At 67.5% G+C, this 56162-nt stretch carries 53 protein-coding genes and 1 pseudogene (1 of these 54 running past the window's edge); 20 read left to right on the plus strand and 34 right to left on the minus strand.

The genetic code is table 11. The features are described from left to right. Positions 1-106: 106 nt before the first annotated feature. From ABIB54_RS08360 to aroA, 3 genes are read right to left on the minus strand one after another with little or no spacing between them, the layout of a single operon-like run. Positions 107-907 (minus strand): inositol monophosphatase family protein, encoded by an 801-nt coding sequence (locus ABIB54_RS08360; RefSeq protein ID WP_354575063.1) that lies wholly within the window; start codon positions 905-907, stop codon positions 107-109. A gap of 10 nt (positions 908-917) precedes the next feature. Then, entirely contained in the window at positions 918-1943 is a 1026-nt protein-coding gene (gene rsgA / locus ABIB54_RS08365; protein WP_354575064.1) for a ribosome small subunit-dependent GTPase A, read from the minus strand. 3 nt (positions 1944-1946) lie between these two features. Next, the gene (gene aroA, locus ABIB54_RS08370) at positions 1947-3347 is read right to left on the minus strand and encodes a 3-phosphoshikimate 1-carboxyvinyltransferase (protein WP_354575065.1); all 1401 of its coding nucleotides are present in this window, start codon (positions 3345-3347) and stop codon (positions 1947-1949) included. Between the two features lie 168 nt (positions 3348-3515). Between aroA and ABIB54_RS08375 the strand changes: the two genes are divergently transcribed. Together ABIB54_RS08375 and ABIB54_RS08380 are read left to right on the plus strand one after the other, a co-directional pair. Then, positions 3516-4208, plus strand: a complete 693-nt coding sequence (locus tag ABIB54_RS08375) for a sigma-70 family RNA polymerase sigma factor (RefSeq protein ID WP_354575066.1) — start codon at positions 3516-3518, stop codon at positions 4206-4208. Beyond that, on the plus strand, positions 4205-4447 hold the full coding sequence (locus ABIB54_RS08380; protein ID WP_354575067.1) for an anti-sigma factor family protein: 243 nt from the start codon (positions 4205-4207) through the stop codon (positions 4445-4447). Before ABIB54_RS08375 ends, ABIB54_RS08380 begins: the two co-directional genes overlap by 4 nt. A gap of 147 nt (positions 4448-4594) precedes the next feature. Here ABIB54_RS08380 and ABIB54_RS08385 read toward each other — a convergent pair whose 3' ends face one another. Next, entirely contained in the window at positions 4595-5518 is a 924-nt protein-coding gene (locus ABIB54_RS08385) for a putative endonuclease domain-containing protein (RefSeq protein WP_354575068.1), read from the minus strand. Positions 5519-5710: 192 nt separating this feature from the next. Next, entirely contained in the window at positions 5711-9598 is a 3888-nt protein-coding gene (locus ABIB54_RS08390) for a multifunctional oxoglutarate decarboxylase/oxoglutarate dehydrogenase thiamine pyrophosphate-binding subunit/dihydrolipoyllysine-residue succinyltransferase subunit (RefSeq protein WP_354575069.1), read from the minus strand. 147 nt (positions 9599-9745) lie between these two features. Here ABIB54_RS08390 and guaB1 point away from each other — a divergent pair, with 147 nt between their 5' ends. The 3 genes from guaB1 (at position 9746) to ABIB54_RS08405 (ending at position 13647) form a co-directional block, all read left to right on the plus strand. Beyond that, positions 9746-11185, plus strand: a complete 1440-nt coding sequence (guaB1, locus tag ABIB54_RS08395; RefSeq protein WP_354575070.1) for a GMP reductase — start codon at positions 9746-9748, stop codon at positions 11183-11185. A gap of 114 nt (positions 11186-11299) precedes the next feature. After that, the gene (locus ABIB54_RS08400) at positions 11300-12610 is read left to right on the plus strand and encodes a hemolysin family protein (protein WP_502917110.1); all 1311 of its coding nucleotides are present in this window, start codon (positions 11300-11302) and stop codon (positions 12608-12610) included. Continuing rightward, the gene (locus ABIB54_RS08405; RefSeq protein ID WP_354575072.1) at positions 12607-13647 is read left to right on the plus strand and encodes a hemolysin family protein; all 1041 of its coding nucleotides are present in this window, start codon (positions 12607-12609) and stop codon (positions 13645-13647) included. The genes ABIB54_RS08400 and ABIB54_RS08405 overlap by 4 nt, the downstream gene beginning before the upstream one ends. 22 nt (positions 13648-13669) lie before the next feature. Here ABIB54_RS08405 and ABIB54_RS08410 read toward each other — a convergent pair whose 3' ends face one another. Both ABIB54_RS08410 and ABIB54_RS08415 read right to left on the minus strand, forming a co-directional pair. Continuing rightward, positions 13670-14755, minus strand: a complete 1086-nt coding sequence (locus ABIB54_RS08410) for an NADH:flavin oxidoreductase/NADH oxidase (RefSeq protein WP_354575073.1) — start codon at positions 14753-14755, stop codon at positions 13670-13672. 2 nt (positions 14756-14757) lie between these two features. Further along, a complete protein-coding gene (locus ABIB54_RS08415) occupies positions 14758-15393 on the minus strand; it encodes an HAD family hydrolase (protein ID WP_354575074.1) in 636 nt (211 codons plus the stop codon). A 24-nt stretch (positions 15394-15417) separates the two neighbouring features. On the opposite strand from ABIB54_RS08415, the gene ABIB54_RS08420 reads away from it, so the two are divergent. Then, a complete protein-coding gene (locus ABIB54_RS08420; RefSeq protein WP_354575075.1) occupies positions 15418-16239 on the plus strand; it encodes an ADP-dependent NAD(P)H-hydrate dehydratase in 822 nt (273 codons plus the stop codon). Here ABIB54_RS08420 and ABIB54_RS08425 read toward each other — a convergent pair. The 3 genes from ABIB54_RS08425 to ABIB54_RS08435 are packed head-to-tail and all read right to left on the minus strand — an operon-like array spanning position 16236 to position 18724. Continuing rightward, on the minus strand, positions 16236-17009 hold the full coding sequence (locus tag ABIB54_RS08425) for an amino acid ABC transporter ATP-binding protein (protein ID WP_354575076.1): 774 nt from the start codon (positions 17007-17009) through the stop codon (positions 16236-16238). The two genes, ABIB54_RS08420 and ABIB54_RS08425, sit on opposite strands and share 4 nt — an antisense overlap. After that, a complete protein-coding gene (locus tag ABIB54_RS08430) occupies positions 17006-17863 on the minus strand; it encodes an amino acid ABC transporter permease (protein ID WP_354575077.1) in 858 nt (285 codons plus the stop codon). The genes ABIB54_RS08425 and ABIB54_RS08430 overlap by 4 nt, the downstream gene beginning before the upstream one ends. A 9-nt stretch (positions 17864-17872) precedes the next feature. Further along, positions 17873-18724, minus strand: coding sequence for an ABC transporter substrate-binding protein (locus tag ABIB54_RS08435; RefSeq protein ID WP_354575078.1), 852 nt, complete (start codon positions 18722-18724; stop codon positions 17873-17875). Positions 18725-18797: 73 nt separating this feature from the next. On the opposite strand from ABIB54_RS08435, the gene ABIB54_RS08440 reads away from it, so the two are divergent. The 3 genes from ABIB54_RS08440 (at position 18798) to ABIB54_RS08450 (ending at position 21895) form a co-directional block, all read left to right on the plus strand. Continuing rightward, a complete protein-coding gene (locus tag ABIB54_RS08440) occupies positions 18798-20189 on the plus strand; it encodes a glycosyltransferase family protein (RefSeq protein ID WP_354575079.1) in 1392 nt (463 codons plus the stop codon). A 30-nt stretch (positions 20190-20219) separates the two neighbouring features. Next, positions 20220-20528, plus strand: coding sequence for a thiamine-binding protein (locus ABIB54_RS08445; RefSeq protein ID WP_354575080.1), 309 nt, complete (start codon positions 20220-20222; stop codon positions 20526-20528). A 71-nt stretch (positions 20529-20599) separates the two neighbouring features. Further along, positions 20600-21895 carry an MFS transporter gene (locus ABIB54_RS08450; protein WP_354575081.1) on the plus strand — a complete coding sequence of 432 codons (1296 nt, stop codon included), beginning with the start codon at positions 20600-20602 and terminating at the stop codon, positions 21893-21895. Positions 21896-21937: 42 nt separating this feature from the next. Here ABIB54_RS08450 and ABIB54_RS08455 read toward each other — a convergent pair whose 3' ends face one another. The 6 genes from ABIB54_RS08455 to ABIB54_RS08480 all read right to left on the minus strand — a co-directional run bounded on the left by ABIB54_RS08455 (position 21938) and on the right by ABIB54_RS08480 (position 28591). Next, positions 21938-22624, minus strand: a complete 687-nt coding sequence (locus ABIB54_RS08455; RefSeq protein WP_354575082.1) for a response regulator — start codon at positions 22622-22624, stop codon at positions 21938-21940. 37 nt (positions 22625-22661) lie between these two features. Further along, positions 22662-23915 (minus strand): hypothetical protein, encoded by a 1254-nt coding sequence (locus tag ABIB54_RS08460; RefSeq protein WP_354575083.1) that lies wholly within the window; start codon positions 23913-23915, stop codon positions 22662-22664. Beyond that, positions 23912-25069, minus strand: a complete 1158-nt coding sequence (locus ABIB54_RS08465; RefSeq protein ID WP_354575084.1) for a sensor histidine kinase — start codon at positions 25067-25069, stop codon at positions 23912-23914. The genes ABIB54_RS08460 and ABIB54_RS08465 overlap by 4 nt, the downstream gene beginning before the upstream one ends. A 72-nt stretch (positions 25070-25141) precedes the next feature. Continuing rightward, positions 25142-25804: a response regulator transcription factor gene (locus ABIB54_RS08470; RefSeq protein ID WP_354575085.1), complete on the minus strand. Its 663-nt coding sequence runs from the start codon at positions 25802-25804 to the stop codon at positions 25142-25144. A gap of 140 nt (positions 25805-25944) precedes the next feature. After that, positions 25945-27150, minus strand: a complete 1206-nt coding sequence (gene metX, locus ABIB54_RS08475) for a homoserine O-acetyltransferase MetX (RefSeq protein ID WP_354575086.1) — start codon at positions 27148-27150, stop codon at positions 25945-25947. 112 nt (positions 27151-27262) lie between these two features. Further along, on the minus strand, positions 27263-28591 hold the full coding sequence (locus tag ABIB54_RS08480; protein ID WP_354575087.1) for a bifunctional o-acetylhomoserine/o-acetylserine sulfhydrylase: 1329 nt from the start codon (positions 28589-28591) through the stop codon (positions 27263-27265). A 152-nt stretch (positions 28592-28743) separates the two neighbouring features. Here ABIB54_RS08480 and ABIB54_RS08485 point away from each other — a divergent pair, with 152 nt between their 5' ends. Then, positions 28744-29322 (plus strand): PadR family transcriptional regulator, encoded by a 579-nt coding sequence (locus ABIB54_RS08485; protein WP_354575088.1) that lies wholly within the window; start codon positions 28744-28746, stop codon positions 29320-29322. Next, positions 29319-30905 (plus strand): MFS transporter, encoded by a 1587-nt coding sequence (locus tag ABIB54_RS08490; protein WP_354575089.1) that lies wholly within the window; start codon positions 29319-29321, stop codon positions 30903-30905. The genes ABIB54_RS08485 and ABIB54_RS08490 overlap by 4 nt, the downstream gene beginning before the upstream one ends. A 43-nt stretch (positions 30906-30948) precedes the next feature. On the opposite strand, the gene ABIB54_RS08495 is transcribed toward ABIB54_RS08490, so the two are convergent. Next, the gene (locus ABIB54_RS08495; RefSeq protein WP_354575090.1) at positions 30949-32064 is read right to left on the minus strand and encodes an acyltransferase family protein; all 1116 of its coding nucleotides are present in this window, start codon (positions 32062-32064) and stop codon (positions 30949-30951) included. Between the two features lie 51 nt (positions 32065-32115). On the opposite strand from ABIB54_RS08495, the gene ABIB54_RS08500 reads away from it, so the two are divergent. After that, entirely contained in the window at positions 32116-32907 is a 792-nt protein-coding gene (locus ABIB54_RS08500) for an SDR family NAD(P)-dependent oxidoreductase (RefSeq protein WP_354575091.1), read from the plus strand. Here ABIB54_RS08500 and ABIB54_RS08505 read toward each other — a convergent pair. Then, positions 32879-34354 carry an MFS transporter gene (locus ABIB54_RS08505; RefSeq protein WP_354575092.1) on the minus strand — a complete coding sequence of 492 codons (1476 nt, stop codon included), beginning with the start codon at positions 34352-34354 and terminating at the stop codon, positions 32879-32881. The two genes, ABIB54_RS08500 and ABIB54_RS08505, sit on opposite strands and share 29 nt — an antisense overlap. Positions 34355-34438: 84 nt before the next feature. Here ABIB54_RS08505 and ABIB54_RS08510 point away from each other — a divergent pair, with 84 nt between their 5' ends. The 3 genes from ABIB54_RS08510 to ABIB54_RS08520 are packed head-to-tail and all read left to right on the plus strand — an operon-like array spanning position 34439 to position 36219. Continuing rightward, positions 34439-34930 (plus strand): phosphoribosyltransferase, encoded by a 492-nt coding sequence (locus tag ABIB54_RS08510; RefSeq protein ID WP_354575093.1) that lies wholly within the window; start codon positions 34439-34441, stop codon positions 34928-34930. Then, positions 34927-35631 (plus strand): uracil-DNA glycosylase, encoded by a 705-nt coding sequence (locus ABIB54_RS08515; RefSeq protein WP_354575094.1) that lies wholly within the window; start codon positions 34927-34929, stop codon positions 35629-35631. Before ABIB54_RS08510 ends, ABIB54_RS08515 begins: the two co-directional genes overlap by 4 nt. Positions 35632-35640: 9 nt before the next feature. After that, complete coding sequence (locus ABIB54_RS08520; protein ID WP_354575095.1) at positions 35641-36219, plus strand: GNAT family N-acetyltransferase; 579 nt, start codon at positions 35641-35643, stop codon at positions 36217-36219. Here ABIB54_RS08520 and ABIB54_RS08525 read toward each other — a convergent pair. Beyond that, the gene (locus ABIB54_RS08525) at positions 36212-36748 is read right to left on the minus strand and encodes a TetR/AcrR family transcriptional regulator (protein ID WP_354575096.1); all 537 of its coding nucleotides are present in this window, start codon (positions 36746-36748) and stop codon (positions 36212-36214) included. The two genes, ABIB54_RS08520 and ABIB54_RS08525, sit on opposite strands and share 8 nt — an antisense overlap. 4 nt (positions 36749-36752) lie before the next feature. Further along, positions 36753-37082, minus strand: a complete 330-nt coding sequence (locus ABIB54_RS08530) for a DMT family transporter (RefSeq protein WP_354575097.1) — start codon at positions 37080-37082, stop codon at positions 36753-36755. Positions 37083-37176: 94 nt separating this feature from the next. Here ABIB54_RS08530 and ABIB54_RS08535 point away from each other — a divergent pair, with 94 nt between their 5' ends. Continuing rightward, entirely contained in the window at positions 37177-37542 is a 366-nt protein-coding gene (locus ABIB54_RS08535) for a hypothetical protein (RefSeq protein ID WP_354575098.1), read from the plus strand. 21 nt (positions 37543-37563) lie between these two features. On the opposite strand, the gene ABIB54_RS08540 is transcribed toward ABIB54_RS08535, so the two are convergent. Next, positions 37564-38772: an LCP family protein gene (locus ABIB54_RS08540; protein ID WP_354575099.1), complete on the minus strand. Its 1209-nt coding sequence runs from the start codon at positions 38770-38772 to the stop codon at positions 37564-37566. Positions 38773-38808: 36 nt separating this feature from the next. Here ABIB54_RS08540 and ABIB54_RS08545 point away from each other — a divergent pair, with 36 nt between their 5' ends. After that, a complete protein-coding gene (locus ABIB54_RS08545) occupies positions 38809-40224 on the plus strand; it encodes an amidase (RefSeq protein WP_354575100.1) in 1416 nt (471 codons plus the stop codon). Between the two features lie 397 nt (positions 40225-40621). Then, positions 40622-41449, plus strand: coding sequence for an endo alpha-1,4 polygalactosaminidase (locus ABIB54_RS08550; RefSeq protein WP_354575101.1), 828 nt, complete (start codon positions 40622-40624; stop codon positions 41447-41449). A gap of 59 nt (positions 41450-41508) precedes the next feature. Here the strand turns inward: ABIB54_RS08550 and ABIB54_RS08555 are convergent, their stop codons facing one another. The 3 genes from ABIB54_RS08555 to ABIB54_RS08565 form a co-directional block, all read right to left on the minus strand. After that, positions 41509-41886: a hypothetical protein gene (locus ABIB54_RS08555; protein ID WP_354575102.1), complete on the minus strand. Its 378-nt coding sequence runs from the start codon at positions 41884-41886 to the stop codon at positions 41509-41511. A 233-nt stretch (positions 41887-42119) separates the two neighbouring features. Further along, positions 42120-42968, minus strand: a complete 849-nt coding sequence (locus tag ABIB54_RS08560) for an SDR family NAD(P)-dependent oxidoreductase (protein ID WP_354575103.1) — start codon at positions 42966-42968, stop codon at positions 42120-42122. Continuing rightward, positions 42965-43393 (minus strand): hypothetical protein, encoded by a 429-nt coding sequence (locus ABIB54_RS08565; RefSeq protein WP_354575104.1) that lies wholly within the window; start codon positions 43391-43393, stop codon positions 42965-42967. The genes ABIB54_RS08560 and ABIB54_RS08565 overlap by 4 nt, the downstream gene beginning before the upstream one ends. Before the next feature lie 86 nt (positions 43394-43479). On the opposite strand from ABIB54_RS08565, the gene ABIB54_RS08570 reads away from it, so the two are divergent. After that, a complete protein-coding gene (locus ABIB54_RS08570; protein ID WP_354575105.1) occupies positions 43480-44742 on the plus strand; it encodes a glycosyltransferase in 1263 nt (420 codons plus the stop codon). Here ABIB54_RS08570 and ABIB54_RS08575 read toward each other — a convergent pair. From ABIB54_RS08575 to ABIB54_RS08620, 10 genes and pseudogenes are all read right to left on the minus strand, one after another. Further along, a complete protein-coding gene (locus ABIB54_RS08575; protein ID WP_354575106.1) occupies positions 44727-46130 on the minus strand; it encodes a dihydrolipoyl dehydrogenase family protein in 1404 nt (467 codons plus the stop codon). The genes ABIB54_RS08570 and ABIB54_RS08575 overlap by 16 nt on opposite strands. 34 nt (positions 46131-46164) lie before the next feature. Then, entirely contained in the window at positions 46165-46662 is a 498-nt protein-coding gene (locus ABIB54_RS08580; protein WP_354575107.1) for a peroxiredoxin, read from the minus strand. Then, positions 46659-47459, minus strand: coding sequence for a crotonase/enoyl-CoA hydratase family protein (locus ABIB54_RS08585; protein WP_354575108.1), 801 nt, complete (start codon positions 47457-47459; stop codon positions 46659-46661). Before ABIB54_RS08585 ends, ABIB54_RS08580 begins: the two co-directional genes overlap by 4 nt. A 75-nt stretch (positions 47460-47534) precedes the next feature. Beyond that, positions 47535-48356 (minus strand): arginase family protein, encoded by an 822-nt coding sequence (locus ABIB54_RS08590; RefSeq protein WP_354575109.1) that lies wholly within the window; start codon positions 48354-48356, stop codon positions 47535-47537. Between the two features lie 38 nt (positions 48357-48394). Continuing rightward, positions 48395-49048: pseudogene (locus ABIB54_RS08595) on the minus strand (NADPH-dependent F420 reductase); the annotation flags it as partial. Between the two features lie 127 nt (positions 49049-49175). Continuing rightward, on the minus strand, positions 49176-49913 hold the full coding sequence (locus ABIB54_RS08600) for a PspA/IM30 family protein (RefSeq protein ID WP_354575111.1): 738 nt from the start codon (positions 49911-49913) through the stop codon (positions 49176-49178). Between the two features lie 56 nt (positions 49914-49969). Next, positions 49970-51919 carry a TPM domain-containing protein gene (locus ABIB54_RS08605; RefSeq protein ID WP_354575112.1) on the minus strand — a complete coding sequence of 650 codons (1950 nt, stop codon included), beginning with the start codon at positions 51917-51919 and terminating at the stop codon, positions 49970-49972. A 212-nt stretch (positions 51920-52131) separates the two neighbouring features. After that, positions 52132-52905 carry a hypothetical protein gene (locus ABIB54_RS08610; RefSeq protein ID WP_354575113.1) on the minus strand — a complete coding sequence of 258 codons (774 nt, stop codon included), beginning with the start codon at positions 52903-52905 and terminating at the stop codon, positions 52132-52134. Beyond that, the gene (locus tag ABIB54_RS08615) at positions 52889-53476 is read right to left on the minus strand and encodes a sigma-70 family RNA polymerase sigma factor (RefSeq protein ID WP_354575115.1); all 588 of its coding nucleotides are present in this window, start codon (positions 53474-53476) and stop codon (positions 52889-52891) included. Before ABIB54_RS08615 ends, ABIB54_RS08610 begins: the two co-directional genes overlap by 17 nt. 83 nt (positions 53477-53559) lie before the next feature. After that, complete coding sequence (locus tag ABIB54_RS08620) at positions 53560-55419, minus strand: phosphoenolpyruvate carboxykinase (GTP) (protein ID WP_354575116.1); 1860 nt, start codon at positions 55417-55419, stop codon at positions 53560-53562. A 135-nt stretch (positions 55420-55554) separates the two neighbouring features. Between ABIB54_RS08620 and ABIB54_RS08625 the strand changes: the two genes are divergently transcribed. After that, positions 55555-56162, plus strand: the beginning of a protein-coding gene (locus tag ABIB54_RS08625; RefSeq protein ID WP_354575117.1) for a helix-turn-helix domain-containing protein. Its footprint extends 823 nt past the window's final position; the window shows 608 of its 1431 coding nt (coding positions 1-608); it begins with the start codon at positions 55555-55557; its stop codon lies off the right edge, out of view.

The following is a 56162-nucleotide window of genomic DNA, read 5'->3' on the forward strand; positions in this document are numbered from 1 at the left end:
GTGGATCGGAATGAGTGTGGTAACCCACTTCGATACCGGAGGTCTTCGCTATCTCAGCTCACGCCACGCTGATCACAACGTCCTCGGGAACTACACCTAGCCGGCCTCAGGCCAGCGCCGCGATCACGCGATCGTGGAGCAGGCCGTTGGTGGCGAGGGCGGAGCCGTGCCACGGCCCGTCCTCGCCGTCGACGGAGGTGAAGGTGCCGCCGGCCTCCCGCACGATCGGCACGAGGGCGGCCATGTCGTAGACCTGAAGGTCGTACTCGCCAGAGACCTCGAGCAGGCCCTCCGCCACCATCATGTAGGGCCACATATCACCATAGTCGCGAGTTCGCCACACCTGCCGCGTGAGTTCCAGGAGCTGGGGGAGCCTGCCCGCGTTCTCCCACCGGGTCAGACCGCTCAGGCTGATCGAGGCATCCGCGAGCTGCGACACCCGGGACACGTGGATACGACGGGCCTGGTCGCTGTGCAGGGCGCCGAGTTGTTCGTTGACGAAGGCACCCTGGCCGGTCGCGCCCCACCACCGTGTGCCGAGGGCCGGCGCGCTCACCACTCCGACCACGGGGACGCCGTCGATCGCCAGCGAGATGAGGGTGGCCCAGATCGGCACCCCCCGCACGTAGTTCTTCGTGCCGTCGATCGGATCGATGATCCACTGGCGTGACGATCCCCCCTCAACGCCGAATTCCTCGCCGCGTACCGAGTCTCCCGCCCGGCTGTCCGCGATCGCCGCGCGCAGGGCGGTCTCGACGGCCCGGTCGGCATCCGACACCGGGGTCATGTCCGGCTTGGTGGTGACCACGAGGTCGACGGAGCGGAAGCGGTCCATCGAGATGGCATCCGCCATGTCCGCGAGCTGACGGGCGAAGGAGAGGTCGGACTGCAGGCTGTATTCGGTCACGGCATCAAGGTTAGGTGAGCGAGGCGAGCAGGCGTTGGAACGAGTCCAGCCGCAGCCTGCCCGAATCACCCAGCTCACCGGCGGCGACTCGTTCGTTCATCGCGCAGTCCGGAGCATCGGGCAGGTGCGTGCAGCCACGCGGGCAGTCTTCGGCGATCACCGCGAGGTCGGTGAAGGCCCGCAGGATGTTCTCGGTGTTCACATGTCCCAGACCGAAGGATCGCACGCCGGGGGTGTCCACGACCCAGCCACTGCCCACCCGGTACGAGATGGTGGACGAGGAGGTGTGGCGACCGCGCCCGGTGACACTGTTCACCCGGCCGATCGCCCGATTCGCATCGGGGACCAGAGCATTGACGAGAGTCGACTTGCCGACGCCCGAGTGCCCGACCGCCACGGTCGTATGCCCCTCGAGCAGCGCGGCGATCTCGGCGGTCGGCATCGCCCCGACCCCGCTCCGCACGACCGTGATGTCGAGCCCGGCGAAGTTCGCCAGAAACTCGGTGGGGTCGGCGAGGTCGGTCTTGGTGATGCACAGGATCGGCGTGAGCCCGGCATCGAAGGCTGCCACGAGATAGCGGTCGACGAGTCGCGGACGGGGCTCCGGGTTGGCCGCCGCCACGACGATGAGCATCTGGTCGGCGTTCGCGACGATGATGCGCTCCACTTCGTCCGAGTCATCGGCGCTGCGGCGGAGCACCGTGGTTCTCGGCTGGATGCGCACGATCCGGGTCAGGGTCCCCTCGTCGCCAGAGGTGTCGCCCACCAGGTCGACGTAGTCACCCGTGACGATCGGCTGCTTCCGCAGCTCGCTCGCGCGGGAGGCGAGCGCGGCGTGCTCCTCTGGCGTCCCCTCACCGACGATCACGGAGTATCGCCCGCGGTCGACGGTGAAGACCCGTCCCGTCACGGCATCCGTGTGCTCCGGTCGGATCTTGGTGCGAGCCCGGTTCCCCTTCGGGTTCGGCCGATTGCGCGCCTCGTAGTCCGCGTACTTGTCGTCGTCTTCATCGTCGACATCGGTGAGCCAGCTCATGTCTCAGATCAGGTCGAGCGGATCGGCGGAGCGGGCGCGGAGGCCGAGCAGGGAGGTGGTCCAGAGCTCGGGGAACTGGGGGAGGGTCTTGGCCGTCGTGGCGATATCGTCCACCGTCACCCCGTCGACGGCGAGCCCGATGATCGCGCCGGCCGTCGCCATCCGATGGTCTTCGTAGCTGTGCCAGGCTCCGCCGTGAAGAGGGCGGGGGTGGATGATGAGGCCGTCGTCAGTCTCGGTGACAGCTCCCCCGAGCGCGTTGATCTCGGTTGCGAGGGCCGCGAGACGGTCGGTCTCGTGCCCGCGCAGGTGGGCGATGCCGGTGAGCACCGTCTCTCCCTCCGCGAGGGCCGCGAGGGCCGCGATGGTCGGGGCCAGTTCGCTCGCGTTGTCGAGGCGGATGCCGCGGAGCACGCCCGTGCCCGTGACGGTGAGGTCGCCGAGCCCGTCGCCCGTCTCGGCGAAGGAGACCTCGCCGCCCATCTCGGTGAGGATCGACGCCATCTCGGCCCCGACCTGAGTCGTGTGGGTTGGCCATCCCGTGACCGTGACCGAGCCCCCCGCGACGAGTGCGGCGCCGAGGAACGGGCCGGCATTGGAGAGGTCGGGTTCGATGTCGATCTCGATGCCCGCGATCTCGCCGGGCGGAACGATCCAGAGACCGGGTTCGGGACTCTGCACGGTGACGCCGCGGCGGGCGAGAGTCGCGATGGTCATGTCGATGTGGGCGAGGCTCGGGAGCCCGTCTCCGACGTGCCGGAGGGTGAGGCCGTCGGTGAAACGTGCCCCGGCCAGAAGCAGTCCCGACACGAACTGGCTCGACGCGGAGGCATCGATCTCGATCTCTCCGCCGGCGACGGCACCCGTCGCGTAGAGGCTGAACGGGAGTTTTCCGCGGCCGTCGTCGCTGACATCCACCCCCAGCGCCCGAAGCGAATCGATGGTCGTTCGCATCGGCCGCTTGCGGGCGGATTCGTCACCGTCGAAGGCGACCGGTCCGAGCGCGAGTGCGGCGATCGGGGGCAGGAATCGCATCACCGTTCCGGCCAGCCCGCAGTCGATCGAGGTGCCGCCGGAGAGCTCGCCGGGGGTGATGAGCAGATCGGGACCGAAGGGGGAGTCTCCCGGCAGCTCGACGATGTCCGTGCCGAGTGCACGGAGGGCCTGGATCATCAATGCCGTGTCGCGCGAGTGGAGCGGGGCGCGAAGGGTCGATGGGCCGCTCGCGATCGCCGAGAGCACGAGCTCGCGATTGGTGAGGGACTTCGACCCGGGCAGGGCGAGACGAGCGGCGAGCGGCCCGGTTGCGAGGGGCGCGGCCCACGGTCCGGGCTCGCCACCCACGATCAATCCCTCATCGCCGAAGGGGTTGAACTCGGGGCCGGAATACTTGAATACATGCATTGGTTACTAAGGGTATCGGCACAGCACCCAGAAGGGGTGCGGCCGAAGAGAGGTTGACCCGTGCCAGTTCTGCTCGAGCGCCCCGCGGTGATGGGGAGCACAACGCCCTCCGGCCTGCCGGTCAGCGGCCGGGCCGCTCGCTGGCGCAGCGAAGTAAGCTTGGCGGCGATGAGCACTTCGAAGGATGACACCACCACGCCCGACGAACCGGAAGCCGTGGCATCCGAGATCGCGACCGCAGAGCCTCAGACGCCGGTCGTCGATGTTCGCACGCTCTTCGAGGCCCAGGCGATCCCCTTCATGGACCAGCTGTACGCCGCCGGCCTTCGGATGACGCGCAACCCCTCGGACGCCGCCGACCTGGTGCAGGAGACATTCGTCAAGGCGTTCGCCGCCTTCGCCCAGTTCCAGCAGGGCACGAATCTCAAGGCCTGGCTGTACCGCATCCTCACCAACACATTCATCAACAACTACCGCAAGAAGCAGCGTGACCCCTACCAGGGAACCATCGATGACCTCGAGGACTGGCAGCTCGGCGGTGCCGAATCGGTGACCCAGGGTCGTTCGACCCGCTCGGCCGAGGCTGAGGCGATCGATCACCTACCCGACAGCGCGGTCAAGGATGCCCTCCAGGCCATCCCGGAGGACTTCCGGATGGCCGTCTACTTCGCCGACGTCGAGGGCTTCTCCTACCAGGAGATCGCCGACATCATGAAGACCCCGGTGGGTACCGTCATGAGCCGCCTGCATCGTGGCAGGCGGATGCTGCGGGACCTGCTCTCCGAGTACGCGCTCGAACGAGGCATCAACACCTCTGGGACGCGTGCCCAACCTGCCACTGCTGGGAGTAAGAAGAAATGACCGACTGCGGATGCGACAAGGCGAAGGCCGAACTCGAAGAGTACCTGCACAATGAACTGGCCAAATCGGATGCCGCTGACATCGCCGAGCACATCGCCAACTGCGACGACTGCACCGATGAAGCGCACGTGGGGATCGTGCTGACTCAGGCCGTGCAGCGCGCCTGCCGCGAGACGGCCCCGAGCGACCTGCGCGACCAGGTGTTGCTCACGCTGCGCTCCCTGCAGTCGAACCACTAGCGCCAGGTCCCCTTCCCCGTCGGACGTTTCCGACGCGCCAGTCTGTCGCCGACCATTCGACGCAGAACTGGCAGTTGTCGCTGTCTGGGCGCGCGCAAGCGACACCAACTGCCAGTCCTTCCGCGGGACGAGGCTGCTGACACGGGGTCAGGGCGCCGAATCGGACTGCTCAAGGGCCGTGCGGATCTTGCCGAGGAGCGTCGCCGTCTGGGCCATGAGCGCCTTGTCGACACGGATCACTCGCCAGCCCTCCTCCATGAACTCGTCGAGGCGGCGGATGTCCCTGGCGAACTGTCGATCGTTGTCCCAGTGTCCCCTGCCGTCGTATTCGACCAGAACGCGCTCCTTCGCATAGACCAGGTCGCCGAGTCCGATCGTGGCGCCGTATCGATTGGTGATCACCGCGTTCACCTCGGGCTCCGGGAGCCCACCGCGAACGATGAGCAGACGCAGCATCGTCTCGCGCGCGGAGTCGGTGTTGGCCCTGATCCCCTCGAGGGCCTCGCGCAGACGCGCGATGCCCGGCAGATTCACCGCGAGCGCCACGGCGGAGACGAGTTGCGCCATCGTCGCTCGCGGATCCTTGCGACTGAGAAGCCCGTCGCCCATCACGATCAGATCGTCCACGCTCAGGACCCGGGCGAGCTGGATCCAGGTATCGATCGGAGACGTGACCCGGAGTCCGCTTGCTGCTCTCACGACCTTCGTTTGCGCCACGACTTCGTGGCCTCGAATCGCCTTCCTCCGGGGAGCGCGATCGGGGCCCCGCACAGCCACGTGCAGCAAGGATGACGTGTCCTCGCGTCCGCGCGCGCCTTCGGGGAGCCTCAGGTCGAGGAGGATCGCTGCCGTCCAGTGGCTGAAGACTTGGCCAGCCGGCATCCGGGTCGCGTAGGCCCTCGCCAACAGCGGGATAGTGAGGGGCTCCGCGCCGCCGATTCGAGTCCCACGAAAGGGAATGGCGAGGTCGGATCCGCGGAGCCGCCCCCGGCTCACACCCAGATCGATGGCGGTGCTGGCGGCGAAGGGGACTCCGGCGATAGCCGGCGGAAGGGGAGAGCATCGGGGCATCCGCTGATCTTGCCGCAGTCAACCAATCCCGCGTCGAAGTTATCCCGAGCCTGCGCTCCCTGCCCGCGGCCGCCTCCCCATTACTGGCAGTTGGTGCTCATCACGCTGGCTGAGACAGCGCCAACTGTCAGTTCTCTGCCCTCGAGCAGGCAACAGGCCCGCCACCGGGAGGGGGCGGGCCTGTGCGTGGACCTACTCCCGCACCGTCAGGGCATGGTCCATCAGGTCGATGAGTTCCTGCGCGCTGCGCTTCGATGAGCCGGTGGCGGGGCTTGCGGATGCCGGACGCGAGGCGACCGAGATCGCGCGGCCCTCATCGAGGCGCTTCGGCAGTTCGAGGCAGATGAACGGCCAGGCTCCCATGTTCTCCGGCTCTTCCTGCGCCCACATCAGCTCGGCGTTCGGATACTGCTCGAGCACGGCCTTCAGCTGCTGCTGGGGCAATGGATAGTACTGCTCGAGACGCACGAGAGCGACATCCGTCTGCCCGCGCTTCTCCACCTCGGCGAGCAGGTCGTAGTGGATCTTGCCGGCGTGCAGCACGACCCGCTTGACGGCGCCCTTGTCGGTGATCCGTGAATCGTCGATCACCGGCTCGAACTTACCGGTCGTGAACTCGGCGATGTCGCTTGTCGCCCCGCGCAGGCGGAGCATCGCCTTCGGCGTGAAGACGATGAGCGGTCGACGCGGCCGGGCGTAGGCCTGGCGCCGCAGCAGGTGGAAATACGATGCCGGGGTCGACGGCCGCGCCACGGTCATGTTGTTCTCGGCGCAGAGCTGCAGGTAGCGCTCGATGCGGGCGGATGAATGATCCGGACCCTGGCCCTCGTAGCCGTGCGGCAACAGCAACACGACGCTGGAGCGCTGGCCCCACTTCTGCTCTGCGCTCGAGATGAACTCGTCGATGATGATCTGGGCACCGTCGGCGAAGTCCCCGAACTGCGCCTCCCAGAGCACGAGCGCGTCGGCTCGCTCGACCGAGTAGCCGTACTCGAAGCCCATCGCGGCGTACTCGCTCAGCAGGGTGTCGTAGATCCAGAACCGGGCCTGGTTGTCACTGAGGTTGCCGAGCGGCAGCCATTCCTGGCCGTTGAGACGGTCGTGGAGCACCGCGTGACGCTGCACGAAGGTGCCGCGCCGGGTGTCCTGGCCGGCCATCCGCACCGGAGTGCCCTCGAGCAGGAGCGAGCCGAGGGCCAGCAACTCGCCGAAGCCCCAGTCGATCGATCCGTTCCGGCTCATCTCGGTGCGCTTCTTGAGCAGCTGCTGGAGCTTCGGATGCACCGTGAATCCGGCCGGCGGGTTGTCGTGGGCATCCCCGATGGTGGTGATCACGGCTTCGCTCACCGCGGTGGAGGCGGGCTCGCCGGAGCGGTCGTCCTGCTGGGATCCCGGGCGTTCGAGGTCGGAGACGGCGTTGCCGTCCGCGGTGATGATCGGCATGGAGCCGGTCTGTGCCGCGTGAGTCTCGGCGAAGGCGCGCTCGAGTCGGTCCTGGAAGTCGGCGTGCGCCGCGTCGTATTCCTCCTGCGTGATATCGCCGCGACCGACGAGAGCCTCGACGTAGAGAGTGCGCACGCTGCGCTTGGCCTCGATGAGGTTGTACATCAGCGGCTGGGTCATCGACGGGTCGTCGCCCTCGTTGTGACCGCGACGGCGGTAGCAAATGAGGTCGATGACCACGTCCCGGTGGAACTTCTGGCGATAGGCGAAGGCGAGCTCCGCCACCCGGATGACGGCCTCGGGATCGTCGCCGTTCACATGGAAGATCGGGGCCTGGATGGTCTTCGCGACATCCGTGGAGTAGATCGACGTGCGACCCTCCCCGGGAGGAGTCGTGAAGCCCACCTGGTTGTTGATATTCACGTGAACGGTTCCGCCGGTGCGGTAGGCGCGAAGCTGTGACATCTGCAGGATCTCGGAGACGATGCCCTGGCCGGCCATCGCGGCGTCGCCGTGCACCATCACCGGCAACACGCTGAAGGTGCCGATCGGCTTGCGGTCCTGCTTGGCGCGCACGATGCCCTCGAGCACACCGTCGACGGCCTCGAGGTGGGACGGATTCGCGGCGAGGTAGACCGGGATCTGGTCGCCCTTCGCGCTCGTGAAGGTGCCTTCGGTGCCGAGGTGGTACTTGACGTCACCGGAGCCCTGCACCGTGCGGGGATCCTGAGTTCCCTCGAATTCGCGGAAGATCTGACCGTAGGTCTTGCCCGCGATGTTGGTGAGCACGTTGAGACGGCCACGGTGGGCCATGCCGATGGCCACCTCGTCGAGGTCGGCTTCGGCAGCGCCCTGGAGCAGCGCATCCAGCAGGGCGATGGTGGATTCCCCGCCCTCGAGGCTGAAGCGCTTCTGGCCGACGTACTTGGTCTGCAGGAAGGTCTCGAAGGCCTCGGCCTCGTTGAGCTTTCCGAGAATGCGCAGCTGCTCGTCCTTGGTCGGTTTGGTGTAGACCTTCTCCACGTGCTGCTGGATCCAGGCGCGCTGTTCCGGGTCCTGGATGTGCATGTACTCGATGCCGATGGTGCGGCAGTAGGAGTCACGGAGCACACCGAGGATCTCGCGCAGCAGAGCGGCACGCTTGCCGCCGAATCCGCCCGTGACGAATTCACGGTCAAGGTCCCAGAAGGTGAGGCCGTGGCTCGAGATGTCGAGGTCGGGGTGGGTGCGCTGCTTGTATTCGAGCGGGTCGATATCCGCCATGAGGTGGCCGCGCACGCGGAACGAGTTGATGAGCTCCTGCACCCGGGCGGTCTTGCCCACCTGGTTGCCGAGGTCGACGTGGATGTCGCTCGCCCAGTGGATGGGGTCGTAGGGGATGCGCAGGTCGGAGAAGATGCCCTGGTAGAAGTCGCGCTGGCCGATGAGCAGCTCGTGCACCTTCTTGAGGAACTCGCCGGAGCCGGCGCCCTGGATGACGCGGTGGTCGTAGGTGGACGTGAGGGTGATCGTCTTGCCGATTCCGAGATCGGCGAGGGTCGTCAGCGACATGCCCTGGAACTCTGCCGGGTACTCGAGTGCTCCCGCACCGATGATGGCGCCGGCCCCCTTCATCAGACGCGGCACGGAGTGCTCGGTGCCGATTCCGCCCGGGTTGGTGAGGGAGATCGTGTTGCCGGCGTAGTCCGCGGCCGTCAACTTGTTGTTGCGGGCACGGGTGACGACGTCCTCGTAGGCGACGAGGAACTCCTGGAAGCCCATCGACTCGGTGTTCTTGATACCGGGCACGAGCAGCGCGCGGGTGCCGTCGGGCTTCGGCAGATCGATCGCGATCGCGAGGTTGATGTGCGCCGGAGCGACGACCGAGGGCTTGCCGTCGACCTCCTCGTAGTACACGTTCTGGCTCGGGAACTCCTTGAGCGTCTGCACGAGAGCCCACGCGATGAGATGGGTGAACGACACCTTGCCGCCGCGGGCGCGCTTGAGGTGGTTGTTGATGACGATGCGGTTGTCGATCATCAGCTTCGCCGGAATCGTGCGCACGCTCGTCGCCGTCGGCACGGTGAGGCTGGCATCCATGTTCGCGGCGAGGGACTTCGACATGCCCTTGAGCGGGGAGACGACGTCCTGTGGCTCGGCGGCCGCGGCATCCGTCGTGGCGATCGGCGCGGTCTGGGGGGATGCTGCGGGAGCCTGTGCCGGGATCGGCTGCGGCTTCGGCTGGATCGAGGTGGTTCGGGCGATGGGCTGGCTGCCGGTGGTCGTTGGCGGCTCAACCGGGGCCGGGGCAGGTGTAGGTGCGGCCGGAGCCGCTGCGGCCGGAGCCGCTGCGGCGGGAGCCGCTGCGGCGGGAGCCGCTTCGACGGGGGCTTGGGGCGCGACGGGCTCGGCGGGGGCAGCGGGCTGGGATGGAGCGCTCGGCTCGGCGGGGGCAGCGGGAGGGGTCGGCGCCGGGGGAGTGGATGAGGCCTCCACCGTGGTCTGGTGATAGCTCTCGAGGATCGGCCACCACGACTGGTCTACCGAGTTGCGATCGACGATGAAGCGTTCGTACATCTCATCGACGAGCCACTCGTTCGCTCCGAATTCGCCGGAGGATCCATCTTCTGATGCCACTCCGGTCACTTGGCTAGACACAGCCGATCGCCCACTCTCTTTGAATCGCTGTTCTCACTGATCACGTCGGTGTGCGGCCCGGTGTTCCACGCTGGCCACAGACACTTCAAGCTTAATCGCATCGGAGTGGCCCTCCGTGCCCAGCGGCAAGGGATTACCTTTAAAAGCATGGAGTTTTACGAGACGACCCCCCGGCACGACCTCACCTATTCCGACGTCTTCCTTGTGCCGAGTCATTCGGATGTCGGCAGCCGCCTGGCGGTGTCGCTCGCGCCGGAGGACGGCACCGGTGCGACGATCCCGATCGTCTCCGCGAACATGAACTCGGTCACCGGTCCCCGTCTCGCGGCGACTCTCGCCCGCCGTGGGGGGCTCGCGGTGCTTCCTCAGGACCTCCACCTGCAAGAGCTGGATGCGGCCATCCGCTGGGTGAAGGCGCAGCCGGTGGCCTTCGACACCCCCCTCTTCCTCTCCGCGGACCAGACGGTGGCGGAAGCGCTGCGGCAGATCCCTGCGATCGGCGGTCACGGCATCGTGATCACCGATGAGCGCGGTGCCTTCGTCGGCTGCATCCCGGCGCTCCGTCTCGGCACGGCGCTTCCCGATGCCAGACTCGGCGACCTGTTGCACGGCGCGCTCGCGTCGATCGACGCTGACGACGTCACGGATGCGCGGGCCGCCTTCGACCTGATGGTCGCGGCGGATCTCGAGTTCGCTCCGGTGCTGCACCACGGTGCCGTCGTCGGCACGCTCAGTCGCACCAGCGCCTTGCGCTCAACGCTCTACAACCCCGCCCTTGACGCGAACGGAAGGCTCCGCGTCGCCGCGGCCGTCGGGATCAACGGGGATGTCGCGGGCAAGGCCGCCGCCCTCGCCTCCGCGGGCGTCGACGTGCTGGTGCTCGATACCGCTCACGGCCACCAGGAGGGCATGTTGCGCGCCATCCGTGCCGTCAAGGCCCTCGGTCTCAGCGCGCCCATCGTCGCCGGCAACGTGGTGACGACCGCCGCGGTGAAGGATCTCGTGGCCGCGGGGGCTGACATCGTCAAGGTCGGCGTGGGCCCCGGCGCCATGTGCACCACCCGCATGATGACCGCCGTCGGACGCCCGCAGTTCTCAGCCGTGCTCGAGACCGCCGAAGCCGCGCGCGAACTGGGAGCGCGGGTCTGGGCGGATGGCGGCGTGCGGTATCCACGGGACGTGGCTCTCGCGCTCGCCGCTGGGGCGTCATCCGTGATGATCGGGTCCTGGTTCGCCGGGACGATCGAAGCACCGGGCACCCTCGAGACGGATGCCGCCGGTCGGCTCTACAAGGAGAGCTGGGGCATGGCCTCCACCAAGGCCGTGCATGACCGTTTCGATCGACTTGACCCCTACGAGCTCGCCCGGAAGACCCTCTTCGCCGAGGGCATCTCGTCGTCGAAGATCTATCTCGACCCCCTGCGCCCCTCTGTCGAAGACCTTCTCGACATGATCACCTCCGGGGTGCGTTCTTCGCTCACCTACGCCGGCGCGGCGAACCTCGCCGAGTTCCACGAACGGGCCCTTGTCGGCATCCAGTCCGCGGCGGGCTACGAAGAGGGCAAGGCGCTGCCGGTCAGCTGGTAGCTCCGGCCTTTTGGCGGGTGGCGTCCCGTACACTTGACCGAATAATGGACGACCCCCCTTCATGGCGCCCTGCCCCTCTCGCCGCTCGCGGTGATGCCCGTGTATGAGCTGATCATGCTCGGTGTCGGTCTCCTGCTCACCGTCGGCACCGGCTTCTTCGTCGCCTCGGAGTTCTCGCTCGTCAACCTCAACCGGTCGGATCTCGAATCCCGGATGGCGCGCGGAGAGAAGCGCCTCGGCCTCACCATCGGTGCCCTCAGGATCACCTCGACCCACCTCTCGAGCGCCCAGCTCGGCATCACCCTGACGACGCTGCTCACCGGCTACACGATGGAGCCGGCGATCGGGGGACTCCTGTCGGGGCCCCTGTCCGGCCTCGGGTTGACCGCCGCCGTGACTACCGTGATCTCCTCGGTGCTCGCCATCGTGCTGGCCACCCTGCTCTCGATGATCGTCGGCGAACTGGTGCCGAAGAACTTCGCCCTCGCGCTCCCGCTGCCGACCGCCAAACTGGTGATCCCCTTCCAGGTGGGATTCACCGCGGTGTTCCGTCCCTTCGTGACGCTGCTCAACAACACGGCCAACGTGATCCTGAGGTCCGTGGGGATCGAGCCGAAAGAGGAGCTCTCCTCCGCCCGCACCGCCGAGGAGTTGCGCTCCCTCGTGCGCCGATCCGCCACCGAGGGCAGCCTCGACCGCGATACCGCGACGCTTCTCGCCCGCACCCTCGTGTTCAGTGAGCACATCGCCGCCGACGTGATGACTCCGCGCCCTCGCGTGTCCAGCGTCGACCGCACGGATTCGGCGCACACCGTGATAGTCCTCGCCCAGCGCACCGGATTCTCCCGCTTCCCTGTGATCGACGACTCCATCGATGATGTCGTCGGACTCGTGCACGTGAAGCAGGCGGTCGCCGTGCCGCGCGAGAAGCGGGCGGATGTGCCGGTCTCCGCCCTGCAGTCCGATGCGCTGCGCGTGCCGGAGACGATGAAGCTCGATGTGCTGCTCGGGGAGTTGCGCGGCCGGGGCTACCAGATGGCCGTTGTGGTGGACGAGTACGGCGGCACCGCCGGAGTCGTGACGCTCGAGGACCTGGTGGAAGAACTCGTCGGAGAGGTGGCGGACGAACACGACCGCACTCTCGCCGGTGTGGTCCGTTCGCGGGACTGGCTCACCTTCCCCGGCATGCTCCGACCGGACGAACTTCTCGAGCGGGCCGATGTCGCGATCCCGGAAGAGGGACCCTACGAGACTGTCGGTGGCTTCATGATGAGCGAGCTCGGCAGGCTGCCGGTCGTGGGAGACACCGTGGCGGTGGAGGGCGGCGTGTTCCGGGTAGAGCGTCTCGACGGCCGCCGCATCGACCGCGTGCGCTACACGCCCACCGCGGACCCCTCCGTGATCACGGACGGAGCATCCTCGTGAGCGACACCTGGGGTATCGCCTGGCTGGTGATCCTGCTTCTGATCAACGGTTTCTTCGTCGGTGCGGAGTTCGCCGTGATCTCGGCACGCCGATCCCAGATCGAGCCACGGGCTGAAGCGGGAAGTCGTGCCGCAAAGTCGACGCTCTACGCCATGGAACACGCCACGATGATGCTCGCCACCAGCCAGCTCGGCATCACGGTGTGTTCGCTGCTCATCCTCAACGTCTCCGAGCCGGCCATCCATCACCTGCTGGAGTATCCGCTCGCCCTGACCCACCTGCCAGAAGACGTCGCCGGCACCATCGCCTTCGTGATCGCCCTCATCGTCGTCTCGTTCCTGCACGTCGTCATCGGCGAGATGGTGCCGAAGAACCTGTCGTTCTCGGTTCCGGATCGTGCCGCGCTCATCCTCGCGCCGCCGCTCGTCTTCATCTCGATGGTCTTCCGTCCGATCATCTACGCCCTCAACGCGACGGCGAACGGGGTGCTGCGTCTCTTCCGGGTGGAACCCAAGAACGAGGCGAACAGCGCCTTCACCGTCGACGAAGTGGCCAACATCGTCGCGCAATCCACGAAGGAGGGCGTGCTCACCGACTCCATCGGCGCCCTCAACGCGGCCTTCGAGTTCACCGCGAAGAAGGTGAAGGACATCGCCGTCGGTATGCCCCACCTCGTGAGTCTCTCGGAAGCCGCGACACCGGCCGACGTCGAGCGCGCGGTGGCTCAGAACGGATTCTCCCGCTACGTGCTCGTCAACGAGGTGGGTGAGCCGACGGGCTACCTGCACCTCAAGGACGTGCTCGACCTGGACGAGGTCGGCGAATTCGACGAGCCTGTGCCGCCGAAGCGCATCCGCAAGCTCATCTCGATCTTCCGCGGGATGGACCTCGAAGATGCCCTCGCGGCCATGAGGCGCTCCGGGGTGCACCTCGCGAGGGTCTTCGACGATTCCGGGCAGACGCGGGGCGTCCTGTTCCTCGAGGACATCATCGAAGAGCTCGTGGGCGAAGTGCAGGACGCCACCCGCCGCCGGTGAGCTCAGCGCGTCGTGACGGCTATCAGGCCGGCCACTTCGCCCGGAGATACTGGTCCGGCCAGTAGTCCAGTTCGACGCCCAGCTCGTGCGCGGCGCGAAGCGGGAAGTGCGGGTCGCGCATGATCGCGCGGGCCAGCATCACGGCATCCGCCTGGCCTGAGGCGATGATCTGTTCCGCCTGCTGCGCCTCGGTGATGAGCCCGACCGCGCTCACCTCGACCGAGGAGGCGTGCTTCACGAAGTCGGCGAAGGGCACCTGGTAACCGGGCGCGAGCGGGATGGTGGTGCCGGAGACGAGACCGCCGGTCGAGATGTCGAAGAAGTCGGCACCGGCATCCCTTGCCCAGTCGGCGACCGTCGCGGTCTGCTCCCGGTCCCAGCCGCCGTCCGCCCAGTCGGTGGCCGAGAAACGCACGAACAGCGGGACATCCTCGCCCGCCTCCGCTCGAACCGCGGCGATCACCTCGAGCAGCAGCCGGGCGCGGTTTTCGAGACTTCCCCCGTATTCGTCGGTGCGGAGGTTCGAGAGGGGCGACAGGAACTGGTGGAGGAGGTAGCCGTGCGCGGCATGAAGCTCGAGCACGTCGAATCCGGCGTCGAGGGACCGGCGGGTCGCCGCGGCGAAGTCGGCGACGACAGCGTCGATGCCGACCCGGTCGAGTTCGGCGGGAACGGCGTAGCCGGTGAACGCGACGGCAGAGGGGGCGACAGCCGTCCATCCCCCCTGCGATTCCGGCACGCTCCCGCGCTCGTCAGCCCAGGGACGCCAGGTGGAGGCCTTGCGCCCGGCGTGCGCGAGCTGGATGCCGGCGACGGCACCCTGCGCGTGGAGGAAAGAGACGATGCGCGCCCACGCGTCGCGCTGCTCATCGGTGTAGATGCCGGTGTCTTCGGGGGAGATGCGAGCCTCTGCGCTCACCGCGGTCGCTTCGGTGAGGACCAGTCCGGCACCGCCCTTGGCGAATCCGCCGAGGTGTACGAGGTGCCAGTCGGTCGGCACCCCGTCGTGCTTCTCCACCGAGTACTCGCACATTGGCGCGACCCAGAGGCGATTGCGCATCGTGACGGCGCGCACCGAGTAGGGGCTGAAGAGGGCGGAAGTCGACATGGTCACCTGTCTGAAATGGTTTGGAGGAAGCGTCGCAGCTCGGCGGCTCCGACGAAGTGGTGGCCGGTGATGCCGAGCGACACTGCGCCGTCGACATTGACCTGCTTATTGTCAATGAAGACCATTTCGGCGCAGGATATTCCGAGCTCCCGGGCCACCTCGAGGTAGATGTCGGCCTCCGGCTTGAGCTTGAGCATCTCTGCGCTCACGAACATGCGCTCGAAGAAGCGGGCGATCGGGGAGTAGCGGAAGGGACTCGCGAAGTCGAAGCCGGCATTGGAGAGGAGCGCGATCCGGGTGCCTCCGGCGTGCAGCTCGGCGATGACGTCGAACACGGCGGGGTCGACACTGATCCATCCCGTGAAATCGGCCACCCACAGTTCGTGGATGCGTGCCTCCGACCAGTCAGCGCCGGTATCGGCCGCCACCAGCATCCAGTAGTCGCGGATGCTGGTGGTGCCGCGGTCGAGGCCGTCGCGGTGGGCCTCGTACGCGACCCGGAAGCGCTGGGGATCGACCCCGGCGAGGGCTTCGAGGGCGGCGCGGGAGGCCTCGCTCGGTGACCGGGAGATGACCTCCCCGTAATCGAAGACGACGACTCGGTTGGGAATGCTCAGGGCTCGCGCGGTATCGGTCACGCCTTCCAAACTATCGTGAGACCCATGAACACTTTCCTGCCGTGGACTGCTCACGACGCCGCCGGCCTCATCGCCGTGCCGGCACCGGATGACGACAAGTACTCCCGCGGGGTGCTCGGCGTGGTCACCGGGTCGGCCGCATACCCCGGGGCGGCGGTGCTCGGAGTGGATGCGGCTCTCCACACCGGCGTGGGAATGGTGCGCTACCTCGGAGACGAGAGGGCGACGACCTTCGTGCTGCAGCGCCGCCCGGAGGCCGTGGCCGCTGCCGGTCGAGTGCAGGCCTGGTTGCTCGGCTCCGGGATGGATGCCGCGCTCCGCGACACCGCCACCGCCGACCGGCTCGCCACGGCGCTCGGTTCCGGGCTTCCCGTCGTGGTGGATGCGGGCGCCCTCGACCTGCTCGATCGTGCGACGGGGCCGACGATCATCACCCCGCACTTCCGTGAGCTCTCCACGGTGCTGGGAGAGCCAACGGAAGACATCGCACGCGACCCTGCGCAGACCGCCGCTCGGTCGGCGCGGAAGCTCGGTGTGACGGTGCTGCTGAAGGGACACAGCACCTACGTCGCCGCACCGGACGGCACGTGCCTGGTCGCCTCCTCCGCCCCGGCCTGGCTCGCGACCGCGGGAGCGGGGGATGCCCTTGGCGGCATCCTCGGCGCCCTCGTCGCCACGCACTCTCGCGAGATCGCCGCGGATCCTTCGCTGCTCGCCCGACTCGGGGCGACGGCCTCGGTCATCCACGGACTGGCGGCGGCCCGGGCGAGCGGCGGAGGCCCACTGACCATTCTCGATCTCATCGGCGCCGTGCCGGGGGTCATCGCCGAACTGCTGGAGAGCTAGCCGGCGAGCCCGGTGAATCGGGAGAGGAAGTCGCGGGTACGCGTCTCCCGGGGGGCTCCGAAAAGCTGGGCCGGTGGTCCCTGCTCGGCGATCACCCCGGAGTCGAGGAAGACGACGTGATGGGCGACATCGCGGGCGAAAGCCATCTCGTGGGTGGCCATGACGATCGTGGTGCCGCTGGCAGCAAGGGTGCGCACCAGTTCGAGCACCTCGCCGACGAGTTCCGGGTCGAGGGCACTGGTTATCTCGTCGAGCAGCAGGAGCTCCGGATCGGTGGCGATGGCGCGCACGATGGCGACGCGCTGCTGTTGCCCGCCCGACAGCCGGTCGGGGTAGGCCCCGGCGCGATCCGCCAGTCCCACCTGGTCGAGCAGCTGCCTCGCCTTCTGCTCGGCGGTCGTCCGCGCCACACCGAGCACCCGGCGGCTCGCGAGGGTCACGTTGTCGAGCACGGTGAGGTGCGGAAAGAGGTTGAACTGCTGGAAGACCATGCCGATGCGCGCACGGATCACATCGGGGCGTGTCTGCGGGCGGCTGATGTCGGTCCCGCGAAGGAAGACCTGGCCGTCATCCACCCGCTCCAACAGGTTGATCGTGCGAAGCAGGGTGGACTTTCCCGATCCGCTCGCTCCGATCAGCGCCACGACCTGGTGGCTCGCCACGGTGAGGTCGACGCCGCGCAACACCTCGGTGTCGCCGAATGCCTTCCAGACGTTGTCGAGGCGCAGCACCTCTTCGCGCAGCGTCGCCGCGTTCTCCGATCGGCTCATACGATCGACCCGGCCTGCTCGCGGGCCCGCATCCTGGCCGTGTACCAGTCGGTGAGGCGGATCATGGGCAGCGCGAGCAGCACGAAGAGCAGCCCCGCGAGCACATAGGGGGTGAAGTTGAAGGATGAGGCGGTCTCGATCTGCGCCGCCCGCACGGCATCGATGGCCCCGAGCACCGAGATGAGCCCCACATCTTTCTGCATGGCCACGAAGTCATTCATGAGCGCCGGCGTGACCTTGCGGATCGCCTGCGGCAGGATCACCAGCCGCATGGTCTGGCCGTGGCTGAGCCCGAGGGACCTCGCGGCGAGCCGCTGGGACGGGTGCACCGACTCGATCCCGGCCCGGAACACCTCAGAGACATAGGCCGAGTAGGTGAGGATGAGCGCGATGGTGCCCCAGAACTCCGCCGGGAACCGGGGGATATCGAGCCTCAACCCCGGGATGCCGAATCCCACGAGATAGAGCACGATGATGAGTGGCAGCCCGCGGAACAGGTCGGTGTATCCGGCCACGAGGGCCCGAACGGGAAAGAAGATCGGTCCGCGCAGTGTGCGAAGGGTCGCGAGGATGATGCTGAGCACCAGCACCCCGATCGCGGCGAAGAACAGCACCCGGATGTTGAGCCAGAGGCCGGTGATCACCCGCGGCCAGGCCTTCGCGAGCACCGCCGGATCGAAGAAGGAGTGCTGCACCCGTTGCCAACCGGGCGTGTTGACGATCGCGATCCAGGCGATCGCGGCGAACACGAGAGTGCTGATCACCGCGATGAGCACCGACCGTGACGTCTGGCGTCGCCGGAAACCTCGACGGTCGAGCTCGACCGCGCTCGGTTCGTGCAGGGCAGTCGTCATCCTTGCAAACTACTTGAGAACGGGGGCGTCCGCCGAACTCGCGAGCCAGGTGGTCGCCAGCTTGTCGAGAGTGCCGTCAGCGCGAAGGGCATCCACGGCGGCGGTGACCTTCGTGGTGAGCGGGCTGCCCTTCGCCAGCACGAGACCGAACTGGTCTCCGGTGCCCGTCTGCTTGGGCAGCTGTCCGATGATCTTGCCGCCGTCGAGCTCCGCACCGGTGAGGTAGAAGGCGGTGGGCAGGTCGACGACAAGCGCGTCGATGGTGCCGCTCTGCAGTGCGAGCTTCGCATCGTCGTTGGAATTGAAGGCCTGGGCTCCGGCGGTGGGCTTGATCTGCTTCTCGATGGCGTCGAAGCTCGTCGTGCCCGTCTGCGCGCCGACGAGGAGGCTCTTCAGGTCGGAGATCGACTTGGCGTTCTCGGCCTTGGAACCCTTGATCGTGATGACGGTCTGCGTGGTCTCGTAGTACGGCGAGGAGAAGTCGACGTCGGCCTTGCGCTCATCCGTGATGGAGAACTGCTGCAGGTTGAAGTCGAAGTCCTTGTCACCCGGCGCGATGGCCTGGTCGAAGGTGGAGCGCACCCAGACGACATCCTTCTTGGCGAACCCGAGCTTGTCGGCGACCGCGTAGGCGACCGCGGACTCGAAGCCCTTGCCTGACTGCGGTGTGTCATCGATGACCCACGGGAAGTAGGCGGGCTGGCCCGTGCCGATGGTGAGCTTTCCGGAGGTGACGTAGCCGGACGATCCGCCCGAGGAGGACGACGAGGAGGGGGATGACGAGGCGCAGGCCGCGAGAGCGGCGACGAGCACCGCGGCTCCGATGGCGGCGACGATTCGGGAGGCAGGGATTCGGGTCATCCCTCGATCATGGCTTACCGTCGAAGCGCGGCATGGCGCGGACTACGAATTGTTACCGGATACCCTTGCCAGCATGATCCCTTCGGCGACGCTGCGTTCGCTCGCGCGCAGTCCGCTGCTGCTCTGGGCGGCATTCATCCTCGCGCACCTGTGGCTCGGAGCACTGAACCTCTACGGTCCCGGTCAGCCCTTCGGCGATGTGACCAGCGTCTACAAGTTCTGGACCGATCAGGCCCTCCTGTCGAACTACTGGGTGGGCATCGACGGCTCGTGGGTCTACCCGATCGTCGCTCTCGTACCCATGTTGATCGCCCGCGTCTTCGGGCCCGAGCTGTTTCCCAGTACCTGGCTTGGCCTGGTGCTGGTGCTCGACCTGCTCGCGCTCGGTATCCTGACCGGCTGGGGACGCACCAGCCGCAACATCGCGGTGGCGTGGTGGTGGGTCGCATTCCTGCTGCTTCTCGGCCCCATCGCGGTCGGACGCATCGACTCGATCACCGTTCCGCTGGCGGTCGTCGGTGTGCTGCTTGTGGCGACTCGTCCGCGAGCCTCGGTCGTGATCCTCACTGTCGCCACCTGGATAAAGGTCTGGCCAGCCGCCCTGCTCGTGTCCATCCTGATCGCGGTGCGCGCGCGCCGGCAGGTGGTGGTCGGTGCGGGGATCACGAGCCTCGTCATCGTTGCGATCGCGCTCTCCCTCGGCGCCGGCGCGAATGTCTTCAGTTTCATCACCCAGCAGTCCGTTCGCGGGCTCCAGGTGGAAGCGCCGATCAGCACCGTCTGGCTGTGGCAGGAGTTCGCCGGAGTGCCGAACACCTTCGTGTATTACGACCAGGGGCTCCTGACCTGGCAGGTACGGGGCCCCGGTGTCGAGGCGGCCAGCATGCTCATCAACCCCCTGATGGCACTCGTGGTGGTTGCCATCACGATCCTCGCCGTGATCGCCGTGCGTAGTCGTGTGGCCGTCGCGGACCTGCTGCCGTCACTGTCGCTCGCCTACGTCGTAGCCCTCATCGCCGTCAACAAGGTCGGTTCGCCGCAGTACATCACCTGGCTCGCCGTGCCCGTGATCCTCGGTCTCGCAGTAAACGCCGTGGGCCGTGGGCGAGTCTTCCGCACCCCGGCGATCCTGGTGCTGGTGCTGGCCGCGCTCACCCAGGCGATCTACCCCTACTTCTACGGCTATCTGCTCAGCCTCGACCCGCTCATGCTCATCGTGATCTCGGCCCGAAACCTGCTGTACTTCGTCCTGCTCGGCTGGGCCGTCGTCTCGATCTGGCGGGCTTCCCGGGCCGCCGAATTCTCGGTGGACCCCGATGACCGACCCACTGTGGATCGACCCGACATCGATCGACCCGTGGCCTGGCTTCCCGCGGTCTGGCCGTTCGGGGTCGAGCACACGAGCACCGAGCCCACGAGCACCGAGCAGCGTGACAGGCTGGACGAGGGCGAGCCGGCCCGGTAGTCGCTTTCGCCATCGATCAGAGGAGATCCCATGCTCGTAGCATTCTCAGTCGCCCCCAGCGGCGCACCGGAGTCGGATGATTCGGTGCACGACGCCGTCGCAGCCGCCGTGCGCGTCGTGCGCGAGTCCGGCCTGCCGAACCACACCGACTCGATGTTCACGACCATCGAGGGCGACTGGGACGAGGTCTTCGCCGTAGTGAAGCGCGCGACCGAGGCCGTCGGCACGTTCGGAACCCGCGTGTCACTGGTGCTGAAGGCCGACATCCGTCCGGGTCACACGGGCGAACTCACCGGCAAGGTGGAGCGCCTCGAGCGCGCGCTCGACGCGCAGGGCTGAGCGCCAGGGTCCGCCATCGCCCTACAGTAGAACCCAGGGAGCGTCGCCGACGCACCCGACGATGCTCGACGGTGAGTCTTCGCACTCCCTCGATCCCCGAACGGCCCGTCACCCCCGTGAAAACCCTGTCTCCCGCCCGGACGCGCCTCGCCCTGCTCGCTCTCGCGCTCGGAGGATTCGGAATCGGATCCACCGAATTCGTCGTGCTCGGCCTGCTGCCCAACATCGCCCACGATCTCCTGCCGCAGCTGTATGCCCGTTCGCCGGAGGTCGCGAACGCGCAGGCCGGTTGGCTCGCCTCCGCCTACGCGCTCGGCGTCGTGGTCGGTGCGCCGACCATCGCCGCGTTCGCCGCGAGGTTCCCGCGCAAGAAGCTGCTGCTCGTGCTCGCCGCCGCGTTCACCCTCGGCACGGTGCTGTCCGCGGTGCTGCCCACCTTCGGGCTCGTGCTCGCGGCGCGGTTTCTGGCGGGGCTGCCCCACGGCGCCTACTTCGGCATCGCGTCATTGGTCGCCGCCTCCCTGATGGGGCCCGGCAAGCGCGGGGCCGGAGTCGCCTACGTTCTGTCGGGGCTCACGATCGCCAATGTGGTCGGTGTGCCCGCTATCACCTTCCTCGGGCAGCAGGCCGGCTGGCGGGTCGCCTACTTCGCCGTCGCCGTGATCTTCGGGCTGACCTTCGTCGCCCTCGCGCTGCTGCTCCCGACACAGCCGGGGGATGCCTCCGCCACGATGAAGCGGGAGCTGAAGGCCTTCGGACGCTCGCAGGTCTGGCTCACGCTGCTCACCGGCGCGATCGGTTTCGGCGGCTTCTTCTGCGTATACACGTTCATCTCGCCGATCTCGACGGATGTCGCGGGACTCGCCCCGATCGTCGTGCCGATCGTGCTCGTCGTGGTGGGCCTCGGGATGACGCTGGGCAATATCATCGGTGGCTGGGCCGCCGACAAGAACGTCGTGCGCGCGATCTACTCGTTCTTCGGCCTCTTCGTCGTGTCGCTCGCCGGGCTCGCCCTCACGGCCCACCTCGTTCCCGGACTCTTCGTCTTCGTCTTCCTGGTCGGTGTGGCGGCCTCGGGTATCTCCCCGGCCATCCAGACCCGTCTCATGGATGTCGCCGGCGACAGCCAGACTCTGGCCGCGGCGGCGAACCACTCGGCCCTCAACATCGGCAACAGCCTCGGCGCGTACCTCGGCGGACTCACGGTGGCAGCGGGGCTCGGCTACATCTCCCCGGTGTGGGTCGGCCTGATGCTCTGCGCGCCGGGACTGGCCCTCGTGACGTGGAGCGTGCTGTTGCAGCGCAGCCGTGGCGGCTCGCTCGCGAGCCGGCGCGAGCATCCGATCGTGCCGCTCGCGGCGGAGTAGCCCGGCTGCTCGTGCCGCGGATCCGGAGATCCGCGCACGGCGCTAGAAGCTGTTCGGCGCGTCCGTCGAGATCAGGATGCCGTCCTGGATCGCGCGCTTGCGCAGCGCCACCTTCGTGCCGACATCGATTCCGGCGACGCGGTACTTCTCGCGGATCCTCTTCAGGTAGCTCTTGGCGGTCTCTTCCGAGATCCCGAGCTGGAAGGCGACGGCCTTCACCGGCTCGCCGCCGCCGTAGAGGGCCATCACCCGGCGCTCCTGCGCGCTCAGCTTGGGGGCGCCGCCGACATCGCCGGCGTTGAGGGCGAGATCCAGTTCGGCGGAGACGAAGGAGTCGCCCTGGGAGGCGGCCCGGATGGCTTCGACGATCATCTCGGCATCCTCGCTCTTCACGAGGTAGCCGAGGGCTCCGGCCGCGAGAGCCTCGCGCACGACGTTCGGCTCCGAGTAGGTGCTCATGAGCACCGTCTTCACCCCGGTCGTCTTGAGCGTCGAGATCTTCAGCGAGATCGGAATGTTGTCTTTGAGGTCGAGGTCGAGAAGCACCACGTCCACGGGGAACTCCGCGTGCGTCAGCAGGTCCGGCCAGGTGGACACCGCGGCGACCATGTTGATGTCGGATGCGGCGTTGCGGATCCATTCGGTGAGCGCACCGAGCAACATCTTGTGGTCATCGACCAGTGCGAGGCGGATTCGATCGTCAGTGGGGGGGACGGAGCTGTCTGGCACGGGGGCCTTCCATTCTGTGGACGCGTCTCTATCGATGCTATTGGTCGGCGGGGTTGGTGACGATGCACTCGATCTCGACACGCAGGCTCGAGTTCTGGGTGGAGTCGAGGAATCTCCCGACTTTGCCGATCGCATCCCAGGTGGCGGGATCCACCCGACTGCGCGGCACGGCGGTTGTGGTGATGACGAGCGGCACCGTGATCGTCTTCGACCCCGGCTCCGGGATGGCGGTCACCGGCCCGATGGTGAGTTGCGCGGTCGGACTCGACTTGCTCTGGTCGCTCACCAGCAGCCAGACCGCCGCGAGCAGGCCGTCGCGCTGTTGCGGAGCGAGCAGGCCGGCGAGACTTCCGCGGTCGGCAAGGGTCACGGACTTTCCCAACTGCTCGGACTCCGTGATCGCGTGATAGAGCCAGGTCTCGCGTCGGCCCTCGATGAGGTGCAGCCTGAGTTCGGTGGCGAGGGATGCCGCGGTGGACGCCGTCTTGGGGGAGAGGGGCAGCTTGGTGCGTCCCGTTGCGACGGACTCGAGGAGTTCCTCGGCGGCGAGGTCGAGCCGCGCGAGTTCTTCCGATGCCAGCATGCCAACGGCGAAGCGCGGCGCGGAGACGGTGCTCTGAACCAGTACCCGGTCGAGTTCCAGCTGCACGATGCGGCGGAAACGCCGCACGATGTAGATTCCGAACACCACCGGCATCACCGCTGTCGCCAGGAGGAGGATCTGGGCGGGAATGTTCTCCGGGGTCAATTTCGTGGTCAGGAGCATTGCCACCAACAGGGTCATTCCGAGAATGGATGCGACCGCGAGCAATTCGCGGCTGCGACGGAGGGTGACGGCGGCGAGCAGCCCGAAACCGGCGGACGCCGCGGCCGTGGCATAGCGACCCACGTCATGAAGAGACCAGATGGCGATGAGATCGAAGGCGACCACGCCGGCCAGGCCGATCAGGAAGGTACCGAACAGCCAGTCGGGCATCTGTTCGCCGCGGGTGGCGATGGTCGTGGCGACGCCGACGAGCGCGAGCGCGTACACCACCCACGCCAGCGCCGCGGGCAGGATGGAGGGATACTCCCCGGCATGGCTCACGAACATGCCGATGCCGTACACGGCCTGGAGGGCGGCGAGAACGCTCGCGCCGACGCCGAGGTAGCCGGTGCCGAGACTGGCCCCGCGCGCGCTGGCCTGGCGCATGGCGCGTCCGGCGGTGGACGTGGCCGGCACCCCGGCACGGTTGCGCTTGCCGAGGATGACCCCGAGGGTGTTCTCTTCCGGGCGGGCGTAGTCGGTCACTTGGGCACCTCGAGCACGACGGTGGTTCCGGCGCCCGGAGAGGAGAACAGTCGCGCGTTGCCGCCGACGTCCTTCAGGCGCGCGACGACGGAGTCTTTGAAGCCGAGCCGAGCCTCATCGATGTCCGAGATATTGAACCCGACGCCGGCATCCGTGACCATGGCCCGCACCGTCGATTCGTCATCGGTGATGGTGACGTGGGCGTCGGTGACCCCGGCGTGCCGGCGCACATTCTCCAGGCACTCCGCGAGCGCGAGGAGGAAGGCGTCGAGAACATCGCTGGGGAGAAGAACCTGGCCGGTGCCGTGCCAGCTGACCTCGAGGCCCATGCGCCCGAAGCGCTGCTTCACCGATTCGAGGGTGGTGCCGAGAGCGGTCTCCTCGACGGGTTCCAGGTTGTAGACACCCGAGGACTGGGGAACGGGAGTCGCTCCGAGCCTCAGTTGGCGCAACAGCCGCGCGTCTTCGCCGGACTGCTGCTGGAGAGCGGATGCCGCGACCCCGACACCGGAGTGGGCGAGGAGGGTGAGGGTGGCGAGCACGGTGTCGTGCAGGAGCCTGGCGCCCTGGCGACGCTGGGCCTCGGTCTCGCTGGCCTGGCGCTCGGCCCGGTGGGCTCGCCCGATGCTGTAGATGCGGCGGGCGGCCCGAGGGATGCTGGCCGAGAGCCAATACCCGAAGACGGCGGCGAGCACCCAGCCGGTCATGATCTGCGCGTCCTGTACCGAGACGGGTCCGGGAATGGCCAGTTCTGCGAGCACGAGGGTGGCGAGGAATGCGACGACCAGCAGGATGATCCGCCCGACGCCGGCCGTGAGGACCACCGCGAACGAGGCGATCGCACCGGCGGCCAGGGGCACGATCGCCGTGCCGAGGGAGCTGCTCGCCTGGTCTTCCCCGGGCAGTTGCACCACGAACAGAATGCCGAGTCCCGACAGGATGCCGAGCACGATCCAGACGAGGGACTGGTTCACGCCGACGCGGTAGAGACTGAACGCGAGCACCACGAACAGCGGGAGGGCGGAGAGCAGCGTCGCCAGTTGCAGCACTCCCGGCACCGAGAAACAGACAAGGGCCACCGCTGTCGAGCCGAGGCCGATGAAGCGGGCGGATCGCTGCAGAAGTCGATCGCGCTCCTTGGCGATGAGTTCCACAGAGCAATAGTCACACATCGACACCCGCCGCGGGGGCGCGACACCGCCGGCGCCGTCACACGCGAGCGACACTCACTCCGGGGTGAGCCAGCCTTCGCGGATGCCGTGGCGTCTCAGCAGGATCTTGGTCCCGAGATCGATGCCGATGTCCCGATACTTGCGCCGAGCGCGTTTGATGTAGGACTTGACCGTCTCTTCGGTCGTTCCCATGTCTCCGGCGACCTCGCGGATGGAACGCCCGGAGGCATAGAGCGTGATCGCGCGAAGTTCCTGCCGTCCGAGCCCGGGATCGAGGGTCCTGCCGTCGCCGGACAGCGCTCCGGCGAGAGGACCGTTCTCGTAACGCTGGCCCGCGGCGGCGGATTGGATCGCGCGCACCAGTTCATCGGCCGACTCGGTCTTCGGCACGAAGCCGAGTGCGCCCGCCCTGATCGCGCCATGGATGGAGGAGGACTCCGCGTGGCGACTCATGACGATGGTGCTGGAGCCGGCGGCGTTGAGGGCCCGCACCTTCGCGCCGATCGAGACGTTGTCGTCGAGGTTGAGGTCGAGCACGACCACGTCGACGGGGAACTCGGGGTGCGCCAATAGCCCCGACCAGCTGGACTCGCCGATGGCGACATGGATGCCATGACGGCGCGAATGCAGGTGCGCGACGAGTCCGTCCACCACGAGCTGGTGATCATCGACGATCGCAACTCGGATGAGGGCAGACTTCTCTCGCTTGTGAATCACTTCGACCGGCTTTCCCCCGTGGCAGGTGCAAGCTCGGGTGCTGGCACAGACCACTCTGTACACCCAGCATAGTCAAACTGACAGTCGCTCGGGTGCCGGGGGGTACCCCCAAAACGGCCCTGTCACTGCCCAGGAGGGGGCTAAGACTCGAGCAATCGGATGAGCTCCGGGCCCACCAGTGCGTCTTCGATGAGGAATCCGTCGTGACCGAACTCGGAGTGGATGACCACGGCCCGGCCGCCGTCGATGTTGCCGGAGACTCCGGCGGCGATGGTGACCTGGTCGGCGAGGGGGAACAGCCTGTCGCTGTCGATTCCGAGCACGACGTTCTTCGCGGTCACGCGGGACAGGGCGGCCGCCACACCGCCACGGTCCCGACCGATGTCGTGCGAGTTCATCGCCTGCACGAGCAGCACATAGCTGTTGGCATCGAAACGCCGGGTGAACTTGTTGCCGTGGAAGTCGAGGTAGCTCTCCACCGCGAACTTGCCCTCGGCGCCGAGGGGGCTCACGCTCGACTGCCAACTGCGTTCGAACCGGTCGTTGAGCTCGGTGGGAGAGCGGTAGTTGAGGAGGGCCATCCGGCGGGCGAGGGAGAGCCCGCGATAGGGCCCCTCGCCATCCGCACACTCGTAGTAGTCGCCGTCGGCGTACTTCGAATCCATGGTTATCGCTTCGATCTGCACCGAATTGAGCGCGATCTGGTCGGCGCTCGAGATGGTCGGCGCGGCGATGATCGCCACACGATCGAGGCGATCGGGATGTCCGATGGCCCATTCGAGGGCCTGCATGCCTCCCATGGACCCTCCGATCACGGCCGCCCAGCGCTCGATGCCGATCGCATCGGAGAGAGCGACCTGCGCCGAGACCTGGTCGCGGATGGTGAGGTAGGGAAACCGAGCTCCCCACTCGCGCCCGTCGGGGGCGAGGGATGCGGGGCCGGTGCTGCCCTGGCAGCCGCCGAGCATGTTCGGAGCCACGACGAACCAGCGATCCGTGTCGACGGCCTTGCCCGGTCCGATGATGCCTGACCACCATCCGGCGGTCGGATGTCCCGGTGCCGCGGCCCCGACCACGTGGCTGTCGCCGGTGAGTGCGTGCAGCACCAGGACGGCGTTACTGCGGTCGGCGTCGAGTTCGCCCCAGGTCTCGTACGCGATGCGGCCGGAGGGGATGCCGCCGCCGCGCTCGAACTGCTGGGCACCGATGGAGACGAAGAGGCGGTCGCCGGGGTTGTCGCCCTCTCGCCATGCTCCGGTGGCCGGTGGCTTGCCGATCATCGCCCGCGTGTTCGCCTCGGTGACGAAGCTCGATGGGACCGTGTCCTCGGAAGTCTGCCAATCCATGTCTCAGCAAGTATCGCAAGTTCTGCCGGGGGAACGACCTTTGTTACGGTTCGGCCGCGGAAGAGGGCGGTCGAGAGGAGTGCCGCAGCACGCCACTCGACCGCCGCCATCGTTACGCGCTCTGCGCCGCCTTCGTGACGGCGCGAGCCGCCGCGAGTCCCGCGGAGAGGTCGGCGATGATGTCGTCGATGTTCTCGAGGCCGACCGAGAGCCGCACGAGGCCGGGCGTGACGCCAGAGGTGAGCTGCTGCTCAGGGGTGAGCTGCGAGTGGGTGGTCGACGCCGGGTGGATGATCAGGCTGCGCACGTCTCCGATGTTGGCGAGGTGGCTGAACAGGGTGACGCTGTCGACCAGGGCGGCTCCGGCATCCACTCCGCCCTTGAGCTCGAACGACAGCACCGCCCCGACGCCCAGGGGGGCGTATTCGTTGGCCGTGGCGTACCAGGGGCTCGACGGCAGTCCCGAGTAGTTGACCGAGGCGACGTCGTCGTGGTTGTCGAGCCATTCGGCCACCGCCTGCGCGTTCTGCACGTGACGCTCGATGCGCAGGCTCAGGGTCTCGATGCCCTGGATGAGCTGCCACGCGCTCGCCGGAGCGATGGCGGAGCCGAGGTCGCGCAGAAGCTGCACGCGGGCCTTGATGATGTAGGCGATGCCATCGCCGAGCACCGTGGTGTAGCTCGCGCCGTGGTAGGACGGGTCCGGCTCGGTGAGGCCCGGGAACTTCTCCACGTTCTTGGACCACTCGAACTTTCCTCCGTCGACGATGATTCCGCCGATGACGGTGCCGTGACCGCCGAGGAACTTGGTCGCGGAGTGCACGACGATGTCGGCCCCGTGCTCGAACGGACGGATCAGGTACGGCGTCGCGATCGTGTTGTCGACGATGAGGGGAACGCCGTTCTCGTGCGCGACATCCGCGACCTTCTTGATGTCGAGGATGTTGATCTTCGGGTTTCCGATGGTCTCGGCGAAGAACAGCTTGGTGTTCGGGCGAACGGCGGCAGCCCATTCTGCGGCGTCGTCCTGATCCTCGACGAAGGTCGTCTCGATGCCGAGCTTCTTCAGGGTGTACTTGAAGAGGTTGTAGGTTCCGCCGTAGATCGAGGATGACGAGACGATGTGGTCGCCCGCCTCGGCGATGTTGAGCACGGCGATGGTCTCCGCGGCCTGGCCGGAGGAGACGAGCAGGGCGGCGGTGCCCCCCTCGAGAGCCGCGACGCGCTCCTCGACGACGTTCTGGGTCGGGTTCTGGATGCGCGTGTAGATGTTGCCGAACTCCGCGAGGGCGAACAGGTTCTTGGCGTGCTCGGCGCTGTTGAAGACGTAGGAGGTGGTCTGGTAGATCGGAGTCGCGCGAGCATTGGTCACGGGATCGGGTGCCGCACCCGTGTGGATCTGCTTGGTCTCGAACTTCCAGTCGGCCGCGTTGTCGCTCATGGGTCTCTCCTCAAAGTAGTGCGGGCAGGGTGATCGCTCGCACAGGCGAGCCTAGGCAGGGCTCCGGCGGGGATCAATGGCGCGTGACTTCCGGCGTAATAGTGCGCGAGCACCACATTGACACATGCGACTACTTTTGCGAGAGTACTCCAGTGTCATCCATCCGCCTCTTCGTGCTCGGCTCGCTCGCCGATCGTGGAGCGATGCACGGCCACGCGCTGCGCCTGCTGGCCGAGCAGGAGCACATCGACGAGTGGACCGACTTCACGGTCGGGGCGGTCTACGGGGTGCTCAAGCGCCTCGCCACGGAGGGCCTCATCGAGGTGGTGCGCACCGAGCGGGAGGGAAACTACCCCGAACGCCAGGTCTACGACGTCACGCCCGCCGGTTCCCTGGCCCTCGACGGCTTGCGGCGAGAGGGTCTCGAGTTCTTCGAACTGCATCCGGATGCGTTCGATCTCGCGCTCTCGCGTCTCGATCCCGATCGCCTCGATGAGCTCGAGGGCATCATCAGTACCCGCATCGCGGCTCTCGAGCGTCTGCTCGAGGACACCGCAGCACACCACAAGCAGGTCGACCAGTACCTGTGGAAATCCGAGCAGTGGGCGATGAGCCACCAGCTCGCCAAACTCCAGGGCGAAATCGCCTGGCACCATCGCCTTCTCGTGGCGCTGCCCGAGATCATCTCTGACGAACTGACCAAGAGGTCCGCGAAAGGACTCAAACAATGACCGAAACATCCGAGGCGACAGCCAACCGACCACCGTCCTGGGTCGCGCCGCGCGGAGTGACCGATAAGCGCGCCTGGGGATCCCTCGCGGTGCTGCTCATCGGGCTCTTCATGTCGCTCCTCGACACCACCATCGTGAATGTCGCCCTCCCCACCATCCGGGACAGCATCAACGCCAACGAGGCGACGCTGGCCTGGATCATCTCCGGCTATGCCCTCGCGTTCGGCCTGGTGCTGATCCCGGCGGGTCGAATCGGCGACCGGTACGGGCACAAATGGGTGTTCTTCACGGGTCTCGCGGTCTTCACGGTGGCGAGCCTGTTCGCCGGACTCGCCCAGAACTCCACCGAACTGATCGTCGCCCGGGTGCTCCAGGGGGCGGGCGGCGGTATCTTCTTCCCGCCGGTCACCGCGTTCATCCAGCTGCTCTTCCCACCGATGAAGCGAGGCAAGGCCTTCGCAATCCTCGGCGCCGTGCTGGGTGTCTCGTCCGCGCTCGGCCCGGTGGTCGGCGGTCTGCTGATCCAGGCCCTCGGTACATCCACCGGATGGCGCTACATCTTCTTCGTGAACCTTCCGATCGGTGTCGTCGCGCTGGTCGCCGCGGTGATCGTGCTTCCGAAGCTGGTCGCGGGGGAGAAGGCGTCGATGGACATCATCGGCCTTCTGCTTCTGGCCGGCGGTCTCGTCGCGATCCTTGTTCCGCTGATCCAGGGGCAGGATGAGGGGTGGCCGCTCTGGACATACCTCTCGCTGGTCGGGGGCGCGATTCTGATCGTGCTGTTCGCGCTGTGGGAGCTGAGGCTCGCTCGCCGCGGGTCGTCGCCCCTGGTTCCGCCGCATCTCTTCTCGCACCCCGCTTTCACCGGGGGCACCATCCTCGCGCTGGTGTATTTCGCTGCATTCACCAGCATCTTCTTCACGATCTCGCTGCTCTGGCAGGCGGGACTCGGCCACACCGCGCTCGAGTCCGGCCTCGTGTCCATTCCGTTTGCCGTTGCCAACATCGTCGGAGCGTCTCAGAGTGACCGCGTCGCCCAGAAGCTCGGACGCAACGTGCTGGTGCTCGGTGCCGCCCTGGTGGCCGTCGGCCTCATCGCCCTGTGGATCATCTTCCTCACGGTGAAGCCCACGGACCTGACCAACTGGATTCTGCTCGGCCCGCTCGCCATCGCCGGATTCGGCAACGGTTTCTTCATCGCGCCGAACTCCCGATTCATCGTGGCGACTGTCGACCGCACCGAGGCGGGAGCCGCGAGCGGGGTCATCGGCACGATGCAGCGCATCGGAAGCGCGATCGGCATCGCCGTGGTGTCGAGCGTTCTGTTCGGGGTGGCGAATCTCTCCGGGCTCAAGACGGAGGTCGCCGACAAGGTGGCCAAGGCGCTACCGGAGGCGATGAAGAGCGGGGACTACGCGACTCCCGCGGCTGCGGCGAAAGCGCTCGGCTCCCAGATCTCCCAGTCGAGTCTCGCAACCCACTTCGGGGATGCGGCGACCGCATCGATGCTGGTGAGTGCGATCTTCGCGATCGTCGCCCTCGCGCTCGTCTTCACCCTGCCGAAGCGGGTCAACCTGCACTGAGCCTGCACTGAGCCGGCACTGAGTCGGCGCCGTGCCGCGGCCGTCACCGGTCCCGGGTCGAGCCGGTCGGATCCTTTCGCGAGGGTCCGGCCGGCTTTCTCTCTTTTCCGGTGTCGAGTTCGATGAACAACCAGCGCGGCTTCGGCTCGATGATCGGCCGGAAGATGCGGCGAATGAGAGGGCTCGCGAGGGCGATCGAGATCGCGATGCCGGCGAGGATCATGGCGACGAGCAGCAGGTCGGGCGTCGGATCGTTCGTGAGGATCCCCGTCTCGCGCAGGGGATAGAGGATGAAACTGTGCAGCAGGTACACGTACATGGTCGCCTGGCCGAAGCCGGTGATCCAGGTCTCCGAGCGGGGCACCAGCACGAAGAAGGCGGCGCTCAGAACCGTCGCGAGCAGCAGGAATGCCAGCCGTACCAGCCCGGCCCACCAGTCGGTTTGGCCCAGTCCGTCGTACGAGTCGTCGTAGAAGAGCCAGTGCACGTCGATCGACTTCCAGAAATCGAGGAAGAGCACGAGTGAGGCCGCCCACGCGGCGAAGACCGCGATAGCGAGCCCGCGGATGAGCCAGGTCTGCCGCTCGAGCACATGCCACTTCTCCACGAGCTTCCACTGGCGCAATTGCCAGCCGAGCACGAAGAACGGCAGGATGCCGATGGCCCGCGAGAGCGAGAAGGTGCTGTCGACGTTGCTGAAGTACCCGACTCCGATGGAGAACAGCACAGACCAGAGCAACGGCCAGCGCAGCAGCACGAGGTACGGCAGCACGAGCCGGAACACCCCGAGGGCGAGCAGGAACCACAGCGTCCAGTGGGGTGTGGTGGGGTTGGCGCTCGTCCGGCCCTCCACCAGGTACTGCACGACGGTCCAGATCGTCTGCATGATGACGTACGGCAGCAGGATGTCGGTGATCAGGCGTTTCATCTGCCGGGAACTCGGCGGGGCAGCGTTCGAAAAGTAGCCGCTGATCAGGGCGAATGCCGGCATGTGAAAGGCGTAGATGAACAGGTAGACCACGAGAGCGTGATCGTTGTGGGCGGTGAGCCGCTGCACCCCGTGCCCGACCACGACGAGGGCGACGCAGGCGAACCTCCCGTTGTCCCACAGCGGAACCCGCTGCTTTCGTGGGGCACTTGCGGTGGCGGTGCTCGTCATGCGAACACCATAGCCGCGCTACGGTTGGGGAGGGGCAGACGAGGGAGAGCAGTGACGTCACGACGCGTGGTGGTAACCGGTGCGAGTTCGGGAATCGGAGCGGCGACGGTACGCCTGTTCCGCGCCCGCGGTTGGGATGTGGTGGGCGTCGCCCGCCGAACCGATCGTCTCGAGGCGCTCGCCGCGGAGACCGGAGCCGACATCTTCACCGCCGACGTCACCGACCAGGCGCAGGTCGACGCCCTCCGGGAGTTCCTCGCGGACCTCGGCCCGGTGCACGCGCTCGTCAACAACGCGGGTGGCGCCTTCGGCATGGCCTCGGTCGAAGACAGCGATGCCGAGGACTGGGTGCGCATGTTCGACGTGAACGTGGTGGCCGTCAAGCGGGTCACGAGCGCGCTGCTTCCGCTGTTGCGGGCCGCGGCCGCGCTACCGGATGCCACGGGAGTCGCGCATGCGGACATCCTCACCGTCACGTCCATCGCCGGCCACATCGCCTACGAGGGGGGCGGCGGATACAACGCCGCGAAATTCGCCGCGCACGCCCTGGTCGGAGTGCTGCGGCTCGAACTCGCCGGCGAGCCGATCCGGGTGCTCGAGGTCGCTCCGGGCATGGTGAAGACCGACGAGTTCTCGCTCGTGCGCTTCGCGGGAGACCAGGCCAGGGCCGATGCGGTCTACGACAACGTGACGAACCCCCTGCATGCCGAAGACATCGCGGAGGCGATCGTGCACGCGATCGAACTTCCCGGATTCGTGAACCTCGACCTCGTGACGATCAAGCCGGTGGCACAGGCGGCCCCTCACAAGGTGATCAGGGGAGCTCTCGCACCGAAGGCCTAGTGCTCGACGCCACCTCGTCGGCCACATCCGCGAAGGCGAGCTTCGGAACGAAGAAGAGCAGAACGGCGGCCACCAGGGCGCCGACGCCGCAGATGATCCACACGGTGAGATAGCCGCTGAGGCTCGAGGCCGTGGACGTTGCCGCGGTGAGCACGCCCATGGCGAGCACGATCCCGAAGATCGCCGAGGCGAACGACCCGCCGATCGTCTTGGTCGTGTTGGTGAGCGCGGCAGCGATGCCGGTCTGCCCGCGAGGTGCCGCCGCGGCGGCGGCCGCCGGCATCGCGCCGACCAGCGCTCCCGATCCGATGCCGGCGATGAACATGTTGAGGAACACCTGCCAGGTCTCCAGGTGGAACGGCACGAACAACAGGTACCCGGTGGCGACGAGGAAGGCGGCGATGATGAGGGCCACCCGCGGAGAAAGCCAGCGAGACACGAGCGGAAAGAGCAGCGCACCCCCGATCATCGAGATGAGATAGACCCCGATGAGGGTGGAGCGGTCGCCGGAGTCGAGTCCGAGGCCGTAGCCGTTCGCCCGGTCAGTGCCGGCGTACGCACTGAGGGGGGCCTGCGCCCCGAGCAGGCTGATGCCGATGAGACCGGCGGTGAGCTGCACCGGCCACATGTTCGGTTGCCGAAGCACTCGCAGGTCGATCGCCGGGTCATCCTGCTTCAGCTCGTAGAGCCCGAACGGCACGAACACCAGCAGTCCGAGCACGATGAGGATGTACACCCACCACGCCTCGAGCCCGTTGAGCCGCAGGAAGGTGAGGCCGGAGGTGATCAGGAGCAGCCCGATGGTGAGCAGGCTGAAGCCGACGACATCGAGTCGTCGCCCGGGAAGCGGAGTCGACTCCGGCACACCGAAAAGCACCGCGAAGAAGACGAGGGTGACGGCGATCGCCGGGATGGCGAGAGTGAGCGGCACGTTGTTTCCGAACCATCCGAAAACCCGTCCCCCCAGCAGGGCGCCGACGATCGCACCGGCCTCGAGCGCGACGACGAGGAAGCCGGCCGCGCGCCGGGTCTGCGACGCGCCCCTGCCGGTGCGGCGGCCACGGTCGAAGATGAGTGCCACTTCCAGCGGAAGCCAGACGACGTAGAAGCCCTGCAGTGCCCACGCGATGAGGAAGGTGGTGAAGTTGTCGGCGAAGACGAGGGCCCAGCTCGCCCCGGCCGTGAGCACCGTCGAGACGAGCAGGATGCGCTTGTGCCCGAACATGTCGCCCAGTTTCGCCAGGATCGGCACGACGAGCGCGGAGAGCAGCAGCTGTGCCGCTTCGAACCAGTTGAAATCGGCATCCCGGATCTGGAGGTACTTCACCAGGTCGCTGATCAGAGGCACGTAGTAGCCCTGCAGGATGCCGCTCACGATCTCGACCAGGAACAGGTAGCCGATCAGGCCGAAGGTGATCGCCCCGGCCTTCGCACGCACTGTTGTCATGATCGGATGCTAGTGGTCGACCCGGGGCGGCAAGAAGCACACCGCGCGTTCTCGGGAGTACCGGGCAGCCGCTAGCGTGAAGCTATGACAATCGATGAGGAGCACACCCCGGATCGCGAGGTCCTGGGCTGGGACGAGTTTGGCGAGGCGAGTCGGGAGCTGGCGGCCCAGGTGCACGGGAGCGGATTCGTGCCCGACATGGTCGTGGCCATCGCCCGAGGAGGCCTGCTGCTCGCCGGATCGGTCGCCTACGCGCTCGACGTGAAGAGCTGCGGCGCCATTAACGTCGAGTTCTACACCGGGGTGGACCTGCGCCTCGCCGAGCCGGTGTTGCTGTCACCGATGCTCGACACACCCTCCGTCTCCGGGCAGAAGGTGCTGCTGGTCGACGACGTTTCGGACTCCGGCCGCACCCTCGCGATGGTGCTCGAGCTGCTCCTCAAGGCGGGGGCGGATGTGCGCAGCCTCTGTCTCTACTCCAAGCCGCAGACCGTGCTCGAGCCCGACTTCGTCTGGCGCAGGACATCCAAGTGGATCGCCTTCCCCTGGTCGTCCCTCCCCCCGGTCACCGTGTGACCGACGCCAGAGACGCGGAGTCGACTCCCTCGGTTCTGACCCGCTCGATCGACCCGGAATGGGCGAGTGCGCTCCGGCCGGTGTCGGGGTTGATCTCGAAGCTCCAGGAATTCCTCGACGGCGAGGTCGCGGCCGGTCGCGGATACCTCCCCGCAGAGGAGAACGTCTTCCGGGCATTCGCCGCCCCGCTTTCGCGGGTGCGGGTGCTCATCGTCGGGCAGGATCCGTATCCGGGGCTCGGGCATCCGATCGGGCTCTCCTTCGCCGTCGACCGGGCCGTGCGGCCGATTCCGCGGAGCCTCTGGAACATCTATAAGGAGCTGCGGAGCGACGTCGGGGTCACGCCCCCACCGCACGGAGACCTGAGCGCGTGGTCGCACCAGGGGGTCATGCTGCTCAACCGCGTGCTGACCGTCGAGCCGGGCAAGTCCGGCTCGCACCGTCGCAAGGGATGGGAGACCGTGACGGCGACGGCCATCCATGCGCTCGCCGATCGCGGCGGCCCGCTCGTGGCGATCCTGTGGGGAAAGGATGCCGTCGCCCTCGAGCCGATGCTCGGCTCGGTGCCGGTGATCAAGTCCGTGCATCCGAGCCCCCTGTCGGCCGGGGGAGGCTTCTTCGGCTCGCACCCCTTCAGCCGGGCAAACGCCTCGCTCGTGTCTCAGGGTGGGTCACCCATCGACTGGACGATCCCGGCGTAAGCTCGGTTCATGCTCGAGGAGGAATACCAGGCCACCCACCGTCCGCTGGAGGCGCAGCGCAACCTGCCCCCGCTCGAGGTGCCCTTCGAATATTCGATTCGGGATGCGCGACTCGAAGACATGCCGGACGTGCGGGAGATCTACAACCACTACGTGGCCAACTCGACTGTCACCTTCGATGAGACTCCGCTCACCCTTCGGGCGACCCGCTCCAAGTTCCAGCACCTGCAGAAGCTGGGCATGCCCTACCTCGTGGCCGAGAGCCCGAGCCAGCAGATCCTCGGCTACGCCTATGTCTACCCGTGGAAGGAGAAGGCGGCCTACCGCTACACCGTGGAGAACTCGATCTACCTGCGCGCGGCATCGACCGGCAAGGGGCTCGGCAAGGTGCTGATGGGCGAGTTGATCAGCCGTTCGAAGCAGGCCGGGCTCAAGGAGATCATCGCCGTCATCGCCGATCGCGGTGCCGAGGCCTCGATCAAGATGCACCAGGACTTCGGCTTCAAGGAGATCGGGCGCATGGGCAAGGTCGGCTTCAAGTTCGAGCGTTGGCTCGGCACGGTGCTCATGCAGAAATCGCTCAAGTAACGGCAGACTGAAGGATGTCGCGTAGCGATGCTTCCACCTCCGCGACCGACTCCGGCTCGCCGCGCCAGAGCATCCTCAGGATGAGCCCGTCGATGGCGAGTGCGACCACCCGGGCGCGACGGGGATCGGGCACCACGGGATTGATCGCCTCCTCCAGCGAGCGGTACCAGATGTCTGCCGCCTCCCTCAGGCCGTCGCGGCGCATGGCGAGGAAGAGGAGTTCGTACTGCGCGATGGCGGAGGCCCGGGAGCCGTACACCCACTCCCGCAGCACGGCCGCGGCATCGGCGAGGGATCCGCTCTCCAGGTGCGCAAACAGCTCGACCTGCTGCCGGGTGACCCGCAGCAGGGCGCTCACGAGCAGGTCGTCGATGCTGGCGAAGTAGTAGGTCGCCGCGGCAAGCGGCACACCTGCCTCGGCGGCCACGGCACGATGCGTGACCGCGCCCGGTCCGCCGTCCTCGAGCACCCGGATCACAGCATCCTGCAGCGCAGTGCGCCTCGCTTCGCCCTTGGCTGTCGTGGTCACGGCGTCAGTGCTTCCCGCCGAGCTCGAGCATCGTGACGCCGCCGATCACGAGCACCATTCCGGCGATCTGCACGAGAGTGAGAGGCTCCGTGAAGAACAGCCAGCTGATCACGACCACCAGCACGACTCCCACGCCGGCCCAGATCGCATAGGCGATTCCGAGCGGCACCCCCTTGGTGAGCGACTGGGAGAGCATGGCGAAGGCGGCGATGTAGCCCACTGTCACTATCGCGTAGGGCACGATCTTGTTCGTGCCATTCCCGGTGGCGAACTTGAGGGCCGTTGTCGCGATCACTTCCGCCACGATCGCACCGGCGAGGAAGAGGTATCCCATGCTGTACTCCTAAGATTGGTACAAATGTACCAGAATACCGAAGGGGGTGATCCCCGGTGCGGATGCGTCGCCGCGCGGGCGCTACAGTCGGGGGATGCCCGAAGCGCCTCGCAGCCGCCCCGAGAGCTACCTCGTGCTCCACACCCTGAGCGGTCATCTGCGCGCACGGCCCGCGGCGGTCTTCGCGGCACTCGACGCCCGCTTCCGCCCGAGCGAATCCTCCGACAGCCTCTACCTCGCTGATCCCTCAGCGTTCCTCATCGTGTCCCAGGGCGGCTGGTGGTACCGCGGGGAGTATCGGGTGGTCCCGGATGAACGCGGATCGCATGTCGAGCACGTCATGTTGAACGTGGCACAGACCGCTCGCTCGCTCGGGCGCTTCACCGGGCGTCGGGTCGTGGCTGACGCCCCCGCCGCCTTCGAGACCCTCCTGCGCCAGCTCCGACTCGAGCTCGAATAGCGCACCGCCCGACCAGCCGACTCAGCCCTTCGCGCGCTGTCCCTTCGTGCAGGTTGCCTGCGCGGCCGTCTGCCCGGTCGCGCTGCTCGGCAGGGCGACTCCCGGCGCGCCCGTCGCTGCGCCGCTCGCCGGCGTGGAGGGAGCCGTCGTCGCCGAAGGATCGGTCGTCGTGCCGTCTCCGGTCTTGCCGGTGAGCGAGACCGGCTGGTCACTCTTCAACGCGGTGAACAGCACCTGGGCCGCGCTGCGGATCGGCAGCACCCCGTTCTGGCCGGCCGCCGAACCATAGCTGCCGGGGTACTGCACGAAGACCACCTTGTCGAAGCTGATGTCCTTGACCGCGAGGGCCATGCTCACCAGGGTCGTCAGGTTGTTCAGCGAATCGGAGCGGGTGGTGTTGTCGATCACGGCCTTGGCGAGCGCGTAATCCTTCACCGGGTTGCCGAGGGTCTCCGGTGTCTTGATCTTGCGCACGAGAGCGGAGAGGAAGAGCTGCTGGTTGCTGATGCGGGCGAGGTCGCTCCCGTCTCCGACGCCGTAGCGCACCCGGAGGAACTGCACGGCATCCTGGCCGACGAGTGTTCGCTGGCCGGCATCCAGGTCGAAGTGGATCTGCTCGTCATGGATCGCCTTGGCGATGCAGACAGTGACCCCTCCGACGGCATTGGAGAGCCCGACCACTCCCTGGAACTCGGTGAGGGCCGCGTAGGGGATCGTGAGGCCCGTGAGATTCTCGACGGTCTTCACGATGCAGGGCAACCCGCCGTAGGTGAGCGCGACGTTGATCTTGTTGGTCTGGGCCGGAAAGTTGCCGCCCTTGGGATTCGGGCAGGACGCTATCGGCACAATGAGGTCGCGGGGGAAGCTCACCACTGTCGCGTTGCTGTGGTCGGCGGAGACATGAAGGAGCATGGTCACGTCATTGAGGTGCTCCCCGCGCTTGCCGTAGGTGCCGACATCCCCGCCGCCGCTGTCGCTCGCGGCGACAAGCACGTTGATGCCTCCCTCGAAACTTCCGATATCCGGCGGGGGTCCCTCGGTCTGGCCGATGAGCTTCACTCCCGGTTTCACGCTCTTCGCGACGTCGTAGACCGCGAAGCCGGCGACGGCCCCGGCGCTGACGAGCACCACAGCGAGCGCGGAAGCGATGAAGCCAAGCACCGTCACCGCGGGGCGGGAGCGCGGCAGTCGGCCGTGGCGGGCGACGGGAGGCATGCGGGAGCTTGGCATAGCACCAGACCCTAGCCGACGACCTAGGCTCGAAGGGTGTTCGAACTCCACCACCTCAGTGCCCAGGAGCAGTGGGACTGGTTGCAGCGCGGCGAGGTCACACCCGTCGAGCTCACCCGGCACTACCTCGACCGCATCGAACGGCTCGACGGCCATCTCGGCGCCTTCGTCACGGTGACGGCGGAGGCCGCCCTCCAGCGCGCGGATTCCCTCGCGTCCCAGGTGCCCAAGACCGCACCGCTCTGGGGGCTGCCGCTCGGAGACAAGGACCTCGTCAACCGGGCGGGGGTCCGCACCGGCTACGGATCACGACTCATGCGAGACTTCGTGCCCGAGAACTCGGATCCCATCGTCGAGGTGCTGGATGCCGCGGGCGCGGTGAGCCTCGGCAAGACCAGCGCCCCGGAGTTCGGCCTCCCCTCCTACACCGAGAGTCTCGTCGCTCCGCCCGCGCGCACGCCGTGGAACACCGCCCTCGGGGCGGGCGGCTCCAGTGGGGGAGCCGCCGTGGCGGTCGCGGCCGGACTCTTGCCCTTCGCGCCCGGTTCTGACGGCGGCGGCTCTGTTCGCATTCCCGCGGCGGCATGCGGCCTGGTCGGCCTCAAACCCTCCCGCGGTCTCGTGCCAAGCGGCACGGGGCTGAGCTCCCTCGGTGGCCTTGTCGTTCCGGGCCCGCTGGCGCGCACGGTGGCGGATGCCGCGATGCTGCTCGATGCCCTCATCGAGGGCGGCGACTATCCCTTCACCGTTCGGGCGCCCCGCTGGGACGGCGGAGCACTGCTCAACGCCGCGGTGCGCGGTGAGGGTCGGTTCCAGCTCGGCGTGATGACGACCTCGCCGTGGGACGATGCCTACGACATCGAGATCGCGCCAGAAGCATCCGCCGCCCTCTCCCTCGCCCTGTCTGAGCTCGACGCGGTCGGGCACGGCATCGAGGAGTTCGCTCTCGAACCGGACGAGTCCTACGCTCCGAACTTCCGAACGATCTGGCAGGCCGGTGCCGCGGGCATCCCCGCGGAGGGAGAGCAGCTCGAGCTTCTCGAGCCGCTCACGAAGTGGCTGGTGCTGAGGGGAAGGCAGGTGACGGCCCGGGAGTTGTCGAGCGCGCTCGGTGCTCTCGTCGAGTTCGAGCGGTCGATCATCCGTCAGTTCCGCCGGTTCGACGCGGTCGTCACCCCCAGCCTGGCGATGACGCCCCGCCCGGTCGGCTGGTACGACGCGGAGGATGCGGAGCGCAATTTCGCCCAGCAGGTGCAGTACACGCCCTTCACGTCGTTCGCGAATGTCACCGGGCTGCCCGCGATCACCCTGCCCGTCGCGCAGACCGCCGAGGGGCTTCCGATGGGGGTGCAGCTCGTCGGACGGCCGGGCGGTGAGCATGTGTTGCTGGCCATCGGCGCGCAACTCGAACGTCGCCTGCAGTGGCAGCGGCGGCATCCGCCACAGTGGTGACGGGCCGGGGGATCGTTGCTCTGGAGCTTCGAGCGGGCACCCGGAGCGTCGCTGCTCGGGCCAGTTTGTATCGAGTCGGGAGTTGTTGCGGCGTGAGTCGCGGGGAAACCGCAACAACTCCCGAGTCGATGCCGCGCGGGGACCCGTCCGAATTCGAGTCGGGGGTTATTGCGATCTGTGTCGGTTTCAACTCTCAACTACCCCCGAGTCGATTTTTGCGGCGATGCTCGGCGCTGCGACATCGGTCAGGCGGAGTGCGCGTTTCTTGCCCGGGATCCGCGTCGTCCCTATCCTTGGCGCATCACGGAGAACCCAGCCGGCGCACCCTGAAGGCCCGATCCGGCACACATCGCCAGAGAGCAGCTCGAGGCGGGGCATCCGGGGATAGGTAACGCTCATGAGAGCTTCACTTCGTACTGCCGCTGCCGCGGCACTGGCGGTCACCGCCGTCGTGCTCGGCGCCGGTCTGGCCCACTCCTCGCAAGCGGCGACTGTCGCCCTTCCGCCGGTCAACGGCCAGTTTGACTACCAGATCGGTGGCGCCTACACGCCGGCGTCATCGGTATCGATCGTCGATCGCGACCGCGGTGCGAGCCCGGTCGTCGGCAAGTACAACATCTGTTACGTCAACGCGTTCCAGACCCAGCCCGATGAGGCCTCGTTCTGGACCTCGAACCACAGCAACCTGCTCGTGAAGCGTGCCAACGGCGCCAACCTCACGGATCCAGACTGGCCGGGCGAGTTCATCCTCGATACCTCGACCGCGGCAAAGCGCACCAGCATCGCGGCCATCGTGAACGGCTGGATCGATGGCTGCAAGGCGAAGGGCTTCCGGGCCATCGAGCCCGACAACCTCGACTCCTGGACCCGGTCCCTGAACAAACTGACCAAGTCCGGCAACGTGGCCTATGCGACGCTGCTCGCGACCCACGCCCACTCCATCGGCCTCGCCATCGCCCAGAAGAACACGTCTGAGCTCGGCACCACCGGCAAGACCTCGGTCGGTTTCGACTTCGCCATCGCCGAGGAGTGCCAGGTCTACTCCGAGTGCGGCAGCTACACGGGGCCCTACGGTAACCACGTCATCGAGATCGAGTACACGGACAACGCCCGCAGCGCCTACACGAAAGCCTGCGCGGCCCAGGGCAAGTCCATCTCGGTGATCCTGCGCGACCGCGATGTGGTGGCGAAGGGACAGTCGGCCTACCGCTACGAGTACTGTTAGCGAGGGGCCGCGCGGGTGCCCCGCGAGGGGCCCAAGGGTGACCCGATGGCTTCCCGGGATCAGGCGAACAACTCGAGGTCGGTCTCGAGCAGCGCATATCTCCACCGGCCGGCGGAGAACGCGTAGACCGGCTTGTACAGGTCCTCATGGGGGTTGGTGAACAGCTCGCCGCCGCCGGGAAGGGGGGAGGCGATCCAGCCGAGCCCGACGAGGGTTGCCTTCTCCACGGTCGCCTGCGCGTCGGTGATCGGTGACGAGGCCAGGTCGTATGCGACATCGGAATTCGGATGCCCCCATTCGCAGGCGATCCCGCCAAGCTCGATGAACCGGTAGAGCTGGCTTCCCGGCGCGCGCATCCGCCCAGTGAAGTCGGGAACGAACTCGTTGGGGGCTGTGGTGACCGGAAGAGTGCCGCAGGCGTGACGATGTTCTTGCACGTGTCGGCTGCAGCCGCCGGAGCGGTCGCACCGGCCGACGAGCTCGGTGACGGGACCGGCTGTGCCGTTCGTGCCGGGCCGGTGCTACCGTTCGAGGTGCAGCCGGCTAGCAGGAGCACGGCCGCCACGAGCAGCGAGACTCGACGAGAGGAAGCATTTCTTCCCCCTGCTGGGCGGCGATTCGAGACAAGATCACATTTTAGAAACAGGCAGTCGTCAGCGGTCGCCGGTTCTCAGTCCGGCAGCCCGACCATTCGGGCGCTCTTCTCCCAGAGCTCGCGGCAGAGGGCGCCGTCGGAGGCTTGCTTTCGCTCGCGGCCATCCGGCTTCAGGCCGTCGAAGTAGGTGCCGCTCGGCGACACGATGCCGCGCTCCGCCGCGAGGTGGATGAGCGGGGCAGCACCCTGCTCCGGGCTGATCCCGAGCGAGCCGCGACTGATGAACTGTCCGAATTTCAGCAGAGCGGAGTCCGCTCCGAACCCGGTGGCCACGAAGCCGGGGTGGAACGAGTAGGCATCGACGCCGGAGCCGGCAGTTCTCTGCGCGAGCTCCCGGATGAACATGATCGTCTCGAGCTTGCTCGTGCCGTAGGGCAGCCAGCCGCCGGCATAGGCCCGACGTTTCCAGTCGAGGTCATCGAGGTCGAGCCGCGAGAACATGTTCGCCCCGCTGGCGGTGGAGATCACCCGGCCGGCGCTCTCGGCCAGCCGATCGAGCAGCAGGTTCGTGAGCAGGAACGGCGCGAGATGATTGTGCTGGAACGTGCGCTCATGACCGTCGGCGGAGAGCCCGCGGGTGCCCACCAGCCCGCCCGCATTGTTCGCGAGCACATCGATGCGCGGATAGCTCGCCAGCAGCTCCTCGGCAAGGGTGCGCACCTCGGCCAGACTGTCGAAGTCCGCGGTGAACGGGAATCCGCCCACCCGTTCGGCGACGGCCCGGGTGCGCTCGGCATTGCGACCCACCACCGCGACCGTCGCGCCCCTGGTCGAGAGTTCGATTGCCGCGGCACGGCCGAGTCCCGAACTCGCTCCCGTGATCACCATGACCCTGCCACTCAGTTCTGCGCTGGCTCCGCTCATCGGTAGCCCCCTTTCTCTAGTCCTGCTTCTCCTTCGAACCTGTTGAGTTCGGCGACGGGTCCCGCGGCGACATAGAGCGGGATGAACGCGAGGCCGTAGTGCTTCCACTGGGCCCGATGCACCGCTTCGTGCTGCAGGACGTGCGGGGAATGGTTGTCTCGGGTGAGGTAGACGGCACCGATCGTCGTTCCGCCGCGACCGAAGGCCCAGCGGGGGCACCCTCGGGCGACGATCACTCCGCCCGCCTGCCCCAGGCGACCCCGGCTCAGGATGCCGCCCCAGACGAGCCCGCACAGGCTCGCGAACCAATACCCCGGGCGGGCCACAAGTGGGCTCAGCATCACGAGCCGGAGTCCGGGCAGCACGGTGCCCAGGTTGACCACCCGCACCATGGCGCGCTGCAGCGCTCGGGTCGTGGGGGGCATGATTCGTTTCTACACCCCTCGGGTGCCCCCGCTCGGCCACCGCTCGGGCGGCACCCCTACAGTGTTCTTATGATCGCGGTGTACCCATGACCGGCACAGTGCACCGAGTCGCGCTCGTATCGATGCACAGCTCGCCCGCGGCGCTCGCCGGAAGCGGAGACTCCGGCGGCATGAACGTGTCGCTGCTCGCCACGGCGACCGAGCTGGCAGCACGCGGGGTCGAGGTCGACCTCGTCACCCGGACCACCGGCAGTGCCGCCGTCACCTCCCTTGCCGACGGCGTCGAGCTCCACGAGTTGGCGGCCGGGGGCCCGGGGGTGATCGCGAAGGATCGGCTCGGCGAGGTCGCCGACGAGTTCGGCGAAGCGGTGGCGCAGCTCACCGGCCGAGCCTCACCGCGCTACGACATCATCCACGCCCACTATTGGCTCAGCGGGCTCGCGACCCTGCCCGTCGCGCTCGAACTGGGTCTGCCCTTCGTGCAGAGCTTCCACACCCTCGGAGCCATGAAGAATGCGAACCTCGCGCCCGGGCAGACTCCGGAACCCGAGAGAAGACTGCTCACCGAGATGTATCTCGCGAACCAGGCGAGTGCCATCGTCGCCGGCTCGTCCGCCGAGGTGTCGTCGCTCATCGACGCGGTGCGAGCACCTGCTGATCGGGTCTGGGTCATTCCGCCCGGCGTGGACGTCGATCTCTTCACGCCGATGCGGGCGGATGCGGCGGAGTCGCGCGTGCGTCGCGAGCTCGGGATCGCTGCCGGCCGGCCGATCATCGCCGTCGTCGGCCGAGTGCAGCCGCTCAAGGACCAGGAACTCGCGATCCGGGTGCTCGCCGAGTTGCACGCTCTGCGTGACTCCGCTGCGGTGCTGGTGGTCGCGGGGGAGGCGACCCCCGGAGAAGCCGGCTACGCGGCATCCCTGCAGTCGACCGCCGCCGAACTCGGAGTGCTCGCGGAGGTGCGATTCGCCGGGGCGCTGTCGCGAGAGCGCCTCGCCGACCTCCTCGCCATCGCCACGGTCACCCTCGTTCCCTCGCACTCGGAGACCTTCGGCCTTGTGGCACTCGAATCCGCGGCCAGCGGCACCCCGGTGATCGCTTTCCGCGGGGGCGGCCTGGTCGAGTCGGTGTCTGCAGGGGTGTCCGGGCTGCTCGTCGACTCGCGAGACCCCCGGGCTTGGGCGCAGGCTACAGTCTCCCTGCTCGACGACGGGGCCGGACTTCAGCGGCTCTCTGGATTCGCCCGGCACTACGCCGAGGGATTCACCTGGGCAGCCACCGCCACCGCGCTCATCGGGGTGTACGCGAGCCTCGGCCGAGTCGGCGGATCCGCTCAGGGGCGGCCGTAGGTCTCCAGCAGCCGCAGCCAGATCTCGTTCATCGTGGGGTACGCCGGCACCGCGTGCCACAGCCGATCGATCGGCACCTCACCGACGATGGCGATCGTCGCCGCGTGCAGCAGCTCCGAGACATCCTGCCCCACGAAGGTGACGCCGATGATCACCGCGCGTTTCTCGTCAACGACCATGCGTGCCCTGCCCTCATAGCCGTCGGCTTGGACAGCGGATCCGGCGACCGAGCCGAGGTCGTAGTCGACCACGCGGATGTCGTACCCGGCCTTCTCCGCCGCCGCGGCCGTGAGTCCCACCGACGCCACCTCCGGTTCGCTGAACGTCACCTGGGGCACCATCTCGTGGTCCGCGGTGGCGGCGTGCTTTCCGAAACGGTTGTCGTGCACTCCGGTGCCGAGGGCACGGGCGGCGATGACATCGCCAGCGGCGCGGGCCTGGTACTTTCCCTGGTGGGTGAGCAGCGCGCGATGATTGACATCCCCGCAGGCGTACAGCCAGTCGAAGCCCTTCACCAGCATGGTGTCGTCGACCTCGAGCCAGTCGCCGGGGGTGAGACCGATGTTCTCGAAGCCCAGGTCGCCGGTGCGGGGCACGCGCCCGATCGCGACGAGCACCTCGTCGGCGACGACAGTCGAGCCGTCGTCGAGAGTGAGGGTGACACCCTCGTCATCCCGGCGGGCAGAGGTGGTCTCCACACCCGTCAGCACCGTCGCGCCGAATTTCTCCAGGGATGCCGTCATCAGTTCGCCCGCGAAAGGCTCCTGGGTGCCGAGGAGGCCGGAGCGCGCGATGATGGTGACCTCGGTGCCGAAGCTCTGGTACGCGGTCGCCATCTCGACCCCGACGACTCCGCCGCCGATGATCGCGAGCCGCTTCGGGGCGACTTTCGCGCTCGTCGCATCCCGGCTGGCCCACGGGGAGACCTCCGCGAGGCCCGGGATCGCGGGCAGCAGGGGATCGGATCCCACACTCACTGCCACGGCGTGCCGCGCCGTGTAGACGGTGCCGTCGACGGTGACCTGCTTCTCGCCGGTGAGGCGCGCGTGGCCGCGGACGAGGGAGATGCCCGCACCTTCGACCCACTTCACCTGGCTCTCGTCGTCCCAGTCGTGGGTGAAGCTGTCGCGACGGGCGAAGGTCGCTGCGACATCCACCCCGCCCTTCACCGCCTCGCTGGCACCGCCGACGGCCTTCGCGGCGCGCAGCACGATACCGGCCCGCAACAGCACCTTGGAGGGCATGCACGCCCAGTACGAGCACTCGCCGCCCACCAGTTCGCTCTCGACGAGCAGGGCGGTGAGGCCGTCCTGCACCGCGCGTTCGGCGATGTTCTCCCCGACGGCGCCGGCGCCGATCACGATCAGGTCGTAGGTGGTGTCGATCATGTGCGCTCCCAGTGGGTCGGTGACAGGGTGGTTTCTATTCGCGGGATCCGAGCCACGTGACGATTTCCGAGGCGTGATTCTGGGGGTCGTCGACGGGGAAGAAGACCCTTTCGATGGTCGACCCGTTAGCGATGATCGTCAAGCGACGGTAGAAAGTTTCTGCGCCCGCGACGAAGGTCGGCAGGTCGAGGGCGTCCGCAAGGAGGAGCCCGGGATCCGAGAGCATGGCGAAGGGCAGGTGCAGGCGCTCCACGGCTTCGGACTGGAAGTCGGAATCCTGGGTCGACACCCCGAAGACCCGGGTTACTCCCGCCGCTCGAAGCTCGGCGAAGTGGTCGCGGAACGAACAGGCCTCCGGCGTGCAGCCGCGCGCACCCGGGATCACGTCCCAGCCCGCTGGCGCTTCGGTGCCGGGGCGGCCGGTGCGCGGGTAGACGTAGAGCACGGTGCGACCGCTGAGGGCGGAGAGGTCGACATTCGACCCGAAGGTCGCCCGCAGGCTCAGCGCGGGAAGCCGGCTGAGCTCCCTCACCGACCGACGAATTCTGCCGTCGTGCGCGTGACGAACGCCGTCATGCCGATCGCGGCATCCTCACTCTGCACGAGTCGTACGAGTTCCGGCTGGAGTGCGGCGGCGGCCGCGGCATCGCCCTCGCGCAGCGCGAGTCGTGCGTTGGCGAGCGCGGCCTGCACCGCGAGCGGGGCCTGAGCGGCGATGCGCTGGGCGAGTTCGAGCCCGCGGTCGTACTGTGTGCCGTCCGGCACGACCTCCTGCACCAGGCCGATGCGATGTGCCTCCGCCGCGTCAAAATGGTCACCGGTGAGAATCCAGCGCATCGCGTTGCCCCAGCCGACCGCGCGAGGAAAGCGGATCGTCGCGCCGCCGAAGGGCAGGATTCCTCGGGCGACCTCGATCTGCCCGAACCGGGTGGATGCCGCGGCCACCGCCATGTCGCTTGCGAGCATCAGTTCGATTCCGAGGGTGAGGCAGGTGCCCTGAACGGCGATGACCACGGGCTTGCCGAGCTGCCGGCCGGAGACCTGCCAGGGATCGATTCCCCCCTCGGGAACCGTGTGCAGGCCGTCTGCTCCGATTCGAGGCGCGACGTCGGCGAGATCCAGACCGCCGGTGAAATGGTCTCCGTGGGCGAAGACGAATCCGGCCCGCAGCTCCGGATCACGCTCGAGCTCGCCGTAGGCGAGAGCGAGTTCCTGCAGCAGGGCGAAATCGGCTGCATTGCGTTTTTCCGGCCGGTTGAAGCCGATGAGGAGCACGTGCCCGTCGCGCTCCACCGTGATTCGGTGTGATTCGGGGGTGGTGTCGGTCATCGCTGGCCCTTCGGAACGCGGTCGGCTTCGATCGGCCGTTGCTCAATGCTAGGTGCTGTGCCGACAGGGCGGGGCTCAGCTCGCGAGCGCTCCGATGATGCGCAGGATGCTGCCGAGATCGTCGGCCGCATCATCCGCCGACGCCGGTGCGAACTCGGTGACCGCGGCTCCGGCCAGCGGAAGAGCCGCCTTGGCCGCGGCGATCACCGAGAGCAGAGTGGAGAGGGAGACGCCGAACGGCTCCGGGTAGCCGAGAGAGCCGAATTCGGCCGGGTCGAGCACGTCGAGGTCCACGTGGAGGTAGACAGAGGTCGCGCCGCTCGCTACCAGGGCGGCGGTGATCGAGTGCGCGTCGAGGGCCTCCGGAGCGATGACCGGGATACCCGCGGACTCGATGTAGGCGAGTTCGCCGTCATCCAGCGCGCGCGTGCCGGCGAGGATCACGCGCTTCGGCGAGACCGGCGAGTCGGGCACCAGCGCCACCGGCCCATCGCCGAGGAGAGTACGAAGCACCATGCCGTGAAAGGCTCGCGACGGAGACTCCTCCGGGGTGTTGAGGTCGGCGTGGGCGTCGATCCAGACCACCGCCATGTCCTCATGGCGTGATCCGGCATGGTGGATGGAAGCGAGGTCGACTCCGCAGTCTCCGCCGATCGTGATCGCCAGGCCGGACACGGTGGCGAGCGCGGCCAGCTGGGTGTCACGGACCTGGCGGAGCGAGCTCAGGCGCAGAACCTCGCTGCCCTCGTCGGTGCCGGCTTCGGAGGGCACCTCGACGAGGACGGTTGCCGAGACCGGCAGGTCGCCGCTGATCGCCAACGCACCCTCCGCGAGCCTCATGGCACGGGACGAACCCGAGCCTTGCCATTGGGGGACAACGAGAAAAGTGGCGGCCACCTGTCAAGTATGGCCGCCACCGGGTGAAGAAGGAGTGATCAGATCGTGCGGGGTGCCTTCGCCAGGTTGGCCTCGAGCTCGGGGACGGTCTGGCGGCTGCCGTAGGCCGGGCGGTCGCGCTCGACGCGCCAGCTCTCGGAGAGCGGGCCGATGTTCACGGTGTCGAAGCCGAATTCGTCGTAGAGCTTGGTCACGAAGTCCGAGGCATCCGCGAAGTCGGAAGACGTGGCGAGGGCACGTCGCTTCGGGTCGCCCTGGGGGAAGCCATCCGCGGTGATGTCCGCTGCGGTGATGTGGTTGAAGCCCTTCGCCACCCGGGAGGTGGGCAGGTGCTCCTGCAGCATGCCGCTGACGGTCGTCGCGCCCGCGTCGAGGGCGTCGATGTGACCGTCGCGCTCGAAGTAGTAGTTGTTGGTGTCGACCACGATCTTGCCGGCGAGCGGCTCGACGGGCACGTCTGCGTAGGCCTTGAGTGGCACGGTGACGACGGCGACATCCGCGGCCTCGGCGGCCTGGATGGCGGTGCCGGCCGTGGCCTTCGGCCCGAGCTCTGCCACGAGTTCCGTCAGGGTCTCAGGTCCCCGTGAATTGCTGATGACGACGTCGTAGCCGTTCTCGACCGCCTTGCGGGCGACCTGGCTGCCGATGTTTCCTGCTCCGATGATTCCAATAGTTGTCATGTGTGAAGTAACCGGGGAGGGGGAGGAATTGTTCCCACGAGACCACGGTTCGTCGGGGAGCCCGCCCCGCCGACCGTATCGAGACGCGATAGGGAGTCTCGATACGGGTCGGCGGCGCTTCCCGCTCGACCGGCGAGGGCTACTGCTCGATCGCCGAGGGAGCCGGGGCACCGGCCTTGAGGGCGGCGAGCCTGGCGTCGAGCTCCACGGAGTCATCCGAGGCATCCAACTGCTCGAACTGGGCATCGAGGCTCGAGGCGGCGAGTTCCTGGCGGCCGAGGACTGTCGCCTCCTGGCGACGGATCTTGTCTTCGAAGCGGCTGATCTCGCTCGTGGGGTCGGTGAGGTCGATCGACTTGACCGCATCCTGCACCTGGGTCTGAGCCTCAACGGTCTTCGACCGGGCGATGAGCTCGTCGCGCTTCGACGACAGCTGGCTCAGCTTGGTGCGCATGGCATCGAGGCCGCGTTTGAGCTGGTCGACGACCGCGGTCTGGGACGCGATGGTCGGCTCGGCGTCCTTCGCTTCCTTCTCGGAGGCCATCTGGCGCCCGAGCGCCACCTTCGCGAGGTTGTCGAATTTGTCGGCGTCTGCGGCATTGCCCGCGGCGCGCAGTTCGTCGCCCTTCTTGCTCGCCGCCAGCGCCTTGCGGCCCCAGTCCGCGGCATTGTCGATGTCTTCCGCGTGATCCTGTTCGAGCAGGCGGAGGTTTCCGATGGTCTGGGCCACCGCGCTCTCCGCCTCGGAGATGCTGCTCGTGTAGTCACGGACCATCTGGTCGAGCATCATCTTCGGGTCTTCGGCCGAATCGAGCAGCGCATTGATGTTGGCCTTGGCCATCTGAGCGATGCGTCCGAGAATTGACTGCTTTGCCATGGTGTTTCCTTTCGTTGTGCATTGCGAATCCGGATATCTGGATGAAGCGATAGGCCTTAGAACCGGCCGCCACTCGAGCGGCCGCCGCCCCCGCCGCCGCCGAAGGAGCCACCGGAGCTCCGTGAGCTGCCGCCGAAGCCGCCAAAGCCGCCGAAGCCGCCCATGCCTCCACCGCCGAAGATGCCGCCGCTGTTGCCTCGACCGCCTCCACCGCTGAGCATGCCCCCGATGAGGCCGCCGAGGATGGCGCCGCCGAGGCCGCCACCGAAGCTTCCCCCCGGGCCGCCACCCAGACCAGCTCTGCCTGCGGAGTCGACATCGTTCTGAGCGAGGGAGAGCGCCTGCGCCGCAAGGGACTGGGCCGCCGCCGCCTCAGCGAGCGCCGTCACCGGGTCTGAGGGCGCGAGGCCGACGGCGGCTTCGAGATGGCGGGTCGCTTCTGAGACCCGGGTTCGGGCGGTGCTGCCGACCCCGCCACGGCGGGTCGTGATGAAGTCGTTGGCCGCCGAGATCTGGCTGGATGCCGCGCTCATGGCGGTCGGCAGCTGCGCGGTCGCGGACTGCACCTTCTGCTGTTGGTCCCGCACGGCGTCGAGCACCCGGTCGAGCGCCGCGTTCGCGGTGGTGAGCGAGGCGAGACTCGACAGCGGATCGGCGGGGCCGGCTCCGGAGGTGGCAGCGGCCAGCGCGGCTTCGGCGGCCGCTACCGGCTGGCTGAGGGAGCCGGATGCCGTGGCCGGCAGGGCGCGCGCGGTGACGAGGTCCTGCTGGGTGTCTGCGACCGCGGCGGCGAGCTTGCTTCGGGCATCCGTGAGACTGGACGCGAGAGTATCGATCGCGTCGAGCAGCTGGGTGGTCTGGCCGATACTGGCCTGGGCCGCGCGCACATTGATCGCCGCGGCACCGGAGTCTCCACTGGCGATCGCGGCCTTCGCCGTCGATCCGGCGGTGCCGACAAACTCGAGGAGTTTGGCCACCTGGTCGGGATTGCCGATGATCGAGGACAGCGCCGCCGCCGAAAAAGTCGCCTGCAGGCTGCTGAGAGTCGCGCGCGCCGTCACGAGCCGCGTCGACACCGCCTCGGCATCCGTCACCACGCTCTCCAGCGCCAGCGGCGCGGTCTGTTCGAGCTTGCGCAGGTCGTCGAAGGCGTCAGCCTGGGCATCGAGTTCCGCGTCCGCGGCTTGGCAGAGTTCGATGATGCGGGAGGTCATCTGCCGCTTCTGTTGCGGCGTCTCCGGCACGGAGTCATCGAGCTTCTGGCGCAGGGTGAAAGCCTCGGCCACCTGGGATTTCGCGGTCGCGAGAGTGGCGCTGAACGGTGTCGTCACTTCGGTGCCGAACTGGGCGATGGCGAAACCGAGCTCCTGTTCGCTCGTCTTCAGCGAATCGTCGAGCTGCACGAGAAGACTGCCGGCCTTCTGGTCGAGCTCCTCCTGGCTCGGACCGGCGGGAGCGGATGCCGCACCGCCCGCGCTGCGGCGTCGCGACCTCACGAAGAACACGATCCCGAGCACGACGAGGGCCAGCAGGATGAGCAGGATCACGAGGGGAAGCACGGAACCGCCGCCGGAGTCGGCGGGGGTGCCCGGTGCGTTGGTGTCGGACCCACCGCCGGTGCTCCCGCCGGTGCCACCGCCGGACACACCGCCGGTATCTCCCGCATATCCCTTCGCTGCGGCCACGGCGGCACCCACCCAGTCGCTCTTCTTCAGCGCCGGGATGATGTCGTTAGTCTCAACGGCATCCGTGGTGGACGGGTCCGGGGCCGACGCTCCGTAGGAGATCGAATAGTTGCGATCCACCGTGGCCACCGCAAGCAGGATGTCGTTCGCGCCGAGTCCGTTCTTCTTTGCGACACTCGACGCCCAGGTGGTCTTGTCGGAAACTCCGGTGAAACTGTCGACGTAGACCACGAAGAGCTGGAGTTTCGTCGCAGCGTAGAGCGCGTCGGTCGCCGCGGTGATCTCGGATCCGCGGGACGCGACCGCATTGACGGTGTCCACGACGTAGGCTCCGCCGAGATCGACCGGTGACTGGGCCTGGGCGCTCAGCGGCGCCGCCAGGGCGGCGACCAGGGCGATCGCGAGCGCGGCGGCCAGCCGGGAGACCCGGGTCGTGACGGTGACGCGAATGGCAGACTCCTTCGACCGCGGGGGATGACGATGGCGCTGTCGCCTGCGATTCTACTGAATCCCCCTCAGCGAATGAAGGACGGTTATCGCAGGATCACCGGCGAGGTCGGCCCGGTCACCAGGTCGGTGCCGAGGAAGGAGCCATCCGCGGCCTGGCGGCTGAGGTCGAGGGCTGCGGACACCCGGTAGTCGCCCGGTGCGAGATGGGGGAGGTCGTCGCGAAAACTCCCGGCGCTGTCGTCTTCTGCCGAGCAGGTGACCGGCACGAACGATGCCGGGTAGGTCAGGGATGCCCCGGGCGCGAGGTCGACGAGGGCGGCCATCGCGATCATGGCACCGTTGCTGTGCCACAGCACGACCCCGTCCCGGGAGAGAGTGATGGCCGGGCTCGCGGCAGTCGTGCCGGTGATGTGCTCGGTGCCGGTGTTGGTGAGGGTCACCGTGCCGGAGACGCGATCGGCGGAGGCATCCGCCGGTTCGAAACGGGTCGTGAGAACGAGGCCATCGGCATTCGGGGCGACATCGGCGAGAGTGCCGCCACAGAGGTTGATCCTGTCGGCGGGAGCGCGTGTGAGCCCGCCATCGGTGGCGGAGCTCCCGAGGGGGGAGTCGCCCCTCGTCTCCGGTGCGCTGGCGCTGGTGGCCGACCCCGAGCTGAACGATGGCATGAGACCACGGATGCCGGTGAACCCGGCGACCCCGATGCCCGCCACCGCGAGGGTCGTGGCGCTGCCGACCGCGAACTGCTGCGCGACGCGGCGACGAGAGCTGCGGCGGAGCACGCGCGAGAGGTCGACTGTGCCGAGGGAGGGGCCGGCCTCGGCGAACATCTTCTTCAGGTCAGATTCTGTGGACATGGATCGCTCCCTGTGGGTTGGTGGATTGCGGAGTGGATGCGGCGGGGCCGGGTTCGTCGGAGAGCGAGACGGCCATCTTGGCCAAGCCGTTGCTGAGATAGCGCTTCACCGCGCCGGAGGAGATGCCGAGCCACTCGGCGATGTCGTCGACCTTGAGGTCTTCGTAGTAGCGCAGCACGATGCAGGCCCGCTCCCGCGGGCTGAGCCGCGCCAGCTCAGCCGTGAGGTCGATGCGGCTGTCGGTGGCGGGAGCGGTGGACTCCTGGGCCTCTGGCACGGCGGCGAGGTGCGCGATGCGGCGCCAGCGGGTGGTGCGGCGCCCCCTGTCGAGCCAGGTGTTGAGGATGGCCCGACGCACATAGGCTTCGGCGCTCGAAACCGTGAAGCCGTTGCGCAGGCGGCCGAAGGTCTTGACCAGGGCATCCTGCACCAGGTCTGCCGCGTCGTCCGGGCTGCCGCTGATCAGCCAGGCGTACCGCGTGAGGGCGTCGCCCCGCTCGGCCACGAGCGACTGCACGACCGATTGCCAGCCGCCGTAAGCCGGCTGATCCTGTGGTGTTGCCGCGGCCATCCGGTTCCCCTCGCGCGTCTTCTCAAAGAGTGTCTACCTTCTGAGACGCACGAGGGGGAGAAAACGTTGTGACCGCGTGCCGATCAGTTCTCGATGGACAGCTTGAGGCGGCGGCGGATGTCGGTGAGCTGGTTCGTGAGGCTCTCCGGCAGTCGATCCCCGAAGGTGGCGAAGAACTGCTCTGTCGCGTCGAGTTCGGCGAACCAGGCGTCCGGATCCACGTCGAAGAGCTGGGCGAGATCGCTGCGGCTCACGTCGATTCCGTCGAGGTTGAGTCCGCCGTCGACAGGCTTCCAGCCGAGAGGGGTGTCGAGAGCCGGGACGCGCGCGTCGACACGCTCGAGGATCCATTCGAGAACCCGGGAGTTCTCGGCGAAACCGGGCCAGAGGAACGACCCGTCGGCATCCTTGCGGAACCAGTTCACCTGGAAGATCTTGGGCGCCTTCGCTCCGAGAGTCTTGCCGATGTCGAGCCAGTGCGACCAGTGGTCGGCCATGTTGTAGCCGCAGAACGGCATCATCGCGAAGGGGTCGCGTCGCAGCTCTCCGACGGTGCCCTCGGCCGCGGCGGTGCGCTCGGAGGAGACGGTGGCCCCGACGAACACGCCGTGCTCCCAGCCCCGAGCCTCGGTGACCAGCGGCACGTTGGTGGCGCGGCGTCCCCCGAAGATGATGGCGTCGATGACGACACCCTCCGGGTCGTCCCAGTCGTCGGCGATCGCCGGGCACTGGGCTGCAGCCACGGTGAAGCGGGAGTTGGGGTGGGCGGCCGGGGATCCGGATGCCGCGTTCCACGCCTTGCCCTGCCAGTCGACCAGGTTGTCGGGAGCCTTGGCGCTCAGCCCTTCCCACCACACGTCGCCGTCTTCTCGGAGGGCGACGTTGGTGAAGATGGTGTTGCCCCAGAGCGTGTCGATGGCCGTCTCGTTCGTGCCACGCCCGGTGCCGGGAGCGACGCCGAAGAACCCGGCCTCCGGGTTGATGGCCCGCAGACGGCCGTCGGGGCCGGGACGCAGCCAGGCGATGTCGTCCCCGATCGTCTCGACCTTCCAGCCGGGGATCGACGGCTTGAGCATCGCGAGATTCGTCTTACCGCAGGCGGAGGGGAACGCGGCGACGACGTGGAAGGCCTTGCCACGCGGGTTGGTCACCTTGAGGATCAGCATGTGTTCGGCGAGCCAACCCTCGTCCCTGGCGAGCACGGAGGCGATCCGGAGGGCGAAGGACTTCTTCGCGAGCAGGGCATTTCCGCCGTAGGCCGAGCCGTACGACCAGATTTCTCGGGTCTCCGGGAAGTGGGAGATGTACTTGGTCTCGTTGCAGGGCCACGGCACGTCTTTCGCGCCGTCGACGAGGGGAGCTCCGACGCTGTGAACCGCGGGAACCCACTCGGTGTCCGGGCCGATCAGCGCAAGGGCGTCCGCTCCCATCCGAGTCATGATGCGGGTGCTGACGACGACGTAGGGGGAGTCGGTGAGCTGCACGCCCAGCTTGGCGAGCGGGCTGCCGAGGGGACCCATCGAGAACGGCACGACGTACATCGTGCGGCCGCGCATGCTGCCGGAGAACAGCCCGGCGAGCGTCGCACGCATCTCGGCGGGCTCGCGCCAGTTGTTGGTCGGTCCGGCGGCATCCTCGGTTTCCGAGCAGATGAAGGTGCGGGCCTCGACGCGAGCGACATCGCTCGGGTCGCTGCGGGCGAGGAAGCTGTTGGGGCGGTGCTCGGCATTGAGGCGCAGGAGGGTTCCGGAGTCGACCATCAGGTGGGTGAGGCGGTCGTTCTCGGCGAGCGATCCGTCGCACCAGACGACGGCATCCGGGGTGGTGATCGCGGCGATCGACGCGACCCACGCGACGACACGGGAATCGGCGTTCATCGGCACCGCGCCGGCGGCGTCCGGCGTGGTGGGAAGGGAGGTCGGTCGGGCTGAGGTGATGGTCATGTCTCGTCCGTTTCGTCTGAGGGCCGGGCTGGGTGGCCGAAAATTCCGGCCCTGAAACAAGATTGCGCGGCTTTCTCCGTGATTTCTAGCGAAACAGCTGGTAAGAATGGGCAATCTTTCACTAGTATCAAATGCATGACCGATCTTGCGACGCTGGGCCAGCGCATCCGACATTTCCGCAACGAAGCGGGGCTCACCCTCGACCAACTCGGGGAGCGGGTCGGCATCGCGGGCAGCCAGCTCTCCCTGATGGAGAACGGGCGTCGCGAACCCCGGCTCTCCCTGCTGCAGGGGATCGCCGGCACCGTCGGCATCCCGGTGTCCCAACTGCTCGACGACGCCCCCCCGACGCCGCGCGCCGCACTCGAGATCGAACTGGACCGGATGCAGAAGGCGGCCGTCTACCAGGGGCTCGGGCTTCCGGCCATCCGTCCCTCCCGCACGATGCCGGAGGAGACGCTCCAGTCTCTTGTCGGACTTCATCGCGAGCTCGCCCGTCGCGCACGCGAGGCGATCGCCACCCCGGAGGAGGCCCGGCGGGCGAACACCGAGCTGCGGCAATCCATGCGTACCAGAGACAACTACATGCCGGAGATCGAAGAGCTCGCCGAGGAGGCGGTTCGCGGCGTCGGCTACGTCGGCGGCGCGCTCACCCATCGCGCCGTCAACCTCATGGCGAAGAAGCTGGGCTTCGAGTTGATCTTCGTGAATGACCTTCCGCACTCCACGCGTTCCGTCACCGA

This window comes from Frigoribacterium sp. UYMn621, from assembly GCF_040549525.1.
Lineage (GTDB): Bacteria > Actinomycetota > Actinomycetes > Actinomycetales > Microbacteriaceae > Lacisediminihabitans.

Excerpts from the sequence above, each read along its gene's own strand:
- aroA (WP_354575065.1), bottom strand. The coding sequence starts at position 3,347 with ATGCATGTATTCAAGTATTCCGGCCCCGAGTTCAACCCCTTCGGCGAT.
- ABIB54_RS08610 (WP_354575113.1), bottom strand. The coding sequence starts at position 52,905 with ATGTCCACAGAATCTGACCTGAAGAAGATGTTCGCCGAGGCCGGCCCC.
- ABIB54_RS08425 (WP_354575076.1), bottom strand. The coding sequence starts at position 17,009 with ATGAGCCGATCGGAGAACGCGGCGACGCTGCGCGAAGAGGTGCTGCGC.
- ABIB54_RS08600 (WP_354575111.1), bottom strand. The coding sequence starts at position 49,913 with ATGGCAAAGCAGTCAATTCTCGGACGCATCGCTCAGATGGCCAAGGCC.
- metX (WP_354575086.1), bottom strand. The coding sequence starts at position 27,150 with ATGGATTGGCAGACTTCCGAGGACACGGTCCCATCGAGCTTCGTCACC.
- ABIB54_RS08565 (WP_354575104.1), bottom strand. The coding sequence starts at position 43,393 with ATGCCCCCCACGACCCGAGCGCTGCAGCGCGCCATGGTGCGGGTGGTC.
- ABIB54_RS08560 (WP_354575103.1), bottom strand. The coding sequence starts at position 42,968 with ATGAGCGGAGCCAGCGCAGAACTGAGTGGCAGGGTCATGGTGATCACG.
- ABIB54_RS08435 (WP_354575078.1), bottom strand. The coding sequence starts at position 18,724 with ATGACCCGAATCCCTGCCTCCCGAATCGTCGCCGCCATCGGAGCCGCG.
- ABIB54_RS08495 (WP_354575090.1), bottom strand. The coding sequence starts at position 32,064 with ATGACGAGCACCGCCACCGCAAGTGCCCCACGAAAGCAGCGGGTTCCG.
- ABIB54_RS08420 (WP_354575075.1), top strand. The coding sequence starts at position 15,418 with ATGAACACTTTCCTGCCGTGGACTGCTCACGACGCCGCCGGCCTCATC.
- ABIB54_RS08410 (WP_354575073.1), bottom strand. The coding sequence starts at position 14,755 with ATGTCGACTTCCGCCCTCTTCAGCCCCTACTCGGTGCGCGCCGTCACG.
- ABIB54_RS08430 (WP_354575077.1), bottom strand. The coding sequence starts at position 17,863 with ATGACGACTGCCCTGCACGAACCGAGCGCGGTCGAGCTCGACCGTCGA.
- ABIB54_RS08400 (WP_502917110.1), top strand. The coding sequence starts at position 11,300 with ATGCTCGGTGTCGGTCTCCTGCTCACCGTCGGCACCGGCTTCTTCGTC.
- ABIB54_RS08620 (WP_354575116.1), bottom strand. The coding sequence starts at position 55,419 with ATGACCATCACCTCAGCCCGACCGACCTCCCTTCCCACCACGCCGGAC.
- ABIB54_RS08520 (WP_354575095.1), top strand. The coding sequence starts at position 35,641 with ATGCTCGAGGAGGAATACCAGGCCACCCACCGTCCGCTGGAGGCGCAG.
- ABIB54_RS08490 (WP_354575089.1), top strand. The coding sequence starts at position 29,319 with ATGACCGAAACATCCGAGGCGACAGCCAACCGACCACCGTCCTGGGTC.
- ABIB54_RS08480 (WP_354575087.1), bottom strand. The coding sequence starts at position 28,591 with ATGAGCGACAACGCGGCCGACTGGAAGTTCGAGACCAAGCAGATCCAC.
- ABIB54_RS08440 (WP_354575079.1), top strand. The coding sequence starts at position 18,798 with ATGATCCCTTCGGCGACGCTGCGTTCGCTCGCGCGCAGTCCGCTGCTG.
- guaB1 (WP_354575070.1), top strand. The coding sequence starts at position 9,746 with ATGGAGTTTTACGAGACGACCCCCCGGCACGACCTCACCTATTCCGAC.
- ABIB54_RS08380 (WP_354575067.1), top strand. The coding sequence starts at position 4,205 with ATGACCGACTGCGGATGCGACAAGGCGAAGGCCGAACTCGAAGAGTAC.
- ABIB54_RS08510 (WP_354575093.1), top strand. The coding sequence starts at position 34,439 with ATGACAATCGATGAGGAGCACACCCCGGATCGCGAGGTCCTGGGCTGG.
- rsgA (WP_354575064.1), bottom strand. The coding sequence starts at position 1,943 with ATGAGCTGGCTCACCGATGTCGACGATGAAGACGACGACAAGTACGCG.
- ABIB54_RS08540 (WP_354575099.1), bottom strand. The coding sequence starts at position 38,772 with ATGCCAAGCTCCCGCATGCCTCCCGTCGCCCGCCACGGCCGACTGCCG.
- ABIB54_RS08375 (WP_354575066.1), top strand. The coding sequence starts at position 3,516 with ATGAGCACTTCGAAGGATGACACCACCACGCCCGACGAACCGGAAGCC.
- ABIB54_RS08505 (WP_354575092.1), bottom strand. The coding sequence starts at position 34,354 with ATGACAACAGTGCGTGCGAAGGCCGGGGCGATCACCTTCGGCCTGATC.
- ABIB54_RS08575 (WP_354575106.1), bottom strand. The coding sequence starts at position 46,130 with ATGATCGACACCACCTACGACCTGATCGTGATCGGCGCCGGCGCCGTC.
- ABIB54_RS08585 (WP_354575108.1), bottom strand. The coding sequence starts at position 47,459 with ATGACCGACACCACCCCCGAATCACACCGAATCACGGTGGAGCGCGAC.
- ABIB54_RS08385 (WP_354575068.1), bottom strand. The coding sequence starts at position 5,518 with ATGCCCCGATGCTCTCCCCTTCCGCCGGCTATCGCCGGAGTCCCCTTC.
- ABIB54_RS08570 (WP_354575105.1), top strand. The coding sequence starts at position 43,480 with ATGACCGGCACAGTGCACCGAGTCGCGCTCGTATCGATGCACAGCTCG.
- ABIB54_RS08550 (WP_354575101.1), top strand. The coding sequence starts at position 40,622 with ATGAGAGCTTCACTTCGTACTGCCGCTGCCGCGGCACTGGCGGTCACC.
- ABIB54_RS08530 (WP_354575097.1), bottom strand. The coding sequence starts at position 37,082 with ATGGGATACCTCTTCCTCGCCGGTGCGATCGTGGCGGAAGTGATCGCG.
- ABIB54_RS08615 (WP_354575115.1), bottom strand. The coding sequence starts at position 53,476 with ATGGCCGCGGCAACACCACAGGATCAGCCGGCTTACGGCGGCTGGCAA.
- ABIB54_RS08535 (WP_354575098.1), top strand. The coding sequence starts at position 37,177 with ATGCCCGAAGCGCCTCGCAGCCGCCCCGAGAGCTACCTCGTGCTCCAC.
- ABIB54_RS08445 (WP_354575080.1), top strand. The coding sequence starts at position 20,220 with ATGCTCGTAGCATTCTCAGTCGCCCCCAGCGGCGCACCGGAGTCGGAT.